The 57,671-nt window shown below is 40.4% G+C and carries 49 protein-coding genes and 1 tRNA gene (2 of these 50 only partly in view); 27 read left to right on the top strand and 23 right to left on the bottom strand.

Going from position 1 to position 57,671, the window contains the following annotated elements:
• Positions 1 to 72: the 5' end (the start) of an outer membrane protein transport protein gene (locus A7P55_RS04535; RefSeq protein WP_171551246.1), read on the bottom strand. It extends 1,263 nt beyond the left edge of the window; the window shows 72 of its 1,335 coding nt (coding positions 1-72); its start codon is at positions 70 to 72; the stop codon falls past the left edge of the window.
• Positions 73 to 560: 488 nt separating this feature from the next.
• On the opposite strand from A7P55_RS04535, the gene kdpA reads away from it, so the two are divergent.
• From kdpA to A7P55_RS04560, 5 genes are read left to right on the top strand one after another with little or no spacing between them, the layout of a single operon-like run.
• Positions 561 to 2,258: a potassium-transporting ATPase subunit KdpA gene (gene kdpA / locus A7P55_RS04540; protein ID WP_216077967.1), complete on the top strand. Its 1,698-nt coding sequence runs from the start codon at positions 561 to 563 to the stop codon at positions 2,256 to 2,258.
• A 16-nt stretch (positions 2,259 to 2,274) separates the two neighbouring features.
• Entirely contained in the window at positions 2,275 to 4,287 is a 2,013-nt protein-coding gene (kdpB, locus tag A7P55_RS04545) for a potassium-transporting ATPase subunit KdpB (RefSeq protein WP_171551248.1), read from the top strand.
• A gap of 9 nt (positions 4,288 to 4,296) precedes the next feature.
• Positions 4,297 to 4,932: a potassium-transporting ATPase subunit KdpC gene (gene kdpC / locus A7P55_RS04550; RefSeq protein ID WP_171551249.1), complete on the top strand. Its 636-nt coding sequence runs from the start codon at positions 4,297 to 4,299 to the stop codon at positions 4,930 to 4,932.
• 12 nt (positions 4,933 to 4,944) lie between these two features.
• Positions 4,945 to 7,599 carry a sensor histidine kinase KdpD gene (locus A7P55_RS04555; RefSeq protein WP_171551250.1) on the top strand — a complete coding sequence of 885 codons (2,655 nt, stop codon included), beginning with the start codon at positions 4,945 to 4,947 and terminating at the stop codon, positions 7,597 to 7,599.
• A gap of 10 nt (positions 7,600 to 7,609) precedes the next feature.
• Positions 7,610 to 8,308 (top strand): response regulator transcription factor, encoded by a 699-nt coding sequence (locus tag A7P55_RS04560; RefSeq protein ID WP_171551251.1) that lies wholly within the window; start codon positions 7,610 to 7,612, stop codon positions 8,306 to 8,308.
• A gap of 29 nt (positions 8,309 to 8,337) precedes the next feature.
• Here A7P55_RS04560 and A7P55_RS04565 read toward each other — a convergent pair whose 3' ends face one another.
• Positions 8,338 to 9,963 carry a long-chain fatty acid--CoA ligase gene (locus A7P55_RS04565; protein ID WP_171551252.1) on the bottom strand — a complete coding sequence of 542 codons (1,626 nt, stop codon included), beginning with the start codon at positions 9,961 to 9,963 and terminating at the stop codon, positions 8,338 to 8,340.
• A 465-nt stretch (positions 9,964 to 10,428) separates the two neighbouring features.
• Between A7P55_RS04565 and A7P55_RS04570 the strand changes: the two genes are divergently transcribed.
• Genes A7P55_RS04570 through A7P55_RS04580 form a run of 3 tightly spaced genes read left to right on the top strand, consistent with a single transcriptional unit; the run spans position 10,429 to position 12,160 of the window.
• Positions 10,429 to 11,100 (top strand): CsgG/HfaB family protein, encoded by a 672-nt coding sequence (locus tag A7P55_RS04570; RefSeq protein WP_171551253.1) that lies wholly within the window; start codon positions 10,429 to 10,431, stop codon positions 11,098 to 11,100.
• Between the two features lie 17 nt (positions 11,101 to 11,117).
• Positions 11,118 to 11,486: a DUF4810 domain-containing protein gene (locus tag A7P55_RS04575; RefSeq protein ID WP_171551254.1), complete on the top strand. Its 369-nt coding sequence runs from the start codon at positions 11,118 to 11,120 to the stop codon at positions 11,484 to 11,486.
• On the top strand, positions 11,483 to 12,160 hold the full coding sequence (locus A7P55_RS04580; protein ID WP_171551255.1) for a GNA1162 family protein: 678 nt from the start codon (positions 11,483 to 11,485) through the stop codon (positions 12,158 to 12,160). Before A7P55_RS04575 ends, A7P55_RS04580 begins: the two co-directional genes overlap by 4 nt.
• A 55-nt stretch (positions 12,161 to 12,215) precedes the next feature.
• On the opposite strand, the gene A7P55_RS04585 is transcribed toward A7P55_RS04580, so the two are convergent.
• Positions 12,216 to 13,676: a coniferyl aldehyde dehydrogenase gene (locus A7P55_RS04585; protein ID WP_171551256.1), complete on the bottom strand. Its 1,461-nt coding sequence runs from the start codon at positions 13,674 to 13,676 to the stop codon at positions 12,216 to 12,218.
• Between the two features lie 131 nt (positions 13,677 to 13,807).
• Here A7P55_RS04585 and A7P55_RS04590 point away from each other — a divergent pair, with 131 nt between their 5' ends.
• From A7P55_RS04590 to A7P55_RS04605, 4 genes are all read left to right on the top strand, one after another.
• Entirely contained in the window at positions 13,808 to 14,878 is a 1,071-nt protein-coding gene (locus A7P55_RS04590; RefSeq protein WP_171551257.1) for an AraC family transcriptional regulator, read from the top strand.
• 481 nt (positions 14,879 to 15,359) lie between these two features.
• Positions 15,360 to 16,697, top strand: a complete 1,338-nt coding sequence (locus A7P55_RS04595) for a CitMHS family transporter (protein ID WP_004652284.1) — start codon at positions 15,360 to 15,362, stop codon at positions 16,695 to 16,697.
• A gap of 142 nt (positions 16,698 to 16,839) precedes the next feature.
• Positions 16,840 to 17,949: a porin gene (locus tag A7P55_RS04600; RefSeq protein WP_171551258.1), complete on the top strand. Its 1,110-nt coding sequence runs from the start codon at positions 16,840 to 16,842 to the stop codon at positions 17,947 to 17,949.
• Positions 17,950 to 18,162: 213 nt separating this feature from the next.
• Positions 18,163 to 18,723 (top strand): undecaprenyl-diphosphatase, encoded by a 561-nt coding sequence (locus tag A7P55_RS04605; protein WP_171551259.1) that lies wholly within the window; start codon positions 18,163 to 18,165, stop codon positions 18,721 to 18,723.
• 56 nt (positions 18,724 to 18,779) lie between these two features.
• On the opposite strand, the gene A7P55_RS04610 is transcribed toward A7P55_RS04605, so the two are convergent.
• Together A7P55_RS04610 and A7P55_RS04615 are read right to left on the bottom strand one after the other, a co-directional pair.
• Positions 18,780 to 20,024 carry an HmuY family protein gene (locus tag A7P55_RS04610; protein ID WP_171551260.1) on the bottom strand — a complete coding sequence of 415 codons (1,245 nt, stop codon included), beginning with the start codon at positions 20,022 to 20,024 and terminating at the stop codon, positions 18,780 to 18,782.
• A gap of 21 nt (positions 20,025 to 20,045) precedes the next feature.
• Positions 20,046 to 22,103 carry a TonB-dependent receptor gene (locus A7P55_RS04615; protein ID WP_171551261.1) on the bottom strand — a complete coding sequence of 686 codons (2,058 nt, stop codon included), beginning with the start codon at positions 22,101 to 22,103 and terminating at the stop codon, positions 20,046 to 20,048.
• Positions 22,104 to 22,254: 151 nt separating this feature from the next.
• Here A7P55_RS04615 and A7P55_RS04620 point away from each other — a divergent pair, with 151 nt between their 5' ends.
• Positions 22,255 to 23,241 (top strand): DUF6607 family protein, encoded by a 987-nt coding sequence (locus A7P55_RS04620; RefSeq protein WP_171551262.1) that lies wholly within the window; start codon positions 22,255 to 22,257, stop codon positions 23,239 to 23,241.
• Between the two features lie 161 nt (positions 23,242 to 23,402).
• The gene (locus A7P55_RS04625; RefSeq protein WP_171551263.1) at positions 23,403 to 24,815 is read left to right on the top strand and encodes a glutamine synthetase family protein; all 1,413 of its coding nucleotides are present in this window, start codon (positions 23,403 to 23,405) and stop codon (positions 24,813 to 24,815) included.
• A gap of 45 nt (positions 24,816 to 24,860) precedes the next feature.
• Here A7P55_RS04625 and A7P55_RS04630 read toward each other — a convergent pair.
• Positions 24,861 to 24,933 (bottom strand) — tRNA-Arg (locus A7P55_RS04630).
• 317 nt (positions 24,934 to 25,250) lie between these two features.
• Between A7P55_RS04630 and A7P55_RS04635 the strand changes: the two genes are divergently transcribed.
• Positions 25,251 to 27,446 carry a polysaccharide pyruvyl transferase family protein gene (locus A7P55_RS04635; RefSeq protein ID WP_171551264.1) on the top strand — a complete coding sequence of 732 codons (2,196 nt, stop codon included), beginning with the start codon at positions 25,251 to 25,253 and terminating at the stop codon, positions 27,444 to 27,446.
• A 121-nt stretch (positions 27,447 to 27,567) separates the two neighbouring features.
• Here A7P55_RS04635 and A7P55_RS04640 read toward each other — a convergent pair whose 3' ends face one another.
• Positions 27,568 to 28,926, bottom strand: coding sequence for an amino acid permease (locus A7P55_RS04640; protein ID WP_171551265.1), 1,359 nt, complete (start codon positions 28,924 to 28,926; stop codon positions 27,568 to 27,570).
• A 372-nt stretch (positions 28,927 to 29,298) separates the two neighbouring features.
• Here A7P55_RS04640 and prpF point away from each other — a divergent pair, with 372 nt between their 5' ends.
• The 3 genes from prpF (at position 29,299) to A7P55_RS04655 (ending at position 32,129) form a co-directional block, all read left to right on the top strand.
• Positions 29,299 to 30,486, top strand: coding sequence for a 2-methylaconitate cis-trans isomerase PrpF (prpF, locus tag A7P55_RS04645; RefSeq protein ID WP_171551266.1), 1,188 nt, complete (start codon positions 29,299 to 29,301; stop codon positions 30,484 to 30,486).
• Positions 30,487 to 30,650: 164 nt separating this feature from the next.
• Positions 30,651 to 31,568 (top strand): farnesyl diphosphate synthase, encoded by a 918-nt coding sequence (locus A7P55_RS04650; RefSeq protein WP_171551267.1) that lies wholly within the window; start codon positions 30,651 to 30,653, stop codon positions 31,566 to 31,568.
• A gap of 192 nt (positions 31,569 to 31,760) precedes the next feature.
• Positions 31,761 to 32,129, top strand: coding sequence for an MmcQ/YjbR family DNA-binding protein (locus A7P55_RS04655; RefSeq protein ID WP_171551268.1), 369 nt, complete (start codon positions 31,761 to 31,763; stop codon positions 32,127 to 32,129).
• Positions 32,130 to 32,177: 48 nt separating this feature from the next.
• Here the strand turns inward: A7P55_RS04655 and A7P55_RS04660 are convergent, their stop codons facing one another.
• From A7P55_RS04660 to A7P55_RS04675, 4 genes are all read right to left on the bottom strand, one after another.
• Positions 32,178 to 33,029 carry an SPFH domain-containing protein gene (locus A7P55_RS04660; protein WP_171551269.1) on the bottom strand — a complete coding sequence of 284 codons (852 nt, stop codon included), beginning with the start codon at positions 33,027 to 33,029 and terminating at the stop codon, positions 32,178 to 32,180.
• Positions 33,030 to 33,048: 19 nt separating this feature from the next.
• Positions 33,049 to 33,510 (bottom strand): NfeD family protein, encoded by a 462-nt coding sequence (locus A7P55_RS04665; protein WP_004803047.1) that lies wholly within the window; start codon positions 33,508 to 33,510, stop codon positions 33,049 to 33,051.
• A gap of 182 nt (positions 33,511 to 33,692) precedes the next feature.
• Positions 33,693 to 34,610 (bottom strand): patatin-like phospholipase family protein, encoded by a 918-nt coding sequence (locus tag A7P55_RS04670; protein WP_171551348.1) that lies wholly within the window; start codon positions 34,608 to 34,610, stop codon positions 33,693 to 33,695.
• Between the two features lie 62 nt (positions 34,611 to 34,672).
• Positions 34,673 to 35,299, bottom strand: a complete 627-nt coding sequence (locus A7P55_RS04675) for a 1-acyl-sn-glycerol-3-phosphate acyltransferase (protein WP_016162744.1) — start codon at positions 35,297 to 35,299, stop codon at positions 34,673 to 34,675.
• A 144-nt stretch (positions 35,300 to 35,443) separates the two neighbouring features.
• On the opposite strand from A7P55_RS04675, the gene A7P55_RS04680 reads away from it, so the two are divergent.
• From A7P55_RS04680 to A7P55_RS04700, 5 genes are all read left to right on the top strand, one after another.
• Positions 35,444 to 36,691, top strand: coding sequence for an MFS transporter (locus tag A7P55_RS04680; RefSeq protein ID WP_171551270.1), 1,248 nt, complete (start codon positions 35,444 to 35,446; stop codon positions 36,689 to 36,691).
• A 347-nt stretch (positions 36,692 to 37,038) separates the two neighbouring features.
• Positions 37,039 to 38,145, top strand: coding sequence for a porin (locus A7P55_RS04685; protein WP_171551271.1), 1,107 nt, complete (start codon positions 37,039 to 37,041; stop codon positions 38,143 to 38,145).
• Between the two features lie 302 nt (positions 38,146 to 38,447).
• Positions 38,448 to 40,085, top strand: a complete 1,638-nt coding sequence (locus tag A7P55_RS04690) for a phosphoethanolamine--lipid A transferase (protein WP_171551272.1) — start codon at positions 38,448 to 38,450, stop codon at positions 40,083 to 40,085.
• A gap of 14 nt (positions 40,086 to 40,099) precedes the next feature.
• On the top strand, positions 40,100 to 40,777 hold the full coding sequence (locus A7P55_RS04695; protein WP_016162748.1) for a DNA-binding response regulator PmrA: 678 nt from the start codon (positions 40,100 to 40,102) through the stop codon (positions 40,775 to 40,777).
• A gap of 4 nt (positions 40,778 to 40,781) precedes the next feature.
• Positions 40,782 to 42,125 carry an ATP-binding protein gene (locus tag A7P55_RS04700; RefSeq protein ID WP_171551273.1) on the top strand — a complete coding sequence of 448 codons (1,344 nt, stop codon included), beginning with the start codon at positions 40,782 to 40,784 and terminating at the stop codon, positions 42,123 to 42,125.
• Between the two features lie 13 nt (positions 42,126 to 42,138).
• Here A7P55_RS04700 and A7P55_RS04705 read toward each other — a convergent pair whose 3' ends face one another.
• The 11 genes from A7P55_RS04705 to A7P55_RS04755 all read right to left on the bottom strand — a co-directional run bounded on the left by A7P55_RS04705 (position 42,139) and on the right by A7P55_RS04755 (position 53,109).
• Positions 42,139 to 42,954 (bottom strand): lipopolysaccharide kinase InaA family protein, encoded by an 816-nt coding sequence (locus tag A7P55_RS04705; RefSeq protein ID WP_171551274.1) that lies wholly within the window; start codon positions 42,952 to 42,954, stop codon positions 42,139 to 42,141.
• A 94-nt stretch (positions 42,955 to 43,048) separates the two neighbouring features.
• Positions 43,049 to 43,732: a phosphatase PAP2 family protein gene (locus A7P55_RS04710; RefSeq protein ID WP_171551275.1), complete on the bottom strand. Its 684-nt coding sequence runs from the start codon at positions 43,730 to 43,732 to the stop codon at positions 43,049 to 43,051.
• Between the two features lie 258 nt (positions 43,733 to 43,990).
• Positions 43,991 to 44,716: an amino acid ABC transporter ATP-binding protein gene (locus A7P55_RS04715; protein ID WP_171551349.1), complete on the bottom strand. Its 726-nt coding sequence runs from the start codon at positions 44,714 to 44,716 to the stop codon at positions 43,991 to 43,993.
• 14 nt (positions 44,717 to 44,730) lie between these two features.
• Positions 44,731 to 45,414 (bottom strand): ABC transporter permease subunit, encoded by a 684-nt coding sequence (locus tag A7P55_RS04720; RefSeq protein ID WP_171551276.1) that lies wholly within the window; start codon positions 45,412 to 45,414, stop codon positions 44,731 to 44,733.
• 1 nt (position 45,415) lies between these two features.
• Complete coding sequence (locus A7P55_RS04725) at positions 45,416 to 46,159, bottom strand: amino acid ABC transporter permease (protein ID WP_171551277.1); 744 nt, start codon at positions 46,157 to 46,159, stop codon at positions 45,416 to 45,418.
• A gap of 79 nt (positions 46,160 to 46,238) precedes the next feature.
• Complete coding sequence (locus A7P55_RS04730) at positions 46,239 to 47,183, bottom strand: transporter substrate-binding domain-containing protein (protein WP_171551278.1); 945 nt, start codon at positions 47,181 to 47,183, stop codon at positions 46,239 to 46,241.
• A gap of 433 nt (positions 47,184 to 47,616) precedes the next feature.
• Positions 47,617 to 48,804 (bottom strand): ammonium transporter, encoded by a 1,188-nt coding sequence (locus A7P55_RS04735; protein ID WP_171551279.1) that lies wholly within the window; start codon positions 48,802 to 48,804, stop codon positions 47,617 to 47,619.
• A 352-nt stretch (positions 48,805 to 49,156) separates the two neighbouring features.
• Complete coding sequence (locus tag A7P55_RS04740) at positions 49,157 to 50,566, bottom strand: TIGR00366 family protein (protein WP_023271555.1); 1,410 nt, start codon at positions 50,564 to 50,566, stop codon at positions 49,157 to 49,159.
• 131 nt (positions 50,567 to 50,697) lie between these two features.
• The gene (locus A7P55_RS04745; protein ID WP_005243875.1) at positions 50,698 to 51,339 is read right to left on the bottom strand and encodes a CoA transferase subunit B; all 642 of its coding nucleotides are present in this window, start codon (positions 51,337 to 51,339) and stop codon (positions 50,698 to 50,700) included.
• Between the two features lie 2 nt (positions 51,340 to 51,341).
• Positions 51,342 to 52,046: a CoA transferase subunit A gene (locus tag A7P55_RS04750; RefSeq protein WP_005243873.1), complete on the bottom strand. Its 705-nt coding sequence runs from the start codon at positions 52,044 to 52,046 to the stop codon at positions 51,342 to 51,344.
• 178 nt (positions 52,047 to 52,224) lie between these two features.
• Positions 52,225 to 53,109 (bottom strand): LysR family transcriptional regulator, encoded by an 885-nt coding sequence (locus A7P55_RS04755; RefSeq protein ID WP_004803082.1) that lies wholly within the window; start codon positions 53,107 to 53,109, stop codon positions 52,225 to 52,227.
• Between the two features lie 505 nt (positions 53,110 to 53,614).
• Here A7P55_RS04755 and A7P55_RS04760 point away from each other — a divergent pair.
• Together A7P55_RS04760 and A7P55_RS04765 are read left to right on the top strand one after the other, a co-directional pair.
• The gene (locus tag A7P55_RS04760; RefSeq protein WP_065343745.1) at positions 53,615 to 55,039 is read left to right on the top strand and encodes a GntP family permease; all 1,425 of its coding nucleotides are present in this window, start codon (positions 53,615 to 53,617) and stop codon (positions 55,037 to 55,039) included.
• Positions 55,040 to 55,111: 72 nt separating this feature from the next.
• Positions 55,112 to 55,897, top strand: coding sequence for a 3-hydroxybutyrate dehydrogenase (locus tag A7P55_RS04765; protein ID WP_171551280.1), 786 nt, complete (start codon positions 55,112 to 55,114; stop codon positions 55,895 to 55,897).
• A 64-nt stretch (positions 55,898 to 55,961) separates the two neighbouring features.
• Here the strand turns inward: A7P55_RS04765 and A7P55_RS04770 are convergent, their stop codons facing one another.
• Positions 55,962 to 56,570, bottom strand: a complete 609-nt coding sequence (locus A7P55_RS04770) for a hypothetical protein (RefSeq protein ID WP_171551281.1) — start codon at positions 56,568 to 56,570, stop codon at positions 55,962 to 55,964.
• A gap of 162 nt (positions 56,571 to 56,732) precedes the next feature.
• Between A7P55_RS04770 and A7P55_RS04775 the strand changes: the two genes are divergently transcribed.
• Both A7P55_RS04775 and A7P55_RS04780 read left to right on the top strand, forming a co-directional pair.
• Positions 56,733 to 57,320 (top strand): hypothetical protein, encoded by a 588-nt coding sequence (locus tag A7P55_RS04775; RefSeq protein ID WP_171551282.1) that lies wholly within the window; start codon positions 56,733 to 56,735, stop codon positions 57,318 to 57,320.
• Positions 57,321 to 57,423: 103 nt separating this feature from the next.
• Positions 57,424 to 57,671, top strand: partial view of a molecular chaperone DnaJ gene (locus A7P55_RS04780; protein ID WP_171551283.1) — the beginning only. It continues 775 nt past the right edge of the window; 248 of the gene's 1,023 nt are visible here — the first part of the coding sequence; the start codon lies at positions 57,424 to 57,426; the stop codon falls past the right edge of the window.

Here is a 57,671-nt window from a genome sequence, read left to right on the forward strand (position 1 = left end):
CGCTGCTGCAAAAACTCCAGTTGCAGGTAGCGTTGCTAAGATCATGGCAGTGCTAAGATGTTTTAATTTCATTGTAATCTTTCCTTGAACTTCAAGATTCTTAAGTGTTAAGAAGCTATGATTTGACAACAAAAAAGTTATCGATCGTGATTGGCTATAACTTCATGTAACAAAAATACCATAATTAAAATAAGAGTAAATGTTCTAAATGAACTAAGCAGTACGCTAGATTAGATGAAAATGGATAAAAATAAATCTTAAAAAATTTATATACATATGTGTTTTTATTTGTAAAATAATGATAAATATAAATTATTATTTTAAAATAATAATCGTTCTTTTTTGCATTTTTCCCCAAAAAGTTTTTTATTTGGTCAAAGATTTTTTGTAAAAAATGAGATTTATTTCTCCATATTTTCTTTTTAGGTAAAAATTTCAGCGCATTAGAACACCGTTGAATAATTTTACGCAGAATTTACGTCTACTGGTTTTTTCAATATAGAGAATTTACGTCCTTCATTTCCATACTAAAGCTGACCTATTTTTAAATGGCATATGCTATGTGGGAATTTATCTCTGTATTTGTCCTTTCATTACTGCTGGCTTATCCGCTAGGTGCTTATCTTGCAGATGTGATGCAAGCAAAGCCAATGAAAAGTGACGTGTTGTTTAAATGGATTGAGCAACCAATTTATGCGGTGTTAGGGGTTAAGCGTAGTGGAATGAGTTGGCGGCAATATTTAACAGCATTTGTACTCGGTAATATTTTACTGCTCGCTGCAAGCGTCACTATTTTAATGACTCAAGCATGGTTACCACTCAACCCAGATCATATCCCGAATATGAATTGGGATCTGGCTTTACATACCACCATTTCATTTCTGACCAATACCAACCAGCAACATTATTCAGGACAGGCTCAACTGTCTTATCTATCGCAAATGACAGTGATTGTTGGATTGCAATATTTGTCTCCAATTATTGGGCTGGCTTTATTAGTGGCAATGTTAAGGGCTTTATTCCTGCAATCACGTCAAGAAGAAGATTCAGATCAAAAGAATTGGAATCATATTAATCTAGGTAATTATTGGATGGATATCATTCGACCATTATTTAGATTCTTTATTCCATTAGGTCTTATTTTTTCTTTGCTGCTTACTTTTCAAGGTGTTCCAGCAACATTATCTGCTGGTCCAACCGCACAGGTCTTGGATCAAACCGTAGAGCTTAAAACCCAACATATTCCACTGGGTCCAGTCGCGCCCATGGTGGCGATTAAACAACTGGGGAGCAATGGTGGAGGGTGGTATGGCCCAAACAGTAGTGTGCCTTTAGAGAATCCAACCCCCTTATCCAATGTGATTGAGATGCTCGCGATCTTACTGATTCCTCTATCAGTCGTGTTTATGATTGGTCGCTTTATTCAACGTAAGAAATTGATGTGGATGATTTTTGGCACCATGCTATTCATGTCATTGGCTTCAACCTCATTAGCGTTGTGGACTGAAAAATCTTCGTTGATTCCAAACACGGCATTGATGGAGGGGAAAGAGCTTCGTTTCGGTGCGGATGCATCTGCATTATGGGGAAGTTTGACCACGCAAGTGAATAACGGTTCGGTCAATATGATGCATGACTCTGCCTCACCACTGACAGGATTGGTTGAGCTGTGCAATATGTTGATCAATGCCATTTGGGGCGGGATCGGTTGTGGCTTATTGCAGTTCTTTATTTACCTGTTCTTGGCTGTATTTATTGCAGGTCTGATGACGGGACGTACCCCTGAGTTGTTCGGCCGAAAAATTGAAGTGACTGAAATTAAGTTGTTAGCACTGGTGATTGTATTACAGCCTGTGGTGATTCTGGGCTTAACTGCGATTGCCATTGCATTTCCATCGATTACAGGGAATTCAAATCCAGCCTTCCATGGTATTAGCCAAGTGTTTTATGAGTATGTCTCTGCTTATGCCAACAATGGTTCAGGTTTTGAAGGTTTAGGCGATAACACCTTATGGTGGAATCTGAGCGCCAGTATCGCTTTATTGGCAGGCCGTTACAGCGTCTTGATCATCCCTGTGTTAATTGCAGTCAGTTTGGCAACCAAGCCTCAAGCAGCCGAAAGTAAAGGTTCTTTACATATTGAGTCACCGACATTTGCACTGACCTTGATCGGGATCGTGTTGATTCTCACCTTATTGCAATTCATGCCAGTGTTGGTGATCGGACCAATTGCTGACTACTTGTCTATAAAAGTTTAAGTGTGGAGCAAGCACAATGAAACATTCAAATGCGACACAACAGATGGATATATTGAATAAAGAAATTATTCAACAAACATTTTATAAACTATTACCGCAATATGCATTTAAAAATCCAGTGATGGCCTGTGTCTGGGTGGGCACAATCTTAACAATTGTCGCAACCTTGATGGGGAGTACCAGCTTCGGTTTTGGTCTGCTGTTGAGTCTGATCTTATTGGTGACGGTCTTATTCGCTAATTATGCAGAAGCGGTTGCAGAAGCCAAAGGCCGTGGACAAGCCGCGTCATTGCGTCAGGCACGTGAAAACTTAACCGCAAATCGTATCCTCGATTTAAATGCGGTACCCAATACGATTTCTGCCAATCTACTTAAAAAAGATGATTTCGTCATTGTTAAAGCGGGTGAGATTGTCCCTGCGGATGGTGAGATTATTCAGGGCTTTGCGACCATCAATGAATCAGCCGTTACCGGAGAGTCTGCGCCCGTATTACGTGAAGCTCATACCGATCGTTCAGGCGTGATTGGCGGCACCAAGGTTTTGTCAGATGAAATTATTATTCGGGTCAGTAATGAAGCAGGTCATAGTTTCCTGGACCGCATGATTGCCTTAGTTGAAGGTGCCAATCGCCAAAAAACGCCGAATGAGGTCGCACTGAGTATCCTGCTCAATATCATGACCATTACCTTTATTGTGGTGGTGGCAAGCTTACCCTTTATTGGTTCAATGGTTGGGATCAAAATCAGTATCGTCTTGCTGATTGCACTGTTGGTATGTTTGATTCCAACCACGATTGGGGGCTTGTTGCCTGCAATTGGGATCGCAGGGATGAACCGTGCGCTCAAAGCCAATGTCTTGGCTAAATCGGGGAAAGCGGTTGAAGTTGCCGGTGATATTGATGTGTTGCTGTTGGACAAAACTGGCACGATTACCTATGGAGATCGCCAAGCGACAGCTTTTTATCCATTGGCTGGCGTGAGTCCAACTGAATTACGCCAAGCGGCAATGCTGACTTCTTTTGCCGATCCAACCCCTGAAGGTAAATCCGTAGTGAGTTTAGGTAAAGAAATGGGCGAGAGCATCCATGAACCTCAAGATGCTGAATTCATCCAGTTTAGTGCGTCGACACGTTTATCTGGGGTGGACTTGGTCACAGGACAAAAGATTCGAAAAGGTGCCGTGGACGCGATTCTTCAATTTACCAATCAACAGATCAAAGACAATGTCGAACTGAAAACTCGTGTCGAACAAGTAGCTTCTAAAGGTGCAACCCCTTTAGTCGTGTCTTCGAATCACAGTATTTTAGGGGTGATTGAACTTTCGGATGTGATTAAGCAAGGGATTAAAGAACGCTTTGCGCTGTTACGTGAGATGGGTATTAAGACCATTATGGTTACAGGCGACAATCCGTTGACTGCAGCAGCGATTGCAGCAGAAGCGGGGGTGGATGACTACATTGCAGAAGCCAAACCTGAAGATAAATTGGCTTGTATCCGTAAAGAACAAGCTGCTGGTAAATTGGTGGCGATGGTGGGTGACGGAACCAATGATGCGCCAGCTCTGGCACAGGCGGACATTGGCTTAGCCATGAACTCAGGCACCCAAGCTGCCAAGGAAGCAGGCAATATGGTGGACTTGGACTCTGATCCAACCAAACTGCTGGATGTCGTAGAAATTGGGAAGCAACAATTGATTACCCGTGGCGCCTTAACCACCTTTTCTTTGGCAAATGATGTATCCAAGTACTTTGTGATCTTACCTGCACTGTTTGCAGTGGCAATTCCACAACTTGGGGTGTTGAATATTCTGCAACTCAGTAGTCCGAGCAGTGCAGTAATTTCAGCATTGATTTTTAATGCACTGATTATTCCGATGTTGATCCCATTGGCTTTAAGAGGAGTGCAATTCAAACCCGCCAGTGCTTTGCAATTGTTACGCCGTAATATGCTGATTTACGGTGTAGGTGGGGTGATCTTTCCGTTTATCGCGATTAAGTTAATTGACCTTGTTGTGTCTTTATGGATTTAGGAGTGAGAAATGAATACTTTATTGAATCATCAGCAATTGAATCAACAGGACTTGGCATTATCGGTTCAAGGACATTCAGTTCTACGCCCAAGTCTTGGTCTGATAGCCGTGGGTTTCTTAATTGCAGGGGTGCTGTATTCTACGGCTAGTGTTTCTATTGCACAGCTACTCTTTCCTGTGCAAGCCAATGGCAGTTTAATCGAACTGGATGGCAGAATTGTTGGTTCTCGTTTGGTGGGGCAAAATTTTGTCGGTGAACGATATTTCCATGGCCGCCCCAGTGCGGTAAGTTACAATGTTGATGGGATGGCGGGAAGTAATTTAGCGGTTTCTAATCCTGACTTACAAAAACAAATTAAGGAAAGAACCGTGCAATTTGCCCAGAATAATCATATTTCAGAGCAACAAGTGCCGAACGATATGGTGACCGCATCAGGCAGTGGGATTGATCCTGATATTTCACCTGAGAGTGCATTATTACAAGTGAAACGGGTGGCACAACAACGCCATTTAGCAGAGCAGCAATTGCGAGATTTAGTGCAACAACAGATTCAGCCTGCTCAGTTTAATCTCTATGGGCAAGCACGAGTCAACGTTCTGGAGCTGAATTTGGCATTAGATCAATTGTCATCGAACACACGTTAATAGAGCGCACTTATGCAGATTGACCGTAATCATAAAGCAGATGCATGGCTTGCACATAGCCAGCGTGAACAGTCTGGACGTTTGACCATTTTCTTGGGTGCAGCACCTGGCGTAGGCAAAACCTATGCCATGCTGACCCGAGCGCATGAACTGATGCAACAAGGGCAGCATGTGATGGTCGGGGTGGTCGAAACCCACGGTCGATCTGATACCGAGCGTTTGATTCAAGGACTCAATGTTATTCCAAGAAAGGCAGTGGAGTATCAAGGCCGTATTTTGGAAGAGATGGATCTTGATCAAATTCTTAAATTAAAGCCTGAAATTGTGTTAGTGGATGAACTCGCACACCGCAATGTTCCGAGTAGCAGGCATGAATATCGCTGGCAAGATGTGAATGAGTTATTAGATGCGGGTATTGATGTTTATAGCACTTTAAACATTCAACATTTGGAAAGCCTGAATGATGTGGTTTATCAAATTACAGGGATTCGAGTCAGTGAAACAGTTCCCGATGCGTTATTAAAACGCTTGAAAGACATTCGTCTAGTTGATTTGCCTGTACCTGAGTTATTAGAACGCATGAATCATGGCAAAATTTATTTAGCCGATGTTGCACCCCATGCGCTACAGGGATTTTTTAAGCCGGCACATTTAACCGCTTTACGGGATTTAGCGATTCAAACTGTTGCAGGGCAGGTTGAAATTGATTATCGGGAAAAGTTTGTTGCACAAGGGCAGATTATCCCGATTCAAAATCATGTGATGTTAGCGATTGATGGATCAGAGTTTTCTGAAGATCTGGTACGGCGAGCACATCGTATTGCAGAAAGACGCAATGCAATGTGGAGTGTAATCTCGATTCAAAAGAGCCAGAAAACCACAACACAAACCTTAGCCGTGACCAAAGCATTCAACTTGGCACGTAAGCTGGGTGCCGATACTTATTTGTTGCATAGCAATCATATTGCATCGACCATTTTACAGGCAGCCTATGATTATGGTGCGTCCAATATTTTACTCGGTAAAAGTCCTAAAAAATCACTCTGGCAGCGTCTATTTTCAGACCATATTGCTGATCAACTTTTGGAAAAACAGCATCCATTTGAGATCACTTTTGTTCAACCCTTAAAAGCTAAAAACAATAATAATGAGGCTAAGCCACAGACAGACAGGGCTTATTTTTCTTGGTTAGAACAAGGCTTGTCATTTAACCCACGAGAGATGATCGAAAGTATTTTGATTGTTCTATTGGGATTGATTGCGGCAACTGTGAGTGATCATTTTATTGGTTATAGCGAACTGGCCTTAATCTTTGTGGTCACCGTGCTTATCGTCGCGATGCGAGCAAGGATGTTCATCACGATTATAAGTGTCGTGATTTGTTTCTTGCTCTATAACTATTTCTTTATTGAACCACGATTTACGCTTCGAATTAGTGCTGAACGTGGGGTGATCACCATCATCATCTTTATCATTTCGGCATTGTTGGTTGGTCGTTTAGCCAATCAATTACGTGCTCAGGTTCTGAGTTTACGTGCTGCCAACTCAGTGTCTTTACAAATGCAGGAGTTGGAGCGGAAGCTATCTAGCTGTGTGGATATTGAACAGGTTTTAAATATTGCCAAACAACATTTAGAGAGTTGTTTAAATGCAACGGTGTGGTTGAGAATTGGCACACAGGAATTAGGCGATAGCAGTTTGTTGAATGAAAAAGATCAAATTGCGGCCAATTGGACCCAGAAAAATGCCAAGCCTTGTGGGCGTTTTACCAATACGCTAACCCAATCCGAATGGTGGTTTAATCCACTGAATCTGGTGGGAGGCTATGGGGTGATCGCACTTCGATTTAATCAAAAAACAGAAACAATCAGTTTTGAGCAGCAACGGTTGGCCGAACTGATGATGGATGATATTGCACAAACCACGTCACGGGTACAGTTGTCTTTACAGTTAGAAAACTCCCGTGTGGTAGCAGAAACTGAAAAATTACGTTCGGCATTATTGTCATCTGTCTCTCATGATTTACGTTCACCCTTGGCTGCAATGATCGGATCAGCAGATAGTCTGAAATACTATGGTGAGCAGATGCCAGCAGAGGATCGTGAAAGTTTATTGGACACCATTCATGTTGAAGGTGAACGCTTGGATCGTTATATTCAAAATCTGCTAGATATGACCCGATTAGGTCATCAGGGTTTGAGTCTAAGTCGTGACTGGATTGGTGTAGAAGAGCTGATCGGATCGGCAACACAGCGACTGAAGCGCTATCAGCCCAAGATTAATATTGACGTTACAATGACAGATGACTTGCCACAATTGTTTGTGCATCCTGCCTTGATTGAGCAGGCCATTTTTAATGTGCTGGAAAATGCAGCCAAATTTTCACCTGATGATGTGCCGATTGAGGTCAGGATTTATCAAGCAGATCAGTTCCTACAAATTGATATTATGGATCAAGGCGTCGGAATCCCTGAAGATGAGCGAGAGCAAATTTTTGATATGTTCTATACCATGCAACGTGGTGATCGGGGCAAAACGGGAACGGGTTTAGGCCTTGCTATTGTTAAAGCCATTATTGGGGCGCATATGGGCAGTATCGAAGCACTCGCAGGAACATATGGTCAGGGCACCTTAATTAGAATACGATTACCACTTCATCAGGATTAAAACCACTGTTATGCCGCAATCATTTAACTCACCAGCGTCAATTCTGATTATTGATGATGAGCCACAAATTCGGAAATTTCTGGATATTGCTTTGCGTGCACAGGGCTATCAGGTGCATGTCGCTGAAAATGGTATGAAAGGGTTGGAGGCGTTGGCGACACGTGGCGCTGATCTGTTGATTCTAGATCTGGGTTTACCCGATATGGAAGGGCAAGAGGTTTTAACAGAATTGCGCCAATGGTCAGACATTCCTGTCATCGTCTTGTCGGCACGTCCAGATGAAAATCAAAAAATTAAACTGTTAGATGCGGGTGCCAATGATTATGTCACCAAGCCTTTTAGCATTCAGGAGTTATGTGCCCGTATTCGCGTCATGTTCCGCAATAAGCCGCAACAAGTAGAGCATCATCTGATCTTTAATGATGGACAGCTTTGGATTGATGTAGCTGAACATGCAGCCAAACTGGCAGATGAAGACATCGCTTTAACTAAAAAAGAATTTCAGTTGTTGGCCCTGTTGATTCGTCATCAAGGCAAAATCGTGACGCAAAAACAAATCATGACTGAGTTATGGGGGATTAGTCATGAAGAGGATACCCACTATCTTAGAATCTTAGTAAAAAAACTCAGAACTAAAATAGGGGATTCCGCAGTGACACCTAAGTACATTTTCACCATTGCGGGTGTAGGGCTACGCTTTGGTGAATAGTGAAATCATTTGGTCGCTGTATTCAGCCATTAGGATTTTAGTAAAAAATCCCCATATTCTGCACGTAGCTCGGCCTTCACAATTTTCCCTGTTCCATTGATAGGCAGAGCATCAACAAAAATCACGGCATCTGGAACCTGCCAAGATGCGATTTTATCGGCGAAGTATGTAAGCAAGTCTTCTTCGGTTAAAGAAGCATGTTCTTGTTTTACCGCAATTAGAATTGGACGTTCATCCCATTTGGGATGGCGTGCCGCAATTGCTGCAGCCATACGAATTTCAGGATGGCCCACTGCAATATTCTCTATTTCAACAGATGAAATCCATTCACCGCCTGATTTGATTAAATCTTTGGCACGATCACGGATGGTCATGTAACCATCAGAATCAATGCTTGCGATATCACCAGTATCAAACCAACCATCTGAAGTCAGAGAACTTTTTTCTTGATTAAAATAGTGATCAACGACCCATGGACCACGAACTTGTAGCTTTCCTTGTGTATGCCCATCATTTGCGAGTGGTGTTATGCTATTTTCATCAACAATACGTAGCTCTATACCAAAAGGTGGACGACCTTGGCTTTGGCGCAATTTCTCAAGCTCCGTCGGATTTAACGAGGCATGTTTTGCTTTGGGTTGATTGGCTGTACCCAATGGACTTATTTCTGACATTCCCCATGCATGAATCGTGTCACAATGATAAGTGTCTCTAAATTCACGGATGATAGAGGGTGGACAGGTTGCACCACCAACAACATTACGCTGCATACTTTCTAAGCTGCTGCCTATTTTTTTAGCAGCAACCAATAAGCCCTGCCAAATGGTTGGAACACCCAAGGCCACGGTAACTTTATAATCATCAATTAAACGAACCAGGCTATCACCATCTAAATGTGGTCCAGGCAGAATGAGAGAACTCCCGACCATTGCTGCTGCATAGGGAATGCCCCATGCATTGACATGGAACATAGGCACTACTGGCATGACAATATCTCGAGCAGAAATATTTAACGAGTCGGGGAGTGCAATGGCCATACTATGCAGTAAGGTCGAACGATGGCTATATAACACACCTTTGGGATTTCCAGTCGTGCCGGAGGTATAACATAAGGAGCTCGGTGTTTCTTCTTTGAATTGTGGCCAATCAAATTCTACCGATTGATCTTGAATTAACGCATCATAAAAAATAACGTTTGGAAGTGCGCTGGCAACGCTTTCATCATAGGCGCTTAAACAGATAAATTTTTCAACTGAAGGAACTTGATCCTTAATTGCACTGATTAATGGCAAAAATGTAAGGTCGAAGAAAATAACTTTATCTTGGGCATCATTAATAATGAAGGTCAACTGTTCTAGAAATAATCGAGGGTTAATGGTGTGACAAACATAACCACATCCGGAAATGGCATACCATGATTCTAAGTGACGGCGGTTATTCCATGCGATTGTGGCAATACGATCACCCTCTGTTAAATTAAACGCCTTGAAAGCATTTGCTAAGCGTTTACTATTCTGCTGGATGTGTTTCCAATCCGTTGTGCTGAGCTGGCCGTCAACTTCACGTGAAAAAATGGCAGTATCTGCATGGTATTTTGCTGCATGCTCAATTAAGTTACTAATCAATAAATCCTGATGTATCATGTTTCCAAACATTTTTTATCCTTTTTTGTGGGTTGATTTGTTCAATTAAGAGGTGAACATGAGCTTGATGTCTTACTGTTTCTAGTTACTAGTTGAAATAAAATAATATTGAATAGGCAAATTTAGGGCGAATGATCTATCTAGAGATGTAGCACAGCTTGGGTATGGTGAGAACTTGAGGTGTAGCAAAATGAAAGTAGCATTGAGAAAAATAGTGGTCAATATGAAAGCAAATTTTATTCATATTAAAACTCTAATGATCATTTTATCTGATTGAGCCAAGGACTAAGGGGGATTCTCGGTTATTCCTGTATATTGAACGATAATCATGTACTTATAATGTGCAATATTTATGAGGCTGTTAAATAAATTTTATTATAATTAATAATGGTTTAGTGTATTGATGGCGATAAGCTGTTTTCAGTTTTTTAGTATATACTGGTGAGACTTTTTTATATCTTGCTTATTTGAGTCAAAATGAAAAAATTATTAGCGGTGACAGTATTTAGTACTTTCGGCTTAATGGCCTGCTCAACCACAGAAACATCCAAATCCATTCAAAGCCCGCAAGTGACGGCAGCTGTTCAACAGATTAAATATAACGGGATGAAAGTACCTGTTTCGATTGGTAAGTTTGATAATCGTTCTAGTTATATGAGAGGTATCTTCTCTGACAATGTGGATCGCCTTGGTGGACAGGCGAAAACTATTTTAGAAACGCATCTACAGCAAACGGGTTATTTCTCAGTTCTAAATCGCGATAATTTGTCTGAACTTAAACAAGAAGTGGGATTTAGCAACAACACTCAAAGCATTAAAGGTGCACGCTATGTGATTACTGGCGATGTGTCTGAATTTGGTCGCAAAGAAGTGGGTGATCAACAATTATTTGGAATTTTGGGACGCGGTAAACAGCAAATTGCATATGCCAAAGTGAACTTGAATATTGTCGATGTAAAAACCTCAGAGATTGTACATTCAGTACAAGGTGCGGGTGAGTATGCATTGGGTGCGCGTGAAGTACTTGGTTTTGGTTCTACGGCCTCTTATGACTCAACCTTGAATGGTAAGGTGCTTGATCTAGCGGTACGCGAAGCAGTCAACAATTTGGTGACTGATATTCAGAATAATCGTTGGACTGCGCAATAAGACTGGATCGTCCTAAAATGAAAAACATTGTTTGCACCAGTCTGATCAGCATCGGATTGGTCGGTTGTGCTGCTGGACCTCAACCTTTATATAGTTGGGGCTCTTATACACAGCAGACCTATCTGATGTATAACCAACCAGAAAAAGCCACACCGAGTGCACAAATCATTAAGCTAGAAGCGGAAATTGAAAGAGCCAAAGCGAAGAATCTGGGTGTTCCACCAGGCTTATATGCACATCTAGGATTGTTATCTTTACAAGTGAATAATGCACAAAAAGCCGTGGAATATTTTCAACTGGAACGACAGGTTTATCCTGAATCTACGGTATTAATGAATCGTTTATTGCAGAAGATGAATGCCAATGGAGGAATTGCAAAGCCATGATCAAGGCATTTTTAGTTTCAAACCTTGTGCTTGCAGGCATACTGGTTACCGGCTGTGCATCATCCCCAACGGTAAATAAAGATATGACGGCCTATAAACAGCATATGCCGAAATCTATTCTGGTGTTACCGCCAGTCAATGATTCCCCAGATGTGAAGGCAACTTATAGTTATTGGCCAACCGTGATTACACCCGTTGCTGAAGCAGGTTATTACGTCTTTCCGATTTCTGTGGTCGACTCGATGTTTAAAGAGAACGGCGTGACCAATGGGCATGATGCGCAAAGCATTTCGCCGCAGAAATTACAGGAAATCTTTGGGGCTGATGCCGCACTCTATATTCGAATTAAAGAATATGGTTCCCAGTATCAAGTGATCCAAAGTGTTGCAACCGTCAGTGTAGAAGCAAAATTGGTTGATTTAAACAGCAATGAGACGCTTTGGACGGGTGAGAAAAAGGCAGTTCAATCCAGCAATAGTGGCAACAATGACTTATTCACTGCGTTGGTTGGGGCATTGGTTGAACAAATTGCGGGGAGCTTAAATGATCGGGCTTATCCTTTGGCATCGGTGGTGAATACGCAACTCTTTACGCCGACACAGCATAACCCTGGTTTAGGTTTACTCTATGGACCTCGTTCACCGAAATACCAACAAGATGGTGTAGTGAAATAACTTAGTGAGCAAGACCATAAAAAAGCCTCTTGATGAGGCTTTTTATTCTTAAAGCTTATTTGATATTTGGATCACCTTGTTTCAAGAAGAAACGTAAGGCGAGTTTCTGTACCCAAGTACCGTATGGCGGATAGAACAACTGCGTTGGGAAGAAGCGATGACGCGCAAACACGGTTTTTGCATGAGAAAGCTCTCGAAAACCTTCTTCGCCATGATAGGTGCCCATGCCAGAGTTACCAATACCACCGAATGGCGCATCATGGTTGACCACATGCCAGCCCCAATCATTCAAGGTCACGCCACCAGAGTGGGTTTGTTTTAAGACATAATCACGTTCATTGGCATCGTGAGTAAAGAGGTATAAAGCCAATGGTCGTTCACCTGCATGAATATAATCAATTGCGCCATCCACTGTACCGTAAGCAACCACTGGTAAAACTGGGCCAAATAACTCTTCTTTAAGAATCCGCATATCTGCTGTGCAATTCAGTACGATATGTACAGGCATGCGACGCGCATCTTGGTCACGATCATATTCACCACAGGCAATGATTTGAGCGCCTTTGGCTTTGGCATCATCTAAGATATCAAGCAACCGTTTTAGGTGACGATCATTGACAATCGAAGTGTAGTTGGAGTTTTGGCTGATATTATTGCCATACATCGCAGTGAAATTCGCTTGGCATTCTGCAACGAATTGATCCACTTTTTCTTTTGGTACCAGTGCATAGTCGGGTGCAACGCAGATCTGACCACAGTTGGTCGCTTTACCGTGTAAAACGCGTTTTGCAGCATCAGCCAGTGGATAATGACGGCTGACTAAAGCAGGGGATTTACCACCAAGTTCTAAGGTGACTGGGGTTAAATTATCTGCTGCCGCACGCATAACGACGCGACCAATTGCTGGCGAACCTGTAAATACAATATGGTTGAAGGGTAGCGAAGTGAATTGGGCTGGGTCAAGGATTTCCTCGCCAAAAACAGCAACCTCATCTTCACTGAAAATCTCAGCCAACATTCGTCGTACCACAGCATTGGTGGCAGGCGTGACTTCAGGTAACTTGATCATCACCCGATTTCCTGCTGCAATTGCGGCAATTAATGGCCCTAAGGCCAAATAAACAGGGAAGTTCCACGGAACAATGACACCTACTACACCTTTAGGCTGGTATTGCACACGTAGGCGATTCGATAAAAATAGCAATTCAGTGCTACGTTTACTTGGTCGCATCCAACGTCTTAAATGACGAATTGCATGTTCTGCTTCAAGTACTGAACCGAGCAAATCAAGCAGTTTTGATTCATCGACTGAGCGTGAACTAAAGTCGGTATTAATTGCAGACGCAATCACATCTTGATAACGAATAATTTGTTTTTTTATTTGCAATAATTTGGTACGTCGATCATCGAGATCTGGATAGGGTTGAGCATCAAAAGCAGCACGTTGTTGATTAAACACCGAATACATATGTTCGGTTGCAGGATCACTGAATTGTTGTGAAGTTGAAAGTGTCATTGTTGCTCCTTTCATGCTTATTAGTAGAATAGACTTTATGATTGATGAGATTTGTAGTCGATGTTAAATTGAGACAACAAAAGGTAATTTAGTGCCATTATGCATCATCACTCAAGGGATGAGGTGAAAAAATGCGTAAACAGGATGTGAGCCCGATGCTGATTGAAGCGCGTTATGATCAAAACCAATTGGGTCATGGTACGCCGATTTTAGGTCTAACCAGTCTGCTGGAAGCCATGCAACAACAAGGTTATCGCTTGGATGAGGTTTTGGCGGGCACTGGAATTTCTCAAGATGCACTGAATAGTGCGGCTTCTCATATTTCCCCCTATCAAAAATTACAACTTTTTCAAACGATTCAGCGTTTATCTAAAGATCCGCTGATTGGCATGCGGGCTGGGCAAAAACAGCGGCTATCAGACTTTGGGGTTTATGGTTATGCACTGTCTTCCTCTCGTAATTTCCAACAAGCGGTAGAGTTTGGGATTCGTCATATCAAACTCGCGGCACCCGTACTCAAGAAAACTTTTTCGATTCAAAAGCAAGTTGCCATTTTTGAAGGTCATGAAATTATTGCGCTGGGTCAATTGTTACCTTTGGTGTGTGAGTTTTGGTTTAGTTCAATGCAAACCCTGATTGAATGTGTATTAGAGGCACCATTTCAAGCGAAAAAACTGTTACTGCCTTATCCAGCACCTGACTATGCAGATGAATATGAAAAAGTATTTCGCTGTCCTGTGCAATTCGATGCAGAGGTGATGCAGTGGCATTTTGATCTTGATTGGCTAGAGAAGCCGTGCCCGAATGCCAATCCGATTACTGCGGATATGTGTCAGTCTTTTTGCGAAAGGATGTTGGGGAGCGATGATGATGAACAAGAACCCGATTTAGTCAGAACAATCCGTCTGATCTTATTAGATGCGGTTGGCAGTTTTCCAAGCGCACAAGAGATTGCAGATCAATTGCATTTATCCAAGCGGACTTTATACCGCCGTTTGTCAGATGCGGAAGTTAGTTATCAAGAGATCTTAGACAGTACCAGAAGACGACTTGCAGATGAATATTTGGCAACAAGTTTGAGCATTGATGAAATCGCAGAACGCTTAGGGTTTTCGGATACCTCAAATTTTAGGAAAGCCTATCGTAATTGGGTTGGGATTTCACCAAATGAATATCGAGCGGATAAAAATAGGATATTTTAGTTTAAAAAATAGCTTTTATTCTCAAAATATGAATTTTTTAATTTAATTTTAATATCGCGCGATAATAATGATTATTATAATTGTTGAAATGCTCATAAACAGATCTTTATTTTAAATATAATAGAAGTTTTATAAATTAATGATATTTGTTTTAATTATTATTTAATTAAATATGTTATTTTTTAATCAAAAAATGCACCATAATATTGCATTGAGTTTTTAAATATATAGTATTTTGATTACTTATTCTTCAGGTTTTTCGATCGATTGATCTATATCTTTTAATAAAAAAATATTAATAATTATGGTCTTATATTAAAAAGTATATTTGTATACTTTTAAGGTATTTTTCATGTGAATGGCTGTGTTCGCTATATAATTAAATTAAATGAATTACCTAAAGTTAAATCGCATAGAATCTGTGCTGGATTAGGGTAGGCCTACCCATTAAAAAAACTTATTATGCTAAGGATTGCATTCAATGCTGACTTTTTTAGGTATCAGCATGATCATGTGCTTTATGTATTTGATCATGTCAAAACGTCTCAGTGCATTAGTTGCATTAATTTTAATCCCATTCATATTCGCTATTATCGCTTGGGGCTTAGGTTTTTATTTTGACAGCTTAAGTCATATTCAATTGGCCGAACTTGGCAATACCATGTTAGAGGGTATTAAAAAGCTCGCACCAACAGGCGTCATGCTTCTTTTCGCTATTTTATATTTTGCCTTAATGATTGATTCTGGGCTATTTGACCCTTCGGTAAGATGGATTTTAAAGAAAGTAAAAGGCGATCCATTAAAAATCACTTTGGGTACAGTTTTTCTCACATTATTGGTCTCTTTAGATGGTGATGGTTCAACCACATATATGATTTGTGTGGCAGCAATGATGCCGCTTTATAAACGAGTCGGTATGAATCCACTGATCATGACCTGCTTGATGTTGCTTTGTAGTGGTGTGATGAACTTGACGCCATGGGGCGGACCAACAGCCCGTGCTGCAAGTGCATTACAAGTTGACGCCAGTGAAGTCTTCATTCCAATGATCCCATCAATGATTGTGGCCGCTGCTTGGTTATTCTTCTTGGCTTATCTGTATGGCATGTATGAACGCAAACGTTTAGGCGTGATTGAACTGGTCGATATTAGCCATGCAGATGATATTTCGATTTCAAAAGATCCAGAAGCGCAACGTCCACATTTACGCTGGTTTAACGGTATTTTGACCTTAGTCTTGATGGCGTCTTTGGTAAAAGGGATTTTACCAATGTCGATCTTATTTATGCTGGGTTTCTGTATTGCATTGGTGGTGAACTATCCGTGTGTCAACATGCAGAAAAAGCGTATCGCCATGCATGCAGACAGTGTCTTAGCGGTAGTGGGTGTAATCTTTGCTGCGGGTGTTTTTACAGGGATTTTATCCGGCACAGGTATGGTTGAGGCCATGTCTAAAGGTTTCGTTGCGGTGATTCCACCGAGTTTGGGACCTTATCTAGCGCCAATTACGGGCGTATTGAGTATGCCTTTAACCTTCTTTATGTCGAATGATGCCTTTTATTTTGGTGTTCTACCGATTTTGGCAGAAGCAGCATCACACTATGGCATTGCACCCGTTGAAATCGCACGTGCGTCGATTATTGGACAACCGATTCATTTATTATCGCCGTTGGTTCCTTCAACCTACTTACTCTGTGGTTTGGCTGCGGTAGAAATGGGTGATCATCAGAAATTCACGTTGAAATGGGCATTTATTACTTGCTGCGTGTTGATGGGCAGTGCCTTAATATTTGGTGTATTTCCATTTTATAATATGTAAATCAAATTGTTATAATGCTTTTATATTCATGAGAATATAAAAGCATACTTATTTACGCATTCCCACTTAATTCTAAATTTTGCTTGAAACACAGCGAAATAGAGATTTCTTACACTTTTTTTAGATGGTTAGGAACATAACAATGAAGATGAAAATTGCACTCGCAACGATGATGAGTATTGCGACCTGTTCTGTGTTTGCAGCACCAAAATTTTATGGAGAGATTGATGCAAGTATTGATTATCTACCAGAAAAAAATGCAAATTCGGCAGATCATGATGTTTGGAAAGTAAATAGTAATAGTTCGTTTGTTGGAATTAAAGGCGAAGAAAAATTAACCGAAAATTTGAGTGCGGTTTATTTAGCAGAATGGGCATTTTATGCGGATGGTGACAGAACTGATTGGTCGCAACGTAATCGTTTTGTCGGGTTAAAAGATGATCGTTTTGGTACAGTCAAAATAGGTAAACATAATACGCCGTTAAAAGATTTATCCAGTCCTGTTGATAGTTTTAATAACTATATTAGTAATAAAGCAGATATCACGGGGATTATGACGGGTGAAAACCGTGTCAATAATGCGGTGGTGTATGATTCTCCTGAAATTGCGTTGAATGGCGGTAATCTGGAAGCAAGTATTTTGCTTGCAACAGGGGAAAGCCGTGGAATTGAAGATGACAAACGTGGTGGAGTGAATACTGCAGGGCGTGGCTTAGGGGATGCATGGTCTGCATCACTCAGTTATAGCCATCCTGTATTTTTGGTTGGGGTTGGTTATGACAAAGCCATTCCAAGTGATTTCTTGGGGCATGGTTTATTGAACGCAGCACAGACTGAAACGCAAGTGGATGAAGTATTTGCTGCAGCGAATACGGTACGTGTGATTGGTCGTTTAACACCAATTGAAGGCCTAGCGCTGAAAACGCTTTATCAAACTTCAAAGGTCGCTGATAAAAAAGGGAATGATGACGCTGCAATCAATATTGATGATTCACAAGGCTGGCTCATTGGTGCGGAATACAAATTACCGAATCAGTCAAAATGGATGTTGAAAGCACAATATAGTCAAAACAGTACCAGCTTTAAAAGCAATGAGGCTGATTTCGATGCCAAGCAATTATTGCTTGGGACAGACTATTCATTTAACAAACAAGTGAAAGTCTATGGTTATGCTGGGTACTCAACATTCGAGCAAGCAAGTGCCAAAGACAAGCAACCGATTGCGGGGACTGGGCTAGAATTTAAGTTCTAAATTTCAGTGAATTAACGTCAATAAATAGGATAAATTTGTCCTATTTATTGATGATTTTATTTGAATTATTCTACTCAGTGATTAAACAATGCTTGACTTAATTCCTTTTGGAATATGTGAATAATAAAGTATAAAAATTATTAATAATTTCTTCATTATTATCCTGTATATTGAGCGCATTGATCTTCATGGATAGTGTGGATAGAAAAGGAAATGATTTTTAAAGATTTAAATATCTCTTTGTTTAATAGTATAAATTCTTTTGCAAAGGAGCATACCGCATTAGACAAGGCCGCAATTTTTTTAGCGGAGGATTTAAATACGGTACTGATCAGTTTTCTGGTATTTTTATTGGTTATCCAATGGAAAACATATCATCTTTTATTTGCCAAAACTTTAGTGATTGTGCTGTTTTCTTTACTGCTCAGTGACATCATTGAATTCTTTTATCATCATCCTCGCCCATTTCAAATCGACTTAGGTCATAAGTTAATTGGCCATGGTTCAACTTCATCCTTCCCAAGTCAACATACCATCACGGTTGTGATCATTGGATTTTCTTATTGGATGGCCGGTTTTAAAAAGATTGGTGTAATTGGGTTATTGTGTGCTGTGATCGTCGGCCTATCGAGAGTTTTTGTTGGTGTTCACTTCCCATTTGATGTGATTGGTTCTTTTGTGATTGGTTTTATGCTAGTGGTATCAGTCAATTATGCACTGAAAGAGTTGGCAATTAGAATTAGACGTATAAAGCCAGTTCAATTGATTGATTGATATCTGGCCTGAATGAATTTTTAAAAAAAACGGAGCATTGCTCCGTTTTTTATGGCTTATTTGGCCGGTTGGATATCTAGCTCAAAAGTCCATGTGGTTGCACTTGAAGCATTACTTGGATCTGCATATTTGACATCTTTCAGATGTAGACGTGCATAGCTATTGCCTGTATTACCACGAATAAGAGATGCGGCTTCAGGATTTGCTTTAAGCATATGCGCTTTTAAACCAACTGGTGCAGCTAAGGTATCACTTGAATAGTAATTATACCAGCCATAGTTAAGTGGTTCTCTACCGTATGCGCCTTTATAGGCTGGATTGAGTAATGACTTAACACCATTATTCGTCCAACTATTTACTTGTTTTACTGTTGTTGGTACTTCTTTAAGTTCAGCTAAAGTATCTACAAAAACCGTGGCTGATTTAAATTTATTGATAATCGGTTTACTATCTGCATCATAAAAACCAGTAGGCTGTAAACCAATAGTACTGCCAATATTTGTATTGGTTTGGACATTATAGCGATTGAAAGCAACTTGCCATGAATTCGTTGCGGCATTTGTTGCAACACCTGATTTTAGATCTAAATAGGCCCAACCATTTGTTGCATCAACATTCTCAATGGTTTTAACAACATCTGGGTATCGTGTATCGATATAGCGAATACTGATATAACCTGATGCACCTGATTGATTATAATAATTATAAATTTGTACGGCATATACAGGTTTATCTTCTGTGCCTATTGTAGCTTTATTGCTCGTATCTGTGGTAACAAAATAGATTTTAAAATTTGGTGACATACGATGATCGCCAAACAAATTATATTCTAAAAAGCTATAACCTGTTGTTGCGGTAAATCCATTGCTATATGCATCTTGAGACCATGCCGATGCAGGAATCGCATCATTTCCTTGTTTATTTGCATCAATTAGCTTGGATAAGTTAGCCCACGTTGCATCAAATGGTGAATAAAGAACAGCTGCTTTACCATTCCCACTTGCACCCCCATTACTCGAAAAAGTTGGTGTGCCACGATTCATTACTGCTTTGATATCCCAATCCGTACCAGAGCAGTTAACTGCTTGTTGAAGATCAATATCATAGCATTGGGCTTCAGTAGTATTTCCTTGAAAAGACCATTCTTTAGCTTTGACTGTAAAGAGATCTGTCTGTGTTGTAGGGGGATTGGTTGAGCCACCATTATTTGAAGATGAGCCATCACTTCCACCACCACAGGCGATGAGCAGGGTACTTAAAGTACTTAGGGCAAATAATTTAGCTAAATTTAAATGTGACATTATTGAGTGATCCTTTAAAGATTATTTCAGATTGCTATTCCAGTTAAAGCGCAGCCCCATGTAGGTATATCGTCCTGCAATCGGTCGGTAATCTACTGCGCTAGAGAAATTACGTTGTTCATTGAACATATTGTCGATGCCTGCGAAAGCACTGATATATTTGTTGATGCGATAATCAACTTGTGAGTCAAAAGTGATCCAGCTCGGTGATTGCATTTGGTTAGCACTGTCCCCGTATTCATCGCTTTGGTAACGACTACGTAGGGTCAGGTCTAGCTGATCATTCAAGGCATAATCAGCCCCTAAACGTGCGATATGTTTTGGGCGTCGTGTTAGAAGTGTATTTGTGGTTTTATCTTTGGCTTCGGTATAGGTATAGGCACCATTGAGCGAAAGATAGGGTGTCAGATTCCATTTAACTGAACTTTCAAAGCCTTTGGTTTCAGCCTTGGCAACGTTGCTATAGCTATATTGAGTAATACCATTCAGTGTTGTGGCATTGTCAAAGTCTGTTTGAATGAGGTCTTGAACATCATTCCAGAACAGGTTGAAGTCGGCATTCCAGCGATCATTTTGAACCAGGCTTAATCCCAGTTGATAGCTATCCGATGACTCTGGTTTTAGATTCGGATTACCAATCACGATATAGCCTAAGTGACTATGATCAAAAGAATAAAAACGTTCTTTGAGATTAGGAACACGGTAGCCCTGACCATAGCTTAAGCGTAGATCTGCCAAGAGATCATTTTGCTCGTAAAAGCGGTATTTAGTGCTGAGTTTAAAGGCATTGTGGTCACCAAAATCATCATCATTTTGGAAACGCCAACCCATGACCACATCAAGATTTGTGGCTAAATTAAAATCATTCTGCACATAGAATTCATGGCGATCACGTTTAACACTGCCACCCTGCATCTCAAATTTACCATTGTTGCTCTGCTCTAGTTTTTCTTCATGCCAGTCATAGCCCAACTGCCAGTTTTGCTTATGCCATTTAGGGAATGTGAGTTGTGAGCTGAAATGATTATTTTCTTGTTTTGAGTTTCTCAATGCAGATAGATAACCATCTAAAGTTTGAGTAGAAGTAGAGTCATAAGTTTCATGGACTGCTTTTAGATCAACTTTGGCTGTATCCAAGAGATTGAATTGAGATCCTGCGCTAAAGCGTTGACGTTCAATATCTTCAATTTTGTATTGTTTTAAATAAAAAGGTGGAACAAAATTTAAGCTGCGTTGATGATCTTTTTCTTTATATTCATTGAAATCTGCCCAAAGCATAAATTGCTCTGAGGGTTGCCATGCACCATAAACCGCATATTGTTGGCGTTTCTGTTCATCACCTTGTTGTGCATAGTTCTCAGGTTCTACTGCAAATCCATCATTACTGAATTGATCTGCAATAATTCGGCCTTTCAAGTTTGCATTTGCGGCTTCAATACTGATTTTCTGATGGTGATTGTTGATGGACGTGCTTTTTCCATCCGCATTTTGTTTGCCATATGAGCCAATATCGATTTGTCCTGTAATCGAGACACCCTCTTGAACTTTCTTGGTAATGATATTAATCACACCACCCATCGCAGATGAACCATATTGTGCAGATGCAGCGCCTTTAATCACTTCAATATGTTCAATGCCACCAATTAAATATTGATCCAAATCAACAGTAGAACTGGTGCTGGCAGCAAGCGGTAAGCCATCAATCAAAATCAGCACTTGGTCACTACTTAGGCCTTGTAGTGAAATTTCATAGCCTGATTTGCCATGAATTTCTCTGAGCAGAATCCCTGGGATGTTTTCCAAAGCATCTTTTAAGGTTAAAGCATTGGTTCGTTTCAGTTCATCTTCACTGATAATTTCAGTTCGGATAGGACTATCGATTAATTTTTTTTCTGAACGTGTTCCTGTTACCACGATGGTATCAAGCAGATGAAGTGGTGCTTTTGCATTTAAATCAGTTGTTTGCTCGATTGCATAAGCTGATGGAGAAATTAAACCTGCTGCTAAAAGAGAAGCAAATAAAAAATTAGGTTTAGACGAAAATTGAGGAGACAGCATATTCACAATAGTTGATCGCAATGAAAATTATTCCATAATATAAATGGTAATCATTCTCACAATAATTTACAATGCCTTACAGGTTTATTTCAAAAAGATACATACAACTGGAGTTTGAAAAGTTGTTTTATCTATTTGAATCAGTAATTTAGTGTTGAATTGAGATTTTTTTATGAAACTTAAGCTGTCTTATGTTTTGGTTACGGCATTTGTTATGGGGATGACAAGTGTAAATGCTGCACAACAGCCAATAAAATTAGCTGAGGCATTACAGCAGCAATCTTTACATGAGGATTTGACACAAGAACAGGCCCGCCAAGCGATTTTAAAAATGGCTGGGGAATACAAAGTCGATTTCCGTTTTGAAGAGCTCTATTCACTCAAACAAGGTTATGAACTCAAAGATGATGATTTATCCAGTGGCCATGAAACCGTTATTGTCATAGAAAATACACCGAACAAAGTGTCATTACAGCATATCTTGGTTGCGGGTGGGCAAGTGGTGAAACACTGGCGTCAAGATTGGGAATATGAACCTACTAAAATGTGGAGCTATATTGGTGACTATCGCTGGAAAAGCATTGATCTAAAAAAAGCTGAAAGCAATGGTAAATGGCTACAAACCGTATGGCAAGTTGATGATTCACCCCGTTATGCTGGTTTAGGCAAATGGAGCAAAGACAACGGTGTTGTTGAATGGGTATCCAATGAAACTTATCGCCCATTGCCACGCCGTGAACATACGACGCGTAATGATTATGACGTGATTATAGGGATCAATCGACATGCACTCACAGCGACAGGTTGGGTACATGAGCAAGATAATATTAAATTTGATAGCAAAACCAATACCGCACTGGCTCGTGAACTCGGTGTTAACCAGTACAATAAAGTTGAAGGCTATGATTTCAAAGCGGCTTATGATTATTGGAAGACCAATGCAGCGTATTGGAGTGCGGTCAGAGGGGCATGGAATAATGCATTTAACCAGAATCAAATTGTGGCGTTAAAATTTGCAGCGAAAAATGAGAAGTCTCATTTTAGCTATTTTAATGATCAAGCTGAGTCTGTTGCAGGGAAAGCAGTCAAAGCAGAACAACTTCAATCACAAGCAAAAACTTTGCTAAACCAGCAACTGATTGAAGGCAAAATCCAGTAACTGTCGACGAAAATAAAAAGCTCATCTATATGGGCTTTTTATTTTTCCGCAGATTTATATAGAATTTATTCGGTACAGCAATAAATTTACGCACTGTTTACGTTACTTCTATTGGGGTCTCAACTAAGCTGAATTTATCCATATAACTTGAGCTTTCAGCTATGAGTGCTGTACTTGTTGAGATCAATCATCCTTCTGCACTTAAAAAGTATCTTGATACCGCAATGCAGAAACATGATGTTGATGTACATACGATAAAGAATTTATTTATAGAAGAAGTCGAAACCTATTTAAAACACTATCCACAAACCCAACACGTCGATATTTATCTATGTGACTTAAATGGGCATTTACGCGGTAAACGTATTGATGTCGGTTGCCTCAAAAATCTGAGTAAAGGTTGTTATTTTCCATTGTCGATTTATGCCATGAGTCTGGATGGCAAAGTGATTGAAGAGACAGGACTTGGAAAATATATCGGAGAACCTGATCATTTATGTGAACCTATTTTAGGGACATTGAAACCACATGCACTTGAGCCAGAAACAACAGCTCAGCTACTGCTCAGCATGAAGGATGATCATCAGCAAGATTGCGTATTTGAACCTCGCAATATGTTGAAAAGAATCCTCTCTCAACTTCATGATAAAAGTTACTTTCCTTGTATTGCTGCCGAAGTCGAGTTCTATCTACACCCTTTAAGTGAGGCTGATGAAATTGAAGAAACGATGAGCCAATGTTTTGATATTAATACCTCCGATCATTACCAAAATATTCTAAATGAGATCGAAGCAGTCGCAAAACGACAGCGCATTCAAATTACAGGAATCGTTTCTGAATCATCTTCAGGTCAGTATGAGATTAATCTGCAACATACAACGGATCTCTTGACCTTATGTGACCAGATTATGTTGCTGAAAAGAAGCATTAAGCAGATTGCGAATAAACATGGACTACGTGCAAACTTTCTTGCCAAGCCTGATATGCATAAGGCGGGGAGTGGTATGCACTTTCATATGAGTCTTTTAGATCAAAAGCAGCAGAATCTTTTTAGTTCGGCGCAAGAAAAAATCTCTGATAATTTATTAAAGGCGGTGAGTGGATTACTGTTATTGATGCCTGATTCAATGGCGATTTTAGCGCCTAATCTGAACTCTTTTAGACGTTTTAAACTTGGCAATCATGTGCCACTCGAAGCCAATTGGGGACTCAATAATCGTAATGTGGCGATTCGAATTCCATGTTCAGATCAAGAAAATCAGCGACTGGAATACCGCGTGGCAGGAGCAGATTGTAATCCTTATTTGGCTGTCGCTACTATTTTGATAGGCACATTGCATGGTCTAACACATGGATTAGATATTCCAAAGCAAGCGCATCAGTTAAAACTGAAAAGTGAGCATGTGTTCTTGCCGACTGAGCAAATGCAAGCACTGAGCTTATTGAAAGGCAATACATGTTTAACAGAATATCTAGGCAAAGCCTTTGTTGATCTTTGGTGCACGGTGAAACAGGCAGAGTGCCAAAGTGTCTATAGCCAAATTACTGCCATCGAAAAGAATTGGGATATTTAACAGCTCGATGTGCTGCTGCAATATAACTAAAATGCTGATGGGTTATGCGCTCAGCGGGACTCGAACCCACGTCGGTCGCTTAGGAGGCAACTGCTCTATCCAGTTAAGCTATAAGCGCATAATTTTATGATTATAAACAAAAAAGTGATTGCAGAAGCAATCACTTTTTAATGAAACCGATCAGTTGCAAGTTTTAACAATTATTGTTATTTGCTATAGCTATATAGGAAGTAAAACAGAAATTGATTCATAGAGCATTGAAATCTTACATTGATATGATAAAAAAAGTATAATTTTAACCATCAATGAGTTATCAATATAAGAATATAAATAGTATTTTTCTTTAAAGTTAAAATTTAAATGAATATATTACTAATATTTTTAAATTTAAAATAATTTTACAATATGGAGCGTAATGTAGTGAAGTGCCTTTATTTGAATTTGACAGCTACGATTCCACATATAGGTTGTTTGGCCGTAACTTATGCCCATTTTAAAAATTTGAATAGTATAGGTGTTGATGTTACTTCATATAATGCAATTGAATTGAAAGAGTATTGGAAGGGTAATCGAGAAGATTCGCTTAAGTATATTTATAATAGTGAAATGGCGAAGGAAATTTATAATCATGATTTTGTGGTTATTAATGGGGAGGGAACGATACATCATGATAAAGGTTGTCATTTACTTTCGTTGGCTGAGTTTTCTATAAAAAATAATAAACCAGTTTTTTTATTAAACCTAACCTTAGATAGTTTGTTTTTTAATTTTGATGATGTACTGTTAAATTGCTCAGATATTGTAACTAGAGAAATCATTACTTATAAATTTCTTCTAAATAAGAATATTCCTTGTAGGTTGGCTTTAGATGATTTTATAAAAGCCGATTTCTCTTTAAGTACTTCTAGAGATTTAAAGGGTGCAGTCGTTTTTACAGATTATCATCCAGATGTCGAGTCATTGACTATACCTTTATTGCATAAGATACATTCAGTGAGCGAACCAGTAGCATTTTACCCATTTGTAGGTTCAGAATATGCTAAAACATGGAAAAATGTAGTTGCTAACTTTAAGACTGCATCAATGATTATTTGTGGCCGATATCATGGTATCTATGCGGCAGGCTTAGCATCAAAGCCTTTTGTCATATTACCGATGAATACGCATAAAGCGCTAGGTTTAATTCAATTTTCAAAAATTAAAATTCCAATTTGTCAAAAAAAATCTCATATTGAGAATGTAATTAAATTTACTAGGAACAATAATAAAATTTTTGAAGATTTTAACCATTGGATGAAAGAAACTTTTCATGAAGATTCTTTTCTAAAGATTCGGGATTTTGTATTGTCTAATAATAGTATTAATAATGATAAATTATGCTTTTACTTTGAAGGTGTGGAGGTTAATACTATTGAGAGATATTATGATAGTTTATATAAGAATGTATTGAGAGAATCGAATGTTAGATTGCTTAAATCTAGTCAGTTATTAAAAAATAATGAGTATGAAGTTTTCTTGAAAACAAACTCAGTTGATTATATTAAAAATGATGGTTCGTTTTTTAATCGTTTTATTTCTCTTTATGCTTTAGGGCGGTATGCTGAAGCTGAAAAACTATTACCAAATCTAAATTATGATAATAAACATCATTTTAAGGCGATTTGTAATTTTAAACTCGAGTTTGGAGCATTGAGCGAAGTATCTGATAGTTTTTTTTCAAATGATGAAGAATATTCTAATGAACTTTTTTTAAAAACTATAGATAAACACGAGTATGAAAAAGCTTGGCCTATGTTGATTAAAAGGACTAGTTCTCAGAAGTATGTGATTAATGGTAGGCATTTTTTAGTATCCAATAATAAAATGTTAAATAAAGTTTTTATTTTGGAGGGTGGGGTAGGTGACCAAATAAGACAGTCAAAAATTTTTTTTAAATTAGCGAATAATAAAAATAATGATTTTTTAATTTTATGTGATAGACGTATACATCATTTTTTGAAAGAGACTTTTGATAACATAAATTTCGTAGACAGTGAATCTTTGGATGAGGGCACGTTTGAAGTATGTCCTGTTTTAGATTTTTATAACAAAGTTTCTCCTTTTTCTGTAAGAGATAAAGAGTTAATTGTTAATAAGGATTTAAAAAAATACTGGCTAAATAGGATTGAGAATTTAGCAAAAGGTAAGTTGATAATTGGGATCTGTCAAGGGACCCATATTAAATCTTATGATAGATTATCTAATAGATTTGAATATCCTTTATGGTTGGATTTCATTAGTCAATATTCAGATCAAGCCATATTTGTAAACTTATCTTTTGACTATCAAGAAGATGTTGAGCATGTAGAAAATTTAAATATAAATCTCAAAGATGACTTTGATAATACTTCTGCCTTAATTTCTTCCTTAGATTATATTATTTCTCCAGCTAATACTTTGTTAGACCTTTCTGGTGCACTTGGGGTGAAAACAATAGCATTATTTACAGGTTATAAATTTAGAGCAAGACAAGATGTAAATGGCAATGATTTATATCATAGTAATGTAGTGTGGAAAGGATCTTATAACGTTAATGATAAAACTAGGGCTTTAAAGTCAGCTTTTGATTATATTTTTAATCTGGATAAATAATTGAGATTTGAAACATTGGTTTTTTGGGTAAGTATTTAAAAAAGGAATCTTGATCAGATTCCTTTTTTATTACTGAGCTTTAAACGATCAGTAATCACTTTTTAATGAAACCGATCAACTGTTAATGTTCAGTTTTGCGATTTAAAAACCTATAGAAAATAAACATGGCGACGATCCAGATCGGAATCATCAGTACAGATTCTTTAAAGCCTTGTTGCCACATGATGTAAAGCACTACAGCAATAAAACCTAGTACCAAATAGTTACTAAATGGAGACCATAAAGCAGGATAAGAGGTTTTAATTTGAGCTTTTTTGATATGACTTCTATATTTTAAATGGGTCAAGCTGATCATGGCCCAGTTTAAAACCAGCGCACCCACGACCACATACATCAAATGACCTAAGGCATCTTCAGGCACAAAGTAGTTGAGTAATACGCAGCCAAAAATCAGGAAAGCCGAGAGGAGTACCGCTGGAACAGGGACACCTTGTTTATTGGTTTTGGTAAATACTTTCGGCGCATTACCTTGTTGGGCTAGACCGAACACCATACGGCTGTTGGCATACATACCACTGTTATAAACCGATAATGCTGCTGTCAGAATAATAAAGTTAAGTAGATGTGCTGCCCAAGCAATACCCATCTGACTGAAAATCATCACGAATGGACTTTTATCTAAGCCACCTAAGTCCAATTGGTTCCAAGGCACCAGCGACAATAGAATGGTCAGTGAGCCCACGTAGAAAATCAGAATACGAATAACAACTTGGTTAATCGCTTTAGGAATGGTGGTCTTTGGATCCTTGGCTTCTGCTGCGGCCATACCAATCAGTTCAATGCCACCAAAAGCAAACATCAAGAAAGCCAACATATAGAACAGGCCATCAAAACCATGCGGGAAAAAGCCGCCATGTGACCAGAGGTTGCTAAATGAAGCTGTTGAATTTGCATCGGCAGTGAAGAGCAGGAATAAACCAAACAAGATCATGGCAACCACGGCAGTGACCTTGATGATCGCTAACCAGAACTCTGATTCACCATAGAATTTAACATTGGTCAGGTTTACTGCTGTAATCACGACAAAGAAAAATAATACAGACTGCCAAGCGGGGATTTGAGGCCACCAGTAATTAATATATTTACCTACCGCCGTTAACTCAGTCATTGCCACAAGGATGTAGAGCACCCAATAGTTCCAGCCTGTGATAAAGCCTGGAAATTTGCCCCAATACTTATAGGCAAAATGACTAAATGAACCTGCAACAGGCTCTTCGACAATCATTTCACCTAAATGACGCATGATGAGAAAAACAATCAAGCCGCCAATTGCATACCCCAAAATAATAGATGGTCCAGCAGACTGAATAATTTGCGCAGAACCTAAAAATAAGCCCGTACCAATTGCTCCACCCATCGCGATGAGTTGGATATGGCGGTTTTTTAGTCCACGCTGAAGTTGAGAAGAATCGTTGTTCAAAGGACTGAGCTCGACGAGGAATTAACTGGATTATTCTAATAGATTGAAAGATTTTCGCCTAGTAAAAGTACAGTGATGCTATGACTGGAAAGTTGTTTTTAAAAGTTATTTAAAATCTTATATTTATATGAATATTAAAATGAAATATGCTGTAATTTTATACAGTTGAAAAATGTCCCTGTTTTTCCCGACGGATGGATCACTATTTCTACCATGATCAAAGCCTTGAAATCTACTCACTAAAATGCACAGATTCTAGGCATTATGACCAATCCCAAAACAATTGGTCGTATGGTATTTTTGATGGCAGTGCAGTACCTTTAGATTCAAAATTTATCTGCACCAAGAACACGATAAAAGGAAGACATTGACATGAGCTCAGTACCGCAAATTAAAGTCCCAGCAACCTATATGCGTGGTGGCACAAGTAAAGGTGTATTTTTCAAACTGGATGATTTACCTGAAGCGGCACAAGTAGCAGGCAAAGCACGTGATCAACTTCTTCTGCGTGTGATTGGTAGTCCAGATCCTTATGGCAAGCAGATTGATGGAATGGGTGGGGCGACTTCAAGCACCAGTAAAACCGTCATTTTGGCAAAAAGTTCGGAGCCAGAACACGACGTTGATTATTTATTTGGGCAAGTATCGATTGACCAACCGTTTGTTGACTGGAGTGGGAACTGCGGTAATTTAACTGCTGCAGTGGGTTCCTTTGCGATTTCAAATGGTTTGGTCGATGCATCGCGTGTTCCTGAGAATGGCATTTGCACGGTACGGATTTGGCAGAAGAATATTCAAAAAACCATCATTGCACATGTTCCTGTGACCAATGGGCAAGTACAGGAAACTGGTGATTTTGAGCTGGATGGCGTGACCTTTCCTGCTGCCGAAGTGCAAATTGAATTTTTAGACCCAGCTGATGATGGTGAAGAAGGCGGGGATATGTTCCCGACAGGAAATGTGGTCGATCAATTGACTATTCCTGAAGTTGGTACATTCCAAGCAACGTTTATTAATGCTGGGATTCCAACGATTTTTCTCAATGCCGAAGATATTGGTTATCAGGGAACTGAGTTACAAGAGCATATTAATAGTGATGCAGCAGCTTTAGCACGTTTTGAAAAAATCCGTGCCTATGGTGCAGTGCAGATGGGTTTGATTAAAGATATTTCGGAAGCAGCAGCACGTCAGCATACGCCTAAAATTGCTTTTGTATCACAGCCAAAGAGCTATACCTCATCAAGTGGTAAACCCGTTGAGACTAGTGATGTGGATTTATTGGTTCGCGCTTTGTCGATGGGTAAATTACATCATGCCATGATGGGAACGGCAGCAGTTGCGATTGGTACAGCAGCCGCTATTCCGGGAACTTTGGTGAATTTAGCAGCTGGCGGCGGTGAGCGTGAAGCCGTTCGTTTCGGTCATCCATCAGGGACTTTGCGTGTCGGTGCTCAAGCTGAATTGATTGATGGTAAATGGTCTGTGAAAAAAGCCATCATGAGTCGTAGCGCACGTGTGCTGATGGAAGGTTGGGTGCGTGTGCCAGGTGATAGCTTCTAATTTTTTTTGAATTTTCTTGCTAAGGCCTTCATTTGAAGGCCTTATTATTTTGGGGCTATTAAAAATACAAACACAATTTCATGAGATAAATAATGTTATGATGTGGCGATTCTGACAAGTCTTGTCATTTTACTCTTCCATTCAGATTTCCTGAGGCAACAACTGTGTCATCTATCTCTCAAGTTAATGCGGATGTTCTAAAACAAGCTCAACAACGTATTCAACAAGATTTATTGACAGCATTGGCTGCATTTTCAATTCCAGAGCCTTTAAAAGCAGCCGTTCATCATACCGTGATGTTAGGTGGTAAACGGGTTCGTCCTGCACTCTGTTATGCAGCAGCGTCATTACAGCCGAATCACAACTTTGCCGCAGCGCGCCGTGCCGCAGTTGCAGTTGAATTGATTCACTGTTATTCGTTGGCACATGATGATTTACCATGCATGGACAATGATTTACTACGTCGTGGACAACCCACTTGCCATGTCGCATTTGGTGAAGATACTGCCTTATTGGCTGGTGATATTTTGCAGTCGATGGCTTTTGAAATATTAGGCAGCCGTTTGTTTGATGAACAGGGGCAAGGAACTGAAGCGGCCATTGTCTTAAAACAAGTGCAAATCTTAGCAACAGCAAGTTCAAGAATGGTTTGTGGTCAGGTATTAGATTTACAGGCTGAAGGGGAAGGAAAACAAGTTGATCAAACTGAATTGGAAAATATTCACCGCAATAAAACAGGTGCTTTAATTCAAGCGGCGATTATGATGGGCGCAGTGACCATTTTTAATGGGACGGATCAAGCAATTCCTAAATTACGCCAATTTGGGCAAACGATTGGTTTAGCCTTCCAAGTGCAAGATGACATTCTGGATGTGACTGCAAGCACTGAGACTTTAGGCAAGACTGCGGGTAAAGATGAGCAAGTTCAGAAATCAACTTACCCGTCGTTGATGGGCTTAGCGCAAGCACAGGCCTATGCACAAACGTTACATGATCAAGCCTTTGAAGCCTTGGCTTATTTTGGTGATGATGCCAAAGAGTTGGTTGAGATTTCACAGTTTTTACTGGCACGTAAAAGTTAATCTTTGGTCAGCTTTGATCAATGATTGAATGTTATAAAAGACCATCCTTGTATGGTCTTTTTTTGGGAGTAGCTATATACCTTAATACAATCAGCAGAATAGATTTAAGCAGTTTATAAATCATTGTTTTAATATAAAAGTGAATCTAAGATAAATAGATGATCCATAGAAATAACAACAGAGCATCGCTTTATGAATGACGATCAATTAGAACAATGTGCGCTTGAATATGGACAACAACTGGCTTTTTCTATCCAGTCACAACCTTTTGGTCCAGACTGTGAGGTCTTTAAGGTCTTTGACAAGGTATTCATGTTGATTGGGGCTTATTCGGGTAAGTTGTTGGTGACGATTAAATGCAAACCAGAGAAAAGCTTGGAATATCAGGAACTATATCCCTCTATTTCGGCAGGTTATCACATGAATAAGAAACACTGGATCTCGATAGCCAGTGGTCATGAAATTACAGCTGATTTACTGCAAGATCTGATTAAAGATTCATATGATTTGGTGGTAGGGAAACTCCCTGTTAAAGATCGAAAACGGATTCAGAATGTATAAAAAATAAAGCAGCGATAACGCTGCTTTATTTTTGGTTGGAAACAGGGCTTAGTGTTTACCCATAATTCCACGAATAGCATTGAGTACATCAGCTGGAAGTACCACAGTTTTTGCGTTGCTTGATTTAGAAAGATCCTGCATCGCTTTCACATATTGCTCACCGAGTAAGTAAGCAACAGGGATCTCTTTATCACCTACGGCAGTGGTAACCATTTCAATCGCACGTTGTGAAGATTCAGCAAGGACTACCTGTGCTTCTGCATCACGACGCGAAGCTTCTAAACGACCATCTGCTTCTAAAATCGCGGCCTGTTTTTCACCATCTGCTTTGGTCACCGTCGCACGACGTTGACGTTCAGCTGCTGCTTGCGCTTCCATGGCCGCTTGCATGGTTGGAGATGGCTGAATATCTTGAATTTCAACCGTTTTCAGGGTAATCCCCCAATCTGAAATATCATCAGAAATGGCTGCTTTTAACTTCGCTTTGATATGATCACGTGAAGAAAGCGCATCATCCAAGTCCATTTCACCCACAATTGAACGGAGTGAGGTTTGAACAAGGTTTTGAATTGCCCATGTATAGTTTTCAATCCCGTACACCGCTTTTTCTGGTGTTGTCAGGTTGATATAAGCGACGGCATTCATCACCAGTACGGCATTGTCTCGGGTAATTACTTCTTGTGAAGGAATATCCAAAACAATATCTTTGGTGGTAATTTTATAAGCAACTTCGTCTACATATGGAATCACGAAATTGAGACCAGGATTCAACGTGGTATGGTATTTACCTAAACGTTGCACAATCCATTTATAACCTTGGGGAACAATACGAACCCCTTTAAAGATGGTTATAGCAATAAAAGCTAAAAAAGCTAAAACAACAATAGTACCGACAGACATTGAAAACCCTCTTTTGTGTTTATGACGTGCTATGCGGTTGAACGACTAAATCATTACCCAAAATATCAACCACGCGAACGCGATCGCCGACTTGTACAGGTACGGTACAACGACAATTCCATTCATCAGAACCTAAAACAGGCATCGAGAAGCGTACAATGATTTGTCCATGTTCAAGACCAGTCTGGATCACCATACCGACTTGACCAATGGTTGCTTCACGAGGGAGTCCTGCTTTGGTTTTATCAATGGAGAGCGGTTTGATAAATTTGAACCAAAGAATCGTGCATAAAATAGATAAAATTCCCCAAGTAATCACTTGGGTGGTAAAGCCCATCATCGGGAAAAGCCACAGTAAAATACAGACCATGACGGCTGCTATGCCAAACCATAATGCAGCAAAAGCAGGCAAAATTAACTCTGAAAGAATCAGTAAAATCCCTAATACAAACCAGTGCCAAGGTTCAACTACAAATTCCATAGATTTGCTCGCATCATTAAACGGAGTGGAGGTGAAAAAATATTCACCTTTAGCACTCTAGCAGATCATTATCTTGATGAATATACAAAGATTGTTTTTTTAGAATTTGGGGCTGATGGTCATGAGAAATCTTGCTTGGATTGCAAGTCGTTATGCAGATCAACAGCCCTTGAGGAGGATTTTTAGAATTTAGACTTTGGCGCAGGCTTAAGGGCAGCAGGGGAGTTTTTAAACGTAGTAATCGCATTTCGAATCGCAGTGATCTTGGCTTGAGCCGCTTTCTCACCTTCCAAAATTGCTTCATTACTTGATTTAAGATCAAGTGCACCGAGATGACCCACTTTAGGTTGAATCACGACAGTGGCTTGATTGAGCTCCTCATTGATACTTTGTTGGCCCATAATATTAATGGTTTGGTCCAATAAGCCCCACATGCTTAAAGGTTTGCCACCGACTGGACGTGCAGAGATATCTACTGCAATCACAATATCGGCCCCCATATCTTTGGCTGTTTTGACAGGAATTGGGCTGACAAGACCACCATCTACATATTTGGTATTGCCGATCACCGCAGGCACAAACACATTGGGAATACTACAAGAAGCACGTACGGCTTGACCTGCATTACCTTTAATAAACTCTGCTTTTTTACCACTATCTAAACGCGTTGCGACCGCAGCAAAACGAATTGGGAATTGTTCAATCGGCTTATTGCCCACTTGTGTATTCACATAATTTTGTAGCTTTTGGCCGAGGATAATACCTTGACTGTTTAAAGTTAAATCACGTAGATCAGATTCTTGCAGTTTTAACGCCAGATTCTGCATTTGATAAGGGGTTTGACCACTGGCATAAATACTGCCCACGAAGCTCCCCGCACTAGTGCCCGTCACGATTTTAGCTTTAATGCCATGCGACTCTAACACCTTGATTACGCCAATATGGGCAAAGCCTTTGGCGCCACCACCACCCAACGCGAGTGCAATGACAGGTTCACGTGCTTTAATCGCCGTAGTTTGAGGTGTTTTCTTTGCTGTTTGATCACAACCAAATAAAGCGAGACTTAAAACAGCCAAGCAAGACAGTCGAGCAATTTTCATATCAGGTGCAGATAAAATGTACAAAAAGATGGGCACATCAGAGCAGATTTGCCCTTAACTTTCTAGTTTTTTTTCACAAGTTTTTGTAAGGGTTCTGCCAGCCAATCTGGGTTCTTGGGTGAGAAGTGCCCGACATAACGTTGCATGATATGCTCCAAGTCTTGTTGATAGTGACCTGTTGGGGTAAAAGCACCTAAGCAGTAAATGGTTTTATGGTCGTAATCAAAAGCAAACATGACGATGGGAATCCCAGCGGCATGGGCGATATGATAGAAACCACTTTTCATTTTCTCTGCTTTTTTACGCGTACCTTCGGGCGCCATCCCGATCCAGATTTTATCGTGCGCATGAATCGTGGCAACGACTTGTTCAGTCAAACCATGAGCACTATCACGATGAACAGGTATGAGTCCTGCCCAATTTAAAAGTGGCTTCAAAGCTGGTTTAAACAAAGTATCTTTACCTAAAACCGTAATTTTTAAGCCCAAGCCACCGATAGCTAAAAAACCATACCAACCATCAATATTGGACGTATGCGGCGAGATAATGGCAACCGCTTTAGGTAAATTGGGAATTTCACCAACAACTGTCCAACCTTGGCCGAGAAAAAGTTTTTTACACAATGCACGACTATAAGCTGTACCACGTTGTGGAACCAACGGAGGTAAATCTGGAAAATGCTGTGGCATAAATCACGATATGTAATGACAACTACAATTATGTTAAACACTCATGACAGCGCCTGCATTGGCAAAAAATAAGATTTTATTGCCTTACAGATGAAAGGATTGGATACTTGATCGACCTTATTGTACTGCCATGGAAAACGCGGAATGCCTAATCTTCGACAGATTTACATTTTATTGTTTTCTTTATATTGGGCACAGGGCTTGCCTGTTGGCTTTATGACGCATGCATTGCCTGTGATTTTAAGGGCACAGGGCGTGTCGTTGGCGCATATTGGTGGTTTCGGCTTATTGATGTTGCCTTGGTCGATTAAGATTTTTTGGGCGGCTTATGTGGATCGGTTTGCCTTATCTAGATTCGGGCACTACCGTAGTTGGATCATTCCGACGCAACTTTGCAGCGTTGTTATTCTGATCGTTTTATCTTTTTTTCCTATTCATACCTTGGATCAACCCAGTTATCTGCTGATTTTCTTTGGCTTATTACTGTTAATGAATTTAACTGGTGCAACCCAAGATATTGCCACAGATGGTTTGGCAGTCAATTTACTTAAAAGTGATCAGCAGCATTGGGGCAATACCTTCCAAGTGATCGGATCACGCTTGGGTTTTATTGTCGGTGGCGGAGCTGTACTTTGGTGTTTAGATTGGCTGGATTGGCAAAGAACGTTTCTGGCTTTGGCCAGTTTGGTTTTTTTAAATACATTGCCTGTTTTGTTTTATTCCGAGCCGAAACATGAAAACAGAAACATACTCAATAAAGCAAATGCTCAGTCCTTTACTCAGGCAATTAAAGCTTATTTAAATTATTTTCAATCCTCTCAAGAGTTAAAAGCATGGCTGTTGGTACTGATCAGTTTTAAAGTGGCTGATGGTCTAGCAGGACCTTTATTGAAACCTTTAATGGTGGATATGGGGCTGAACTTTACCCAGATTGGGGTATTTATTACCATGTTTGGCGCGGTTGCTGCATTATTGGGAGCGGCTATCGCAGGGCTATTATTAAAATATTTCTCTAGAACATCTTGTTTAATCGTGTTCTCGTTTCTGAAAATTATAAGTTTGGGTGCTTATGCCGTTCTCGGCTATGCCTATGAATCTCGTGATCAAATTGCTCCACTTTGGTTGTATGTGGTCAATGCGGTTGAAGATGCCTGTTCTGCAATGCTGTTGGTGGTGATGCTGACACTGGTCATGCAATATAGCCGTAAACAATTTGCAGGAACGGACTTTACCTTTCAGGTATCGATCATGGCAACGGTGAGTGGTTTGTTGTATTTATTCAGTGGTGTGGTGGGCGACTGGCTAGGTTATGCGGATTATTTACTGGTGATCTGCGTCATTTCAATGCTGTGTTTGAGTCCGATCTTTTATTGGAAAAATAAAGCAAGATAAAGGTCACTTCTTATTACAATTTTTGTGTTTAAACGATGTCTATTGAAACAAATAATCTGGGTACATGACTTAGCTTATATAGGAATGGAATGATTTTCGTCGGATTTTATTATTTTATGAATATAGAGATTTCTGTGAATGAGAATACAGAAATATTGTGATAATTAATTGATATAGATATTAAATTTACAGTGGATATTGCCATAAATAAGTCAATTAGAATGAATAAGTGAATGTATAAAAATTAAACTTTAGTCGAAATTAGAATAAATTAATAAGATTTTAATCGTTTTGTCATATAAAGTTAATGTGTAGGATTTGTTACAAATTTAACCAGGATGTAAACAATGAAAATCAAAATTGTAACAGCAGCAGTGCTTAGTTTACTTGCAACAACCACTTTTGCTGCACCAACATTTTATGGCGAGATTGATGCCAGTGTTGATTATTTACCAGAAAAAAATGCAACTAAGTCAAACAAAGACGTTTGGGAAATCAGCTCAAACAGTTCATTCCTTGGACTTAAAGGTGATGAAAAACTAACTGAGCGTTTAAGCGCAGTTTATGCAATCGAATGGGGCTTTAGCGCTGATGGCGATAGCAATGATTGGGTACAGCGTAATCGTTTTGTCGGTTTGAAAGATGCGCAATTGGGTACTTTGAAAATTGGTAAGCACGATACGCCTGTAAAACAATTATCGAGTGTTGTAGATACCTTTAACAACTATGTTGCCAATAAGGCCGATATCACAGGTATTTTCACAGGTGAAAACCGTATTGATAATGCAGTGATTTATGAGTCACCAGCAGTGAAATTACTCGATGGTGCATTTAAATTTAATGCGTTACTTGCAACTGGTGAGTCTTCAGGTATTAAAGCAACCAGTGGCGGCGCAAAAGTTTCTGGTCGTGGTTTAGGTGATGCATGGTCAGCATCTGTCACTTATGAAAATCCATTGGTGGTAGCTGGTCTTGGTTATGATAAAGCGATTCCAAGCACCTTCCTTGGTCGTGGTTTTTTAAATGCTGCTGAGCCTGCAATTGCTGGTGGTGGGTTGTTTGCAGCGGCAAATACGGTACGTGCAATTGGTAAAGTCACGCCGCTTGAAGGCTTGGCACTTAAAGCACTGTATCAGACTTCAGAAGTAGAAGCTGTGTCTGGTAATGCGCCAGGTTCAGAAAATATTGATGATACACAAGGTTGGTTGTTGGGTGCGGAATATAATATCCCTCAAGCGAAGAATTGGACGGTGAAAGGTCAATATAGCCAGAATGATACGAGCTTTAAAACCAATACTGCTGACTTTAAAGCAAAACAAATTATCGCTGGTGCAGATTATGCATTTAACAAACAAGTTAAGACTTATGGTTATGCAGGTTATCTAACGCTTGAGCAAGCCAGCAAAAAGGATAAACAACCTGTTGCAGGTTTAGGTTTAGAGTTCAAATTCTAATCTGTTTTATTTAAAAAAAATGCCCTTTAAGTTTGCTTAAAGGGCATTTTTGTTTATATTGTTTTTTCTTTAAATAGAATCATTTATTTTCATAAAACGCTAGGCTACAAGGGTGGAGAATCGCTTTAACAAGGATTTATAAAAATAGGACATTATTCATACTTTAATTAATCCAATTCTTAATTCACTCAATTTTTAACCTGTCATTTTGTTAGGTTGCTATTGTTTTGTTTAAGTCATTTTTAAGTTTTTATTCTTATCTTAAAAAAAGCTAAGAAATTTATTTTTAGATTGTGATGCTTATGTTGCTCAAAAGACTCAAAACAAAGACCATTTCATTACTCACCTTCAATGTGTTACTCGCAGTTTGGTTAGGGCTTTTTCTCAATCTTGCATTTTATGAAAAGATGCAGACACTGACCCCCTATACAGGTTTTAAAGCAGGACTATTTGTTTTAGCCTCAGTCGGTGTGGTAACGGCATTCTATACTTTTCTTTTTCAAGTTTTGAATTGGAAATGGACCGCAAAACCAATTGCAATCGCTTTAGTCTTTATTGGTGGTTTTGCCTCTTATGCTGTCAATACTCTAGGGGTCTGGATCACCTCAGACCAAATTCAAAACCTGATGCAAACGGATATTGCTGAAGCAAAAGATACATGGTCTTGGCATTTGCTGGTTTGGATCATTGGCATGGTGGTTGTGCCGATTATTGTGATTTTGCTGATTAAACTAAAACCTGAACCTGTTATTCGACAAATTTGGAAAAAAGTGGTGGCCTCGCTTGTTTCTTTAGCTATGGTTGGTGGTTTGCTGTTTGTCTTTTATGTCGATTTTGCTGCAATCTTTCGTGAAAACCGTGATTTAAAAGGAATGATTTCTCCTCAAAATATGATTGCTTCATTTGTATCGTATTATAAAAAGAAAGCACCTAAGGAAAATCTTCCTCTGGTGACTTATGGAGAAGATGCTCAAGCAACTCAATCATCAACAGCTGTACCCAAATTGATGGTGTTAGTGGTGGGTGAAACAGCACGGGCTGAAAATTTTTCTTTAAATGGTTATGCAAAAAATACCAATCCTAAGTTATCTAAACAAGATATTTTGAATTTCTCTCAGGTGAGTTCGTGTGGTACAGCAACGGCAGTTTCGGTACCTTGTATGTTCTCTGGTATGCCAAGAGAGGATTACGATGAACGTCTCGCGAGTCATCGAGAAGGTCTACTGGATATTGCAAAACGAGCGGGTTACCAAGTGACTTGGATTGATAATAATTCAGGTTGTAAAGGGACTTGTGACCGTGTTGAGCAATTTAAAATCCCTGAGCCAATTCAACAGAAATGGTGTAAGGATGGAGAGTGCTTGGATGATATTCTGATTGATAGTTTAAAAGCCTATCTTGAAACAATTCCGAAAGATGATACCCGTTCACATTTAGTGGTATTACATCAAATGGGCAGCCATGGACCAGCCTATTATAAGCGGATACCTGCTGAATACCGTGTATTTAAACCAACTTGTGATACCAATGCGATTCAGGGCTGTACTCAAGAAGCACTTGTGAATAGCTATGATAATACTTTGCTTTATACCGATTATGTTTTAGATTCATTGATTGAAACATTAAAAAATACAACGAAATATCAAACAGGTTTGTGGTATTTGTCTGATCATGGCGAATCAACCGGTGAGAGTGGCATGTATTTGCATGGTGCGCCTTATGCGATTGCACCGACGCAACAAACCCATGTACCTATGCTGATGTGGTTCTCTCAGACATGGCAGCAACAAGCTACGAAGCAAATAAAATGTTTGGCACAACAAAGTAAAAATAAGCTGAGCCAAGATAACTTGTTCCCAACCATGCTGAGTTTGCTTGATATCAAAACCAAGGTAATTAATGCTAAAAATGACATGTTACAGACATGTCCTAACCCATAAGGTGAAGTGAAATCATGACTAAGATCTTGATGATAGAAGATGATTTTATGATTGCTGAGTCAACATTGACTTTATTGCGATATCATCAGTTTGAGGTGGAGTGGGTCAATAACGGGGTCGATGGACTAGCTTTGTTAACCAAACAGCCTTTTGACTTAATCTTGTTGGATTTAGGCCTACCTTTGATGGATGGGATGCAAATCCTCAGACAGATTCGTCAACGTAGTTCAATACCTGTGTTGATCATTTCTGCACGAGATCAGCTACAAAATCGTGTGGATGGTCTCAACCAAGGCGCAGATGACTATTTGATCAAACCGTATGAGTTTGATGAGTTGCTTGCACGAATCAATGCATTATTACGTCGTGGCAGCGTAGAAACAGCACAATTGAAAAGTCAGTCACAATTGTTAAAAAGTGGTGAGTTGACGCTCGATGTTGAACAACACTTGGCGACATTTAAAGGACAACAGATTGAACTTTCTAATCGGGAATGGGCCATTCTGATCCCGATGGTGTCTCATCCAAACAAAATTTTCTCGAAAGCTAATTTGGAAGACAAACTTTATGATTTTGACAGTGAAGTGACCAGTAATACCATTGAAGTCTATGTGCACCATTTACGAGCCAAATTAGGTAAAGACTTTATTCGAACCATTCGTGGTTTGGGTTATCGCTTGGGGCAAGCTTAAACTTATGAAAAAAACTCAGCATTATTCACTCAAGAAAAGACTGATTTGGGGGACCTCTATTTTCAGTATTGTGCTGGGTTGTTTCTTGATTTTAGCCGCATATAAAATTTCATTACATGAGGTCGATGAAATTTTAGATACCCAAATGCAGTATATGGCGGAACGTTCAAGTTCTCAGCCTGTAACACCTATGGCAAGTCGGGTGGAGTTACATCGCGCCTATCACGAAGAAGATTTGCTGATTGATATTTGGGCTTATAAAGATCAAAGCCATTTATGGCATCAGACCCATCTTTTGGTTCCACCTGTGAAACAAGCAGGTTTTTATACCCAAAACACACCGCAAGGAAAGTGGCGTGTCTATGTGATTCCATTAAAAGACTATCAGATTCAGGTCAGTCAGCAAGAAGAGGTACGCCATGCGTTTGCGTGGGAGTTGGCTGGGAGTATGTTTGTCCCTTATCTGCTGTTATTGCCGATTGCGATTCTGGTTTTAGCATTTATTATTAGCCTGAGTTTAAAACCCTTAGATGATTTTAAAACAGAACTGACCCAGCGTGATTCGGATGGTCTGTCACCGATAGATGTGAAAGATTATCCTCATGAACTGTTGCCCACCATTGAAGAAATGAATCGTTTATTTGAGCGTATTCAGCATGCTCAAACTGAGCAAAAGCAATTTATTGCCGATGCCGCGCATGAACTCAGAACACCTGTGACTGCCTTGAATCTACAAACACGAATCTTGATCAGTCAGTTTCCTGAACATGAGGCTTTACAGAATCTGAGTAAAGGCTTAGCCCGTATTCAACATTTAGTCACCCAGCTTTTGGCATTGGCTAAACAGGATGTTGCACTGAGCCTGATTGAACCTAATACTAATTTCAGATTGAACGATGTTGCACTCAATTGTGTTGAGCAATTGGTGAATTTAGCCATGCAAAAGGAGATTGATTTAGGCTTTGAGCGCAATGAACCGATTGAAATGCAGAGTCTTGAATCGACTGTACATTCGATTATTTTTAACCTGATTGATAATGCGATTAAATATACCCCGAATCAAGGCATTATTAATATTTCAGTCTATAGCGATACTGATGATTTTGCTTATATTCAAATCGAAGATAGCGGTAATGGAATTGATCCTGAACAATACGACAAAGTACTGAAACGTTTCTATCGCGTCCACCATCACTTAGAAGTGGGCAGTGGACTTGGACTTTCGATTGTAGATAAAGCCACCCAACGTTTAGGTGGGGTTTTGACTTTATCTCGGAGTATTGAATTAGGCGGTTTGAGCGTATTGGTCAGATTACCAAAGAAACTTGCGCATCATGAACAGCATTGAATATAAAGAGGACTTAATTTGACTGAGTATTGGTTTCAGATTGCTGTTTCAGGTCGCGCAGGAATAACACACATTTTTGGATGCGTTTACCATCATTGCCGACTTTGCTGACATTCAAGCGTAATACCCAGTTTAATCGTTTACCGACCTTACAAATATCTTTATAGACTTGAGGTTCATCCAGTAAAGCTTGATAAAGCAACTGGCTGGCTGGCTCGAGTCGTTCAAATTCAAAATGATAGGCTGTCGAGAAGATAAACAGTAACCAGTCACGTACAAAACAATCATGCAGGCTGAGCACATCTCGCGGATCCGTTTCAAAATCAATAAAGGTAAACTGATTCTGTTCATCGACCAGAATGTTTCGCGCAAAGGCTTCACTTAAATAACCTTCATTCGCATGCAACTTGCGAATGGCCTGAATGGCTTGATGAAATAAGCCGAATTGTTGTTCTGGATGATCTTTAAGGCTTGCAATTTTCTGGTCTAGTTGGCTGACTTGGCTTTGACGTTGTGAGCCGACATCTTCGAGCAAAATGCCTTTTTTTGAGAGCGCCAATACATTCGGGGTTGATATTCCAAGTGCTTTGAGCTGTTGAATCCGTTTGAATTCACATTGGATTGCAGCTGATCCCCCTTGGTTGGGAACTGGGGTGATGGAGCCAAGATTAAATATTTTTGCTAGCCATTTCAGAGGCGTATATAACCACAAACCATGACGTTCAGATGCTTTTTTAAGCCATACTTTACGTGAATCTAGTTCATAAGACTGAATAGAGTCGGATTGTGTTGCTAAAGTGGATTCCAAAAAAGTTTGATAGTCAGACATACGGCAGCAAAAAAAATCCTAATGTGGGTGTCAACCGAACTCGTTCTATAAGTTCGGGCATCCACTTTACCACATTGGATATCGAGAAAGGTACTCAATTACGATTTGTAATGGCTTGGTGTCGCTTATAAGTGAGTGCATACAACACAAGGTTCACAGCAATACAAACCCATGCCGTCCACAAGTTATGACTCAAAAAATGGGCGCCACGCATCATCTGCGCCCAACCCATCGCAAAGCCAATGATCATTGCGGCAATGAGGTAAAACCAAGCACGTTGTGTTTGATGCAAACGATAGACAAAATAACCTGTGACCAGTGCGAAGCCTGTACTGGCGTGACCACCAGGAAAACAGTGCCCAGCGGTTGCAGAAAAATCCCAAGTAAAACCTGTTGAGGTTTCATGGGTCATATACCATGGACAGGCGTGATAAGAATGGGCTTTGAGTAGTCCTACGATACCTGTACAGAGCATACTGATCCAAAACATATAACCGTATTGCCAACGTTGTGGTTTCAGCTTTTCGACTTTAAAAGAGGCGCACCACAAAAAGAAAAAAGCAACATAAACAAGCGTTAAAAGTTGTTTGACGTAAGTATGGTTAAGTTTATCGAGAAACCAATCATTTTTATAAGGGAAGCCACCATGTTGACTGACCCAAGGTTGAATCAGTTGCAAGTCAATGGTTCCACCGACTGGAAACACGAACAACAAGATGAAAAAGCTGACCAACAATAGAAAGCTCATCAATGCGAAGAAAGGTGTTTTCAAAATCATGCAACGTATGATTAAAATTAGATGACAATTGTGTTATTTAATGTGAATAAGCTTAATTGGCTCTTAAAGGAATATTAAAACAAGCATCAAGAACGAATATTTCAAAGATAAAAATCAGCGGTAGAGTTTTAAATGTAAACAGGCCAATATCTAATTATTTATATATTTCTTAAAACGAGCACAATGATATCGTTTATTCTATTTCAAAATAAAGCAGCCATTTGGCTGCTTTATTTCTGCTGTGAATATGGGAACGGATTAGTGTAGGATTTTATTCAGAAATTGCTGAGCGCGTTCACCGCGTGGTGTGCCAAAGAATTCATCTTTGGAGCAGTCTTCTACAATTTTACCTTGATCCATAAAAATAATACGATTGGCCACCTGACGGGCAAAGCCCATTTCATGCGTCACACACATCATGGTCATTCCTTCCTTGGCAAGTCCGACCATCACATCAAGCACTTCATTGATCATTTCAGGATCAAGTGCAGAGGTAGGTTCATCAAACAGCATCGCAATCGGATCCATACTGAGCGCACGGGCAATTGCTACACGTTGTTGTTGCCCTCCAGACAGTTGTGCCGGAAATTTCTTGGCATGCGCGCTCAGCCCAACACGATCCAGATAGGCCAGTCCTTTTTTATTGGCTTCGGCTTCGGAACGCCCAAGAACCTTGATTTGTGCCAGAGTTAGGTTTTCGGTAATGCTTAAATGCGGAAACAGTTCAAAGTGCTGGAACACCATTCCGACTCTGCTACGTAATTTGGTCATGTCGGTTTTGGGTTCATGCATAGGCACACCATCGACAAAGATTTTACCCTGCTGAAACGGCTCAAGCCCATTCACCGTTTTAATCAGTGTTGATTTGCCCGAGCCCGATGGACCACAGACCACCACCACTTCACCTTGGCAGATTTGGGTGCTGCATTCGGTTAAAACTTGAAATTGTTCATACCATTTACTGACATTTTGGAGGTCTATCATTACGTTATTGTCACTCATACACTTAACCTCCTTTGTAAACGTTTCACTGCGAATGTCGCTAAAGCGCTGATGGTGAAGTACACCAGACCTGCAAATAAAATATATTGGGTGAGCAGAGACATCAAATCACCACGAACATAGTTTGTTCTAAAGAAATCAAGTAACCCAATGGCATAGACCATGGTGGAGTCTTGAAATAGGATGATGGTTTGCTGAAGTAGCAACGGGGTCATTTTTCTGAATGCCTGTGGCAAAATAATCAGCCGCATTGACTGGCTATAGCTCATTCCGAGTGCATAAGCCGCAGCCGATTGACCTTTGGGAATCGACTGAATCCCTGCACGCACAATTTCGGAAAAATAAGCGGCTTCAAATAACATGAAGGCCACGATACTTGAAACTAAAGCAGTATCAATGGTCAGATATTGACCTGTGATGGCGGTATAAAAAAATGGCACAGCAAAATAGAACCACATCAAGACCAATAGCAGTGGAATGGAACGGAACAGATCCACATAAGCCTGTGCAATCCAATTTAAAATTTTGATTGAAGACAAGCGCATCATTGCCAGTGCAGTACCAATCGCAATACCGCCAATGGTCGCAATCACCACGACTTTTAAGGTAATGCTGAACCCATACCAGAGCGCAGGCCCAGACTGTTGTAAGTCACTGAGAAAAGAAGTTAACCATTCCATATTACTTGCCTCCTGATATTAAACCAGGAATACGCAGGCGTTTTTCCAATAGGTTCATACTAAAAATGAGGCAGATGTTGATCACGATAAAAATCAGCGTGACATAGGTGTAAATTTCAATGGTGTTCTGCGTATATTCACTAATGGTTTTCATCTGCGAAATAATTTCTGCTACCCCAACCAATGAGGCGACCGAGGTGTTTTTGACGCAGTTAGTCAATTCTGAGCTTAGTGGCGGTAGAATGGTACGAAAGGACTGCGGTAGAATCACATAACGATACAGTTGTGTTGTGGTAAATCCCATGGCATAGCCAGCATTGATTTGCCCCTTGGGTAAAGCTTCAATCCCTGTTCGTACCTGTTCACAAACACGTGCTGCGGTGAATAGACCCAGTCCGACACTGGCGGAAATCAGGGCGGTGGTATTGGCACCAAGATCATTCATCCACCAGCTTTTAATCGGTGCGGGCAGAAAGTTGGGAACCACATAAAACCAAATAAATAATTGAACCAGTAAAGGTACATTTCTAAATAAGGTGACATAGGCAGTACCGATAGCTCTGGCGGATTTATTGGGGAGCGTACGCATAATACCGAGCGTGCTACCAAGCAGTAGGGCAATACTCCATGCGACCACAGCAATTACAAGCAGCCAACCTAGACCTGTGATGATCCAATTCAGGTAGGTGGTGTCTCCGATCCCTGTTGATTGCCATAGAACTCCCCAGTTCCAGCTATAATTCATAACGACTCCTGAGCAGAATCAGGACAACATTTGCTGTTGCCCAATTCCACAATACTATTCTTACTATTAGGGGAGCGAATTACTGATCGCGATCATGTGGGGTGCTGATCAAGGCTTTGAGCTGATCCGACATGGCAAAGTTCAAATTAATATTTTTTGGTGGAATCGGTTGCTGGAACCATTTTTCATACATCTTGTTGATTTCACCAGAGGCATAGGTTGCCTTAATGGCATCATCGACTACTTGTTTAAAGCCAGTATCGCCTTTACGCAGCATACAACCATAAATTTCATGGATGGGGGCGGTCCCGACAATATCCCACTGATTTGGATCTTTGGCTTTGGATTTTTCCCCTGCGAGTAGGATATCGTCCATCATAAACGCGACAGCCCGACCATTTTGTAGCATCAAGAAGGATTCAGCATGGTCTTTGGCGGAAATGATTTCGCCAATGCCAAGTTCTTGTTGATGTTGACGGATATAGCGTTCCGAGGTAGTGCCTGCAGTGGTGACCAGTTTTTTACCTTTTAAATCGGCAAAGTCTTTGATGCCCGAATTTTTAGCCGTCAGCAATCGAGAACCGACTTCAAAGAAACCAACGGAGAAATCGACTTGTTGCTGGCGTTCTTTATTGTTAGTGGTCGAGCCACATTCCAGATCCACAGTCCCATTCGAGACCAGTGGAATACGATTCTGACTGGTGACCAAGTTATAGCGGATTTTCAGGTCTGGCATATTCAGCTTCTGCTTCACAGCTTCAACAACTTTAAGTTGCAGATCATGTGCATAACCAACAGGTTGGTTTGGGGTAGATGCAATATATGAAAAGGGAATCGATGAATCGCGATAACCCAGCACAATCGTGCCAGAACTTTTGATTTTGTTTAATGTTCCCGAAGTGGAGGCACCCGCTTCAGTCGCTTTGTCGCCAGCAGCCGGCGCTTTGTTGTCACTACAGGCACTGAGTCCGAATATCATTGTGCCTGCACAAAGCAGAGAGGTCATGGTGCGTTTATAAATCATCTACAAAACTCCTTTTGTATCGTTATGATCGCATGCGTCATTGTTGCGGTTTAACCGTTCATTTTTATGAAAAATAATGTGTTCTTTTTGATGTATTAAAAAACATTATTTTTCATCTTAATAGAGTTCAATGCACATGCTCAAGCGATATTCTTTACGGTTTTGTTAATCGTAATGGTGGATGAGTGGCGTAATTTAAAAGTTGTAAATTACAGTAAAAATTGCAAGAAATATAAAGCATGATATGTGCCATGATCGCTTGGATACACTGGGGCAGCGTCGGTTGCGCAACTGCTTTATCTCAGTATTAAAACCGCTATGTATCGATAGCATCGATGAGAAGAGAAAAATAAAATAGAGAAAATAAAAACGAGTTCGTTTTTAATTGAGATAAAAAAAGCGACGTTTCCGTCGCTTAAAAAGGTTTGAAAAGTTAGAACATTGATTCTTCCGAATTGGCTGAAATTTTATGGATTGAAAGATCCGCACCACGATACTCATCTTCTTGTGACAGGCGGATACCCATCGTAGCTTTTAATAGACCATAGACAATAAAACCACCGACCAAGGCAATGATAATGCCAAGACCCGTACCAATGATTTGCGAGATGATGGAGACACCACCGAGACCACCGAGCGCCTGTTGTCCGAAGATGCCTGCTGCGATGCCACCCAATGCACCGCAAACACCATGTAATGGCCAGACCCCAAGCACATCATCAATTTTAAGTTTGTTTTGAGTATAGGTGAACAGGTAAACAAACAGGGCACCCGCCGTGCCACCAATCACAAGCGCACCAATTGGGTGCACAATATCTGAACCTGCACAGATTGCGACCAAGCCAGCCAATGGACCATTGTGTAAGAAACCAGGGTCATTACGGCCCATATAGTTGGCTGCCAAAGTACCCCCAACCATCGCCATCAGTGAGTTAATTGCCACCAGACCTGAAATCGCTTCAACCCGTTGTGCACTCATCACGTTAAAACCAAACCAGCCCACGATCAGAATCCATGAACCTAAAGCAAGGAATGGAATAGATGATGGTGGATGGGCACTGACACGACCATCATTCTTATAACGACCATGACGAGCACCCAGTAAAATCACAGCAGCAAGGGCAATCCAACCGCCCATGGCATGAACCACAACAGAACCTGCAAAGTCATGGAAGCTTGCACCAAAAGAGTTCTCTAACCATTTTTGCAGACCATAGTTACCATTCCAGATCATGCCTTCAAAGAACGGGTAGATCAGGGCAACCAAGATCAGTGTGGCAATCGCTTGCGCACGCATTTTGGCACGTTCGGCGATACCGCCCGAGATAATCGCGGGAATCGCCGCAGCAAAGGTCAGTAAGAAGAAACAACGCATCAGGTTATAACCATGATCGGCTGCTAAGGTACTGCCTGCATGGAAAAAGTTTTGACCATATGCAATCCAATAGCCTACAAAGAAATAGGCAATCGCTGAAATGGCAAAATCGGTGAGGATTTTACTCAATGCATTGACTTGGTTTTTATGGCGCACGGTGCCCAATTCCAAGAACGCAAAGCCAGCGTGCATTGCCAATACCAGTACTGCCCCGAGCAGTAAGAAAAATAGATCTACGTTTTGCATAGTGGTGCTCAAAAAAAGTGCTAAATTTTATTTTGATGCAAATATTTGATTCGTTTTCTGCACCAAAATGGATTTAGTAAATCTAGAAACTCAAGCTGTATTGCAACAACTTAATTTGATGAAATATCTAAAGCAAAAAACGCACCAATTTAGAAGTTAAATTGTAATTTTGGTGAAAAGTGGTGCAATTTGCTTAAAAATAGCACGGTTTTGGACATTACTGAATAAAGCCAGCCGAGGGAACGCGCATGAAGATCGGTCGATGATTTTTTACTGTGCTAAGCAACAGGGATCACCACTTTTCATCTTCAAGAGTTTCAAGATAAAAAGTGGCGCTGACGGAACTGTGTAGTTACATAACTGGTGGGCTATATGTAAGAGTGCGTCCTAAAATCCAGAGTAAGAACAACACTAAAGGCAGATGGAACACCAATTGAGTCACAGTAAAACCGATCACGTCTTTGGCTTTGAGTTTTAAAATCCCGAGCATTGGCAGCATAAAGAAGGGATTGATCAGATTTGGTAAGGCTTCTGCCGCATTATAAATCTGCACCGACCAGCCTAAATGCACTTGTAAATCATTGGCTGCTTGCATCACATAAGGCGCTTCAATAATCCATTTACCACCGCCAGAAGGAACAAAGAAACCCAGTACTGCAGAGTAGATGCCCATCACAATTGCAAAGGTTTCTTTCGAGGCAATCGAAACAAAGAATTCAGCAATATAATGCGACAGCGATAAATCCTGACTATTCAGCGCTTGGGTCATAATAAAGGCGATACTGCCGTAGAGCGGGAACTGAATCAGAATCCCCGACACCGCAGGCACTGCCTGACTCACTGCATTGAGGAAGTTTCGCGGAGTACGGTGTAGTGCAAGCCCCAGCATCAAGAACACAAAGTTATAGGTATTGAGGCTAGAAATGGCGATGATGGGATTAGTTTTAGAAAACTCGATGAACATCCAGATCAAGCCTAATGCCACCACGATAATGGTCAATAAGGGTGAGTTTTCCAACCAGTCGCCCGGTCGGGTTGATTTAACTTCAGTTTTTTCTTCTTCATCAAAACTCAGCTCAAAATCCTGCATGGTTTTGACGTTGTCACCTTTCGGCGCAGACCAATAGGCAATCGCAATTGAGACAATCACCAAGATCAAGGTCATCAGCATGGATTGCCATAGGAAGATGGTTTCGGTAAATGGAATCACACCCGTGAGGTTATAGATGGACTCAGGCAAACTGGCTTTATTGGCCTGTAATTGTGCCGCAGACGAACTGATGCCCAGTGCCCAGGTTGCGCCCATGCCAATAATGGCAGCAGCGGCGGCAGCACGGTAGTCCATCTGTAGCTCTTTACGCTTGGCCAGCGCAATTACCAACAATGCGGTCAAAATGGTACTGACCGCCCAATTGACCAATGAAATCAATAAGCTGACCGTGGCGACCAAGACAATGGCACTGCGTCCCGAATGGGGAATCCGTGCCATTTTCTGAATCAGTTTTTTCACAGGTGCAGAAACCGAAACCACATAACCGACAATAATCAGCATGGTCATTTGTAAGGTGAAGGGGATCAAACTCCAGAAACCGTTACCAAATGAACTGGCGACATCTTGTACCGATGCACCAATGCCGATGGCAGCAAAGGAAACGATAATTACACCGAGCAGGGCAAAAATGTAGGAGTCAGGAAACCATTTTTCCGACCAGTTACTAATCCGCAGGGCAAACCGTTCTAACAAGGCAGGTTGTTTATTCATCTTGAGCATCCATTTTTAATTTTGTTGTATCTGATTCATTTGTCCTAAATGAATTTTTGCTGTTATGAAAACAGCGAAAAGTGATGCCATCACAGCATCACTTCAACGAGAAAATAAAAGTGTGTATAGAATTAAGCTTTGGCTTCAATCAAAAGTTCAACACCTGTAGCCGCTTGAATTTGTTGCTCAGTCACATCAGGCGCTAACTCCACCAGTTTGATGCCTTCAGCAACAACATCCAAGACACCTAGGTCGCTAATAATGCGATGTACGACTTTTTGACCTGTCAGTGGTAAGCTGCACTGTTTGACGATTTTGGCAGTCCCGTCTTTGGCATTGTGTTCCATCAACACCACCACACGTTGCACACCTGCAACCAAGTCCATGGCACCGCCCATGCCTTTGACCTTCTTGCCCGGAATCATCCAGTTGGCCAAATCACCTTGCTCGGAGACTTCCATGGCACCCAAAATGGCAATGTTGACATGCCCGCCACGAATCATGGCAAAGGATTCACTGCTGGAGAAAAAGGCTGCACCTGCACGCGCGGTAACGGTCTGTTTACCTGCATTGATTAAATCAGGGTCAAGTTGCTGTTCGGTTGGGAACTCACCAATGCCGAGCAGACCATTTTCCGATTGTAGCCACACATCCATATCCTCTGGAATGTAATTGGCAACCAATGTCGGCAGGCCAATACCCAGATTGACGTAGAAACCATCTTGTAATTCTTGCGCGGCACGTTGTGCCATCTGTTCACGTGTCCATGCCATGATTATGCGTCCTGTGCTTTGAGGGTTTTTTGTTCGATCCGTTTTTCTGGGGTGGCATTCAGTACCACACGATTGACGTAAATCCCTGCTAAATGGATTTCATCTGGATCCAGTTCGCCAATTTCTACAATCTGTTCAACCTCGGCAATGGTGATTTTTCCAGCCATTGCGCATTCAGGATTAAAATTTTGCGCGGTTTTACGGAATACCAGATTGCCGGCTTTATCCGCTTTATAGGCTTTGACCAAGGCCACATCTGCGGTTAATGAAGGTTCAAGTATATAGGTACGACCATTAAATTCGCGTTGTTCCTTACCTTCAGCCACCAAGGTACCTGCACCTGTTGCGGTATAAAAAGCAGGAATGCCTGCACCGCCAGCGCGTAGTTTTTCCGCCAATGTGCCTTGGGGTGTGAGTTCAACTTCCAGTTCACCATTTAGATATTGGCGTTCAAATTCTTTATTTTCGCCCACATAAGACGAGATCATTTTTTTAATTTGTCGGGTCTTGAGCAACACACCCAAGCCAAAATCATCAATACCTGCATTATTAGAGATACAGGTCAGGCCTGTGACACCTGTTTCTTTCAGCGCCTGAATCAAGGCCTCAGGAATACCGCATAAGCCAAAACCGCCAACCGCAAAAGTCTGTTGATCTTGCACCACATCTTGCAGTGCCAGTGCTGCGCTTGAATAGACTTTATTCATTTTTTCACCTGTAAATTCCTTGGTTTCTAATAGTTTTAGCATTCAGGGATTATTTACAGAAGTTTAAATTTTTAAAGGATTAATGAGGGAAACTCATTAATACAATAAATTTCATCTATTTCACTCAAAAGGGCACGATGACGGGGCGAATCTGTTTTGGTGTAACAGCCGAAAGGGCTTAGCCAAAATCATGTTGCAGCAAGATCTCAATAAACTCGGCTGAGATATTGGAAAGCTCAAAGTCTTTTTTATAGACAATCCCAATCGCTTGCGGCAATTTGCCGTCCTCAATCTCAATCAAGACGTTATGTTCCTTGTCGATAAAATTTTGAAAATGACGGGGGATGGCACTGACGCCCATATCTAATGCCACAAAGCTGGAGAGGGAACTGATTTGATGACATTCAACTTTTAAATCTAATGTCAGATGGTTTTTAAGACAGTTTTCTTCAATCAGGTGTCGAACGATCGAGGGATGTTGCAAGGTCACAAAGGGATTGGCACATAGTTGTTTCCAACTGATCGAATCCGCACTTGCCAAAGGATGCGTTTTTGGTAAGAGCGCAAGGAAATCTTCCTCAAATAAGGGTTTAAATTCCAGTTGATCATTGCGTGGTGGTTCAAAGCAAATGCCAATTTCAAAAATGCCATCCTGAACATTTTCAAGCACTTTTTCATTGGGAATATCATGAATGGAAAAGCTGATATTGGGATGTTTGGCTAAAAAGCTATGAATCACTTGCGGTAAAATCGCATGGGTGACAAAGGGCATCGAGGCAATGTTTAGTGTGCCGCGATTGAGTTTAAAACGTTGCTTGACGTCTTTTTCCATATCTTCCCAATTGGCCAGTAGCTTCTTGGCATAGGGAATTAATGATTTTCCTTCCTGTGTCAGCTCAACCCGACGGGTATTGCGCTTAAACAGCTTACCACCCAGTTCTTCTTCCAGTGATTTGATACTTAGACTTAAAGCAGATTGACTGAGATGCAATTCAGCAGAGGCATTTGCATAATTCAGGGTACGAGTCAAAGCCAGAAATGCTTTGAGTTGCTTTAAAGTCATGGTGGACGACCTATGCGGAAAGTTTTTGATTTATATGCTGTAATTTATAAAAAAAACAGCACATTGTGACTGGCATTTTTGTTAATTCGCTGATGAGAGGCAAGCCGTTTATGTTTTGAAATACGATATGAGATTATTGATTTATTTTATCTCAATATCGAAAAATAGATTATTAAAATAATAAGCTAAATATACTTTGATGGGATTAATGAGTATTTTTGAATAATTAATTTGTTTTATTAATCAATTAAATTATTTGGGTGTTATTTCTATATCTGTATGATTTTTATGGTTAATTTAAATGATGTATTTTGTTTTAATCGTCTTGTTTTTTATGATTTTAATGCTATTTTAAAATACGTTTTAGCATGCGTCTTTGCTTTAGATTCTGTACTGCAGTTCGCAGTATTTTAATTTTGTTTATGGTTAGGATAACCACCACATAGTATAAAAAAAATAATTTGGTTGACCCTGACATATATTCTTTGGAATGGAGTAAAAGAATATGTGGGACTTATTTGTCATTCTGCTGTCTTTAGGCTTGCTGATGTACACGGCCTATCGCGGTTTTTCCGTGATTTTGATGGCACCGTTATGTGCATTGCTGGCGGTTTTTCTGATTAATCCCGCCAATGTATTGCCGTTTTATTCGGGCGTTTTTATGCCGAAAATGGTTAATTTCATTAAAGACTATTTTCTGGTGTTCTTGCTGGGGGCGATCTTTGGCAAAGTGGTGGAAATGTCGGGTATTGCTGAGTCGATTGCCCGTACCATTGTCAATTTGATTGGCGCAAAAAAAGCCATTTTAACCGTAGTTTTACTGGGTGCCATTCTGACCTATAGCGGTGTTAGCTTATTTGTGGCGGTATTTGCGATTTATCCATTTGCCAATCAGTTGTTCCAACAGGCCAATATTCCAAAACGTTTGATTCCTGGCACCATTGCCTTAGGCGCATTTACATTCACCATGGATGCCTTGCCGGGTACACCACAAATTCAGAACGTGATTCCGACCACCTTCTTTGGTACCAATATCTATGCAGCACCATTTTTGGGTGTAATTGGAGCAATCTTCGTCTTAAGCATGGGGCTGTTGTATCTAGAGTCACGCCGTAAAGCTGCTGCTCGTGCAGGTGAAGGTTATGCTGGTTTTGCTGCTGAAGATGCAGCCATGCAAACGACTGCTGATGTAGAGCTATCTCAGCAAAACAACGGTTCAGTGCTGCGTCAATGTATGGCCTTTGTTCCGTTGATTCTGGTTGCGGTGATGAACCGTTATCTATCCACAGCCATCAAAGAATGGTATCCGAATGGCTTTGATTTTAATGCAATTGGTCTCGCCAACTACACTGTTGATGTGGCAAAAACAGGGGCGATTTGGGCAGTCGGTTTGGCCTTGATTGTTGGCATTATTGCGGCGATTTTATTTGATTATCAGCGCGTGGTAACTAACTTTAAAGAAGGTGTGAATGCCAGTATCAGTGGTTCATTATTGGCGGTGATGAACACTGCATCGGAGTATGGTTTTGGAGCGATTATTGCGGCATTACCAGGCTTTGCTTTGATTAGCCATGCACTGGGGACGACGTTTACCAATCCTTTGGTCAATGGTGCAGTGACCACAACGGTACTGGCAGGGATTACTGGGTCTGCATCGGGTGGGATGAGTATTGCTTTGAGCGCGATGGCAGAAACCTACAATGCAGCGATTTTAGCAGCGGGTATTCCCCCTGAAGTGATGCATCGTGTGGTGGCGATGGCATCGGGCGGTATGGACACGCTTCCGCATAATGGTGCTGTGATTACCTTACTTGCCGTTACAGGTTTAACCCATAAACAATCTTATAAAGATATTTTCGCAGTGACGATTATTAAAACCTTGGCGGTATTTGTGGTGATTGCTGCATTTACATGGTTCGGTATTGTCTAAGTCGAATTTTAATTTCAGCTCGTCCGTATTGACTGGCGAGCAATCAAGATCATCAAGAACAGGAGTAGTACAGTGACTCAACAACTCGAAGCCAAAGTGGCCTTTATTACTGGTTCGGCGAGCGGTATTGGTTTAGAAATTGCGAAAAAATTTGCTCAGGAAGGTGCCAAAGTGGTGATTTCTGATGTCAATGCAGAGAAATGCCAGCTAGCCGTGGAGCAGTTAAAACAGCAAGGTTTTGAAGCCTTGTCTGCACCTTGTGACGTAACTGATGAACAGGCTTATAAAGCGGCAATTGATTTGACCACACAAACCTTTGGTCGTCTGGATATCCTGATCAATAATGCGGGTTTTCAGCATGTGGCAGCGATTGAAGATTTCGCCACGGAGATTTATCAGAAACTGGTACAGGTGATGCTGACAGGTTCATTTATCGGGATTAAACATGCGTTTCCGATTATGAAAGCGCAAAAATATGGTCGTATTATCAATATGTCTTCGATCAATGGATTGATTGGCTTTGCGGGTAAGGCGGGTTATAACAGTGCCAAGCATGGTGTGATTGGTTTGACCAAAGTCGCGGCTTTGGAGTGTGCGCGTGATGGCATTACCGTGAATGCATTATGTCCGGGTTATGTAGATACGCCATTGGTGCGTGGGCAAATTGCAGATTTGGCGAAAACCCGTAATGTAAGTCTGGAAAGTGCTTTGGAAGATGTAATTTTAGCGATGGTGCCACAAAAGCGTTTACTCAGCGTTGAAGAAATTGCCGACTATGCGATTTTCCTTGCCAGTCACAAAGGTGCAGGAATCACAGGACAGGCGGTGGTGATGGATGGCGGATATACTGCGCAATAATCCATTTATATGAGTGAATAAGCCGCTGAATGAAGCGGCTTTTTTATGAAATAAAAGCGATGAGTTAGCACAGCGCAATGCGTTTAATTTTTTCATCTGTTAAGAAAAACACAGATGTTGCACAGGTTTCTTCTAAGACATTGACGGAAATACCATCACCTTTGAACTTTAGATAATGTTTTGGGTCAATTTGCTCATTTACTAAGATGTTTCCATCTTCATCAAAGCGATAGTCTTCATCCACATAAATCTCCGTTTTAGGTGCAACTTTAAAAGTTCCGAAAATATCGAGGTCATAATCTTTATCTGTATTTTCGTAGTAATAAACTTTGTCGCTATTTGAGATACGGAATTCAAAGAGATATTTCATTCCTTTTTTATTTGGGTTTTTCAGCACTCGAAAGGTATCTAGATTTCCATCGCCATCAAAATCAATAAACAAAGGCTTTTTGAGATGGGTTGTATCGACTGAATAGCCTTGTGGTATTGGAGTTGAATTATTGGCGAGATAATCGGATTCGGGTGTAGCGGGAATAACTACAGGTTCCGATGCGGCTTGAGTCTGTTGTACTGCTTTTGGTGCGGGTTGATCGCTTTCTGAAGATGTTTTTGGTTTTTCATTACATCCAGCGAGCAACATAAATGAGGTGAGTAATAGGACTTTATTCTTCATACAATTCGAGTATTTAAATGATGATGTATATAAAAGATTTTAGCTTAAAAATTGGGTTTGTTATTTTTAATGTTTAATTCAAATTGAGGAGTATGAGAACATTCTTTAGTCGCTATTTTTTAAGTTAGAATGAATCAGCCTTTAATTCTAATATGACTTGATATGAACAATAAATTCGTCAGCTTTTGCCTTTTATCTTTGTGTTTAATTCAAATAAACCAAGCCCACGCAACGCCATTCAAGACCTATCAATCTGAGCCGTTACATTGTGGTGAAGCAACCTTTCAGGTGATTTCATCCTGTTTTGATCCAGATGAAGGCGCATTAAGAGGAAGTGGCGGGGTCATGCGTGAATCTTGTCAATCCAGTCATTTGCTGGTGAACTGGAAAGGACAGCAAAAGCGGATTGATTTTCCAATCGCAACCGCAGCACAAACGCAGCAATTAAAAAGCAAGGGCTATACGTTGCAAAAAGTGATTCGCCAAGGGGATTGGTCACCACAAAGTTTAGCCTGTGGTCAGGTTAAAGGTGTTGCGGGATATTTTGTGGTGGTGAATCAAGCAACCACCAATGATTTGAATCAAGAATACTTGGGCAAAGGCTCTCTGAGTGAAGAACCTGTATTACTGAATCTGAATGGCACTATGACTAGTGATGCGCTTAGACAAAAAATCTATCCTTTGCTGAAACAAGATAAAGTTAAAATCACCAAAGTCGTTTCAGCCAATGCCTTATTTGGCGATGAGTAAAGCTTAGTTAAGTGACTCGTTTCTCCAAACAGGATATTGAAAGTGTTTGCTGACTTTGTTGGTTGATTATTGCTACACTTTTTTATTTTTAGGCGGCAGCGTTATGTCTTTTGATCTCAAAGTCAGTTTAAAGCAAAGGGCTGAACCGTCCTCACAGCAGAAAAAGCTAAATCGCCTGATTGATCAAATAGAACAGCAAAAAATCAGTCTTGCTACATGGCAGAATGCGCAAGCTGAGATTCAACAGCATACACGACAAAAACTGATGCCTGTGTATAGTGAGCTGCATGAAATCTTGTTTCAGCAGTTAGATCAACTTTGGACACTGTTACAGCAGCATGAGTTTTCCAA

The sequence above is a fragment of the Acinetobacter sp. Ac_5812 genome (assembly GCF_013072695.1).
GTDB lineage: Bacteria > Pseudomonadota > Gammaproteobacteria > Pseudomonadales > Moraxellaceae > Acinetobacter.

Coding starts and splice junctions, on each gene's coding strand:
- A7P55_RS04625 (WP_171551263.1), top strand. CDS start 23,403: ATGAGTGCTGTACTTGTTGAGATCAATCATCCTTCTGCACTTAAAAAG.
- A7P55_RS04680 (WP_171551270.1), top strand. CDS start 35,444: ATGCCTAATCTTCGACAGATTTACATTTTATTGTTTTCTTTATATTGG.
- A7P55_RS04720 (WP_171551276.1), bottom strand. CDS start 45,414: ATGGAATGGTTAACTTCTTTTCTCAGTGACTTACAACAGTCTGGGCCT.
- A7P55_RS04580 (WP_171551255.1), top strand. CDS start 11,483: ATGATCAAGGCATTTTTAGTTTCAAACCTTGTGCTTGCAGGCATACTG.
- A7P55_RS04655 (WP_171551268.1), top strand. CDS start 31,761: ATGAATGACGATCAATTAGAACAATGTGCGCTTGAATATGGACAACAA.
- A7P55_RS04665 (WP_004803047.1), bottom strand. CDS start 33,510: ATGGAATTTGTAGTTGAACCTTGGCACTGGTTTGTATTAGGGATTTTA.
- A7P55_RS04560 (WP_171551251.1), top strand. CDS start 7,610: ATGCCGCAATCATTTAACTCACCAGCGTCAATTCTGATTATTGATGAT.
- A7P55_RS04715 (WP_171551349.1), bottom strand. CDS start 44,716: ATGATAGACCTCCAAAATGTCAGTAAATGGTATGAACAATTTCAAGTT.
- A7P55_RS04675 (WP_016162744.1), bottom strand. CDS start 35,299: ATGCCACAGCATTTTCCAGATTTACCTCCGTTGGTTCCACAACGTGGT.
- A7P55_RS04775 (WP_171551282.1), top strand. CDS start 56,733: ATGAACAATAAATTCGTCAGCTTTTGCCTTTTATCTTTGTGTTTAATT.
- A7P55_RS04745 (WP_005243875.1), bottom strand. CDS start 51,339: ATGGCATGGACACGTGAACAGATGGCACAACGTGCCGCGCAAGAATTA.
- A7P55_RS04700 (WP_171551273.1), top strand. CDS start 40,782: ATGAAAAAAACTCAGCATTATTCACTCAAGAAAAGACTGATTTGGGGG.
- A7P55_RS04620 (WP_171551262.1), top strand. CDS start 22,255: ATGAAACTTAAGCTGTCTTATGTTTTGGTTACGGCATTTGTTATGGGG.
- A7P55_RS04585 (WP_171551256.1), bottom strand. CDS start 13,676: ATGACACTTTCAACTTCACAACAATTCAGTGATCCTGCAACCGAACAT.
- A7P55_RS04770 (WP_171551281.1), bottom strand. CDS start 56,570: ATGAAGAATAAAGTCCTATTACTCACCTCATTTATGTTGCTCGCTGGA.
- kdpA (WP_216077967.1), top strand. CDS start 561: ATGTGGGAATTTATCTCTGTATTTGTCCTTTCATTACTGCTGGCTTAT.
- kdpC (WP_171551249.1), top strand. CDS start 4,297: ATGAATACTTTATTGAATCATCAGCAATTGAATCAACAGGACTTGGCA.
- A7P55_RS04750 (WP_005243873.1), bottom strand. CDS start 52,046: ATGAATAAAGTCTATTCAAGCGCAGCACTGGCACTGCAAGATGTGGTG.
- prpF (WP_171551266.1), top strand. CDS start 29,299: ATGAGCTCAGTACCGCAAATTAAAGTCCCAGCAACCTATATGCGTGGT.
- A7P55_RS04610 (WP_171551260.1), bottom strand. CDS start 20,024: ATGTCACATTTAAATTTAGCTAAATTATTTGCCCTAAGTACTTTAAGT.
- A7P55_RS04670 (WP_171551348.1), bottom strand. CDS start 34,610: ATGAAAATTGCTCGACTGTCTTGCTTGGCTGTTTTAAGTCTCGCTTTA.
- A7P55_RS04735 (WP_171551279.1), bottom strand. CDS start 48,804: ATGCAAAACGTAGATCTATTTTTCTTACTGCTCGGGGCAGTACTGGTA.
- A7P55_RS04710 (WP_171551275.1), bottom strand. CDS start 43,732: ATGATTTTGAAAACACCTTTCTTCGCATTGATGAGCTTTCTATTGTTG.
- A7P55_RS04590 (WP_171551257.1), top strand. CDS start 13,808: ATGCGTAAACAGGATGTGAGCCCGATGCTGATTGAAGCGCGTTATGAT.
- A7P55_RS04660 (WP_171551269.1), bottom strand. CDS start 33,029: ATGTCTGTCGGTACTATTGTTGTTTTAGCTTTTTTAGCTTTTATTGCT.
- A7P55_RS04685 (WP_171551271.1), top strand. CDS start 37,039: ATGAAAATCAAAATTGTAACAGCAGCAGTGCTTAGTTTACTTGCAACA.
- A7P55_RS04600 (WP_171551258.1), top strand. CDS start 16,840: ATGAAGATGAAAATTGCACTCGCAACGATGATGAGTATTGCGACCTGT.
- A7P55_RS04565 (WP_171551252.1), bottom strand. CDS start 9,963: ATGTTTGGAAACATGATACATCAGGATTTATTGATTAGTAACTTAATT.
- A7P55_RS04595 (WP_004652284.1), top strand. CDS start 15,360: ATGCTGACTTTTTTAGGTATCAGCATGATCATGTGCTTTATGTATTTG.
- A7P55_RS04555 (WP_171551250.1), top strand. CDS start 4,945: ATGCAGATTGACCGTAATCATAAAGCAGATGCATGGCTTGCACATAGC.
- A7P55_RS04605 (WP_171551259.1), top strand. CDS start 18,163: ATGATTTTTAAAGATTTAAATATCTCTTTGTTTAATAGTATAAATTCT.
- A7P55_RS04725 (WP_171551277.1), bottom strand. CDS start 46,159: ATGAATTATAGCTGGAACTGGGGAGTTCTATGGCAATCAACAGGGATC.
- A7P55_RS04705 (WP_171551274.1), bottom strand. CDS start 42,954: ATGTCTGACTATCAAACTTTTTTGGAATCCACTTTAGCAACACAATCC.
- kdpB (WP_171551248.1), top strand. CDS start 2,275: ATGAAACATTCAAATGCGACACAACAGATGGATATATTGAATAAAGAA.
- A7P55_RS04690 (WP_171551272.1), top strand. CDS start 38,448: ATGTTGCTCAAAAGACTCAAAACAAAGACCATTTCATTACTCACCTTC.
- A7P55_RS04760 (WP_065343745.1), top strand. CDS start 53,615: ATGTGGGACTTATTTGTCATTCTGCTGTCTTTAGGCTTGCTGATGTAC.
- A7P55_RS04695 (WP_016162748.1), top strand. CDS start 40,100: ATGACTAAGATCTTGATGATAGAAGATGATTTTATGATTGCTGAGTCA.
- A7P55_RS04570 (WP_171551253.1), top strand. CDS start 10,429: ATGAAAAAATTATTAGCGGTGACAGTATTTAGTACTTTCGGCTTAATG.
- A7P55_RS04575 (WP_171551254.1), top strand. CDS start 11,118: ATGAAAAACATTGTTTGCACCAGTCTGATCAGCATCGGATTGGTCGGT.
- A7P55_RS04740 (WP_023271555.1), bottom strand. CDS start 50,566: ATGAATAAACAACCTGCCTTGTTAGAACGGTTTGCCCTGCGGATTAGT.
- A7P55_RS04730 (WP_171551278.1), bottom strand. CDS start 47,183: ATGATTTATAAACGCACCATGACCTCTCTGCTTTGTGCAGGCACAATG.
- A7P55_RS04755 (WP_004803082.1), bottom strand. CDS start 53,109: ATGACTTTAAAGCAACTCAAAGCATTTCTGGCTTTGACTCGTACCCTG.